The 56,819-nt window shown below is 69.7% G+C and carries 55 protein-coding genes (2 of these 55 only partly in view); 28 read left to right on the top strand and 27 right to left on the bottom strand.

Annotated elements, in window-relative coordinates:
• Window positions 1–350, bottom strand: partial view of a glycosyltransferase family 2 protein gene (locus AOP72_RS06245; protein ID WP_062133879.1) — the beginning only. Its footprint begins 625 nt before the window's first position; the window shows 350 of its 975 coding nt (coding positions 1–350); the start codon lies at window positions 348–350; its stop codon lies beyond the left edge, outside the window.
• Between the two features lie 132 nt (window positions 351–482).
• Here AOP72_RS06245 and AOP72_RS06240 point away from each other — a divergent pair, with 132 nt between their 5' ends.
• Window positions 483–1,694: an ABC transporter ATP-binding protein gene (locus tag AOP72_RS06240; RefSeq protein ID WP_062133876.1), complete on the top strand. Its 1,212-nt coding sequence runs from the start codon at window positions 483–485 to the stop codon at window positions 1,692–1,694.
• On the top strand, window positions 1,691–2,518 hold the full coding sequence (locus AOP72_RS06235; protein WP_062133873.1) for an ABC transporter permease: 828 nt from the start codon (window positions 1,691–1,693) through the stop codon (window positions 2,516–2,518). Before AOP72_RS06240 ends, AOP72_RS06235 begins: the two co-directional genes overlap by 4 nt.
• 41 nt (window positions 2,519–2,559) lie before the next feature.
• On the opposite strand, the gene AOP72_RS06230 is transcribed toward AOP72_RS06235, so the two are convergent.
• Window positions 2,560–3,420 carry a hypothetical protein gene (locus AOP72_RS06230; RefSeq protein WP_062133870.1) on the bottom strand — a complete coding sequence of 287 codons (861 nt, stop codon included), beginning with the start codon at window positions 3,418–3,420 and terminating at the stop codon, window positions 2,560–2,562.
• Between the two features lie 169 nt (window positions 3,421–3,589).
• Between AOP72_RS06230 and AOP72_RS06225 the strand changes: the two genes are divergently transcribed.
• A complete protein-coding gene (locus AOP72_RS06225) occupies window positions 3,590–4,825 on the top strand; it encodes a glycosyltransferase family 4 protein (RefSeq protein ID WP_062133860.1) in 1,236 nt (411 codons plus the stop codon).
• Here the strand turns inward: AOP72_RS06225 and AOP72_RS06220 are convergent.
• From AOP72_RS06220 to AOP72_RS06205, 4 genes are all read right to left on the bottom strand, one after another.
• The gene (locus AOP72_RS06220) at window positions 4,771–6,231 is read right to left on the bottom strand and encodes a glycosyltransferase family 87 protein (RefSeq protein WP_084631393.1); all 1,461 of its coding nucleotides are present in this window, start codon (window positions 6,229–6,231) and stop codon (window positions 4,771–4,773) included. The two genes, AOP72_RS06225 and AOP72_RS06220, sit on opposite strands and share 55 nt — an antisense overlap.
• Entirely contained in the window at window positions 6,228–7,769 is a 1,542-nt protein-coding gene (locus tag AOP72_RS06215; RefSeq protein WP_152650266.1) for a DUF2339 domain-containing protein, read from the bottom strand. The genes AOP72_RS06220 and AOP72_RS06215 overlap by 4 nt, the downstream gene beginning before the upstream one ends.
• A gap of 41 nt (window positions 7,770–7,810) precedes the next feature.
• Window positions 7,811–9,241: a UbiA family prenyltransferase gene (locus AOP72_RS06210; protein WP_062133851.1), complete on the bottom strand. Its 1,431-nt coding sequence runs from the start codon at window positions 9,239–9,241 to the stop codon at window positions 7,811–7,813.
• A gap of 303 nt (window positions 9,242–9,544) precedes the next feature.
• A complete protein-coding gene (locus AOP72_RS06205; RefSeq protein ID WP_062133847.1) occupies window positions 9,545–10,489 on the bottom strand; it encodes a glycosyltransferase family 2 protein in 945 nt (314 codons plus the stop codon).
• Between the two features lie 133 nt (window positions 10,490–10,622).
• Between AOP72_RS06205 and AOP72_RS06200 the strand changes: the two genes are divergently transcribed.
• The 4 genes from AOP72_RS06200 to AOP72_RS06185 all read left to right on the top strand — a co-directional run bounded on the left by AOP72_RS06200 (window position 10,623) and on the right by AOP72_RS06185 (window position 15,304).
• Window positions 10,623–11,696 (top strand): glycosyltransferase WbsX family protein, encoded by a 1,074-nt coding sequence (locus AOP72_RS06200; RefSeq protein WP_062133845.1) that lies wholly within the window; start codon window positions 10,623–10,625, stop codon window positions 11,694–11,696.
• Complete coding sequence (locus AOP72_RS06195) at window positions 11,693–12,754, top strand: glycosyltransferase family 4 protein (RefSeq protein WP_193746370.1); 1,062 nt, start codon at window positions 11,693–11,695, stop codon at window positions 12,752–12,754. The genes AOP72_RS06200 and AOP72_RS06195 overlap by 4 nt, the downstream gene beginning before the upstream one ends.
• 217 nt (window positions 12,755–12,971) lie before the next feature.
• A complete protein-coding gene (locus AOP72_RS06190; protein WP_193746369.1) occupies window positions 12,972–14,165 on the top strand; it encodes a GNAT family N-acetyltransferase in 1,194 nt (397 codons plus the stop codon).
• On the top strand, window positions 14,162–15,304 hold the full coding sequence (locus AOP72_RS06185; RefSeq protein WP_062133836.1) for a GNAT family N-acetyltransferase: 1,143 nt from the start codon (window positions 14,162–14,164) through the stop codon (window positions 15,302–15,304). Before AOP72_RS06190 ends, AOP72_RS06185 begins: the two co-directional genes overlap by 4 nt.
• Window positions 15,305–15,427: 123 nt before the next feature.
• On the opposite strand, the gene AOP72_RS06180 is transcribed toward AOP72_RS06185, so the two are convergent.
• The 4 genes from AOP72_RS06180 to AOP72_RS06165 form a co-directional block, all read right to left on the bottom strand.
• Entirely contained in the window at window positions 15,428–16,414 is a 987-nt protein-coding gene (locus tag AOP72_RS06180; RefSeq protein ID WP_062133833.1) for a glycosyltransferase family 2 protein, read from the bottom strand.
• Window positions 16,411–17,142: a polysaccharide deacetylase family protein gene (locus AOP72_RS06175; protein ID WP_193746368.1), complete on the bottom strand. Its 732-nt coding sequence runs from the start codon at window positions 17,140–17,142 to the stop codon at window positions 16,411–16,413. Before AOP72_RS06175 ends, AOP72_RS06180 begins: the two co-directional genes overlap by 4 nt.
• 221 nt (window positions 17,143–17,363) lie before the next feature.
• On the bottom strand, window positions 17,364–18,308 hold the full coding sequence (locus tag AOP72_RS06170; protein WP_152650265.1) for a glycosyltransferase family 2 protein: 945 nt from the start codon (window positions 18,306–18,308) through the stop codon (window positions 17,364–17,366).
• A gap of 64 nt (window positions 18,309–18,372) precedes the next feature.
• Complete coding sequence (locus AOP72_RS06165; protein ID WP_062133825.1) at window positions 18,373–19,263, bottom strand: glycosyltransferase family 2 protein; 891 nt, start codon at window positions 19,261–19,263, stop codon at window positions 18,373–18,375.
• 64 nt (window positions 19,264–19,327) lie between these two features.
• On the opposite strand from AOP72_RS06165, the gene AOP72_RS06160 reads away from it, so the two are divergent.
• Window positions 19,328–20,227 (top strand): glycosyltransferase family 2 protein, encoded by a 900-nt coding sequence (locus AOP72_RS06160; RefSeq protein ID WP_062133822.1) that lies wholly within the window; start codon window positions 19,328–19,330, stop codon window positions 20,225–20,227.
• Here AOP72_RS06160 and AOP72_RS06155 read toward each other — a convergent pair.
• The gene (locus AOP72_RS06155; RefSeq protein WP_062133819.1) at window positions 20,199–20,993 is read right to left on the bottom strand and encodes a hypothetical protein; all 795 of its coding nucleotides are present in this window, start codon (window positions 20,991–20,993) and stop codon (window positions 20,199–20,201) included. The two genes, AOP72_RS06160 and AOP72_RS06155, sit on opposite strands and share 29 nt — an antisense overlap.
• 58 nt (window positions 20,994–21,051) lie before the next feature.
• Entirely contained in the window at window positions 21,052–21,705 is a 654-nt protein-coding gene (locus AOP72_RS06150) for an alpha/beta hydrolase (RefSeq protein WP_062133815.1), read from the bottom strand.
• A gap of 106 nt (window positions 21,706–21,811) precedes the next feature.
• Here AOP72_RS06150 and AOP72_RS06145 point away from each other — a divergent pair, with 106 nt between their 5' ends.
• Window positions 21,812–23,083 (top strand): MFS transporter, encoded by a 1,272-nt coding sequence (locus tag AOP72_RS06145; protein WP_084631383.1) that lies wholly within the window; start codon window positions 21,812–21,814, stop codon window positions 23,081–23,083.
• 95 nt (window positions 23,084–23,178) lie between these two features.
• Entirely contained in the window at window positions 23,179–23,604 is a 426-nt protein-coding gene (locus AOP72_RS06140) for an OsmC family peroxiredoxin (RefSeq protein WP_062133811.1), read from the top strand.
• 10 nt (window positions 23,605–23,614) lie between these two features.
• Here AOP72_RS06140 and AOP72_RS06135 read toward each other — a convergent pair whose 3' ends face one another.
• Entirely contained in the window at window positions 23,615–25,075 is a 1,461-nt protein-coding gene (locus tag AOP72_RS06135) for an amidohydrolase (RefSeq protein WP_062133809.1), read from the bottom strand.
• Window positions 25,076–25,154: 79 nt separating this feature from the next.
• Between AOP72_RS06135 and AOP72_RS06130 the strand changes: the two genes are divergently transcribed.
• Window positions 25,155–25,994: an EI24 domain-containing protein gene (locus AOP72_RS06130; protein WP_084631380.1), complete on the top strand. Its 840-nt coding sequence runs from the start codon at window positions 25,155–25,157 to the stop codon at window positions 25,992–25,994.
• Here AOP72_RS06130 and AOP72_RS06125 read toward each other — a convergent pair.
• Window positions 25,951–26,838, bottom strand: a complete 888-nt coding sequence (locus AOP72_RS06125) for a LysR family transcriptional regulator (RefSeq protein WP_062133801.1) — start codon at window positions 26,836–26,838, stop codon at window positions 25,951–25,953. The two genes, AOP72_RS06130 and AOP72_RS06125, sit on opposite strands and share 44 nt — an antisense overlap.
• An 82-nt stretch (window positions 26,839–26,920) precedes the next feature.
• On the opposite strand from AOP72_RS06125, the gene AOP72_RS06120 reads away from it, so the two are divergent.
• From AOP72_RS06120 to AOP72_RS06070, 12 genes are all read left to right on the top strand, one after another.
• Window positions 26,921–30,352 (top strand): proline dehydrogenase family protein, encoded by a 3,432-nt coding sequence (locus AOP72_RS06120; RefSeq protein WP_062133798.1) that lies wholly within the window; start codon window positions 26,921–26,923, stop codon window positions 30,350–30,352.
• 23 nt (window positions 30,353–30,375) lie between these two features.
• The gene (locus AOP72_RS06115; RefSeq protein ID WP_062133791.1) at window positions 30,376–31,800 is read left to right on the top strand and encodes an RNB domain-containing ribonuclease; all 1,425 of its coding nucleotides are present in this window, start codon (window positions 30,376–30,378) and stop codon (window positions 31,798–31,800) included.
• Window positions 31,801–31,921: 121 nt separating this feature from the next.
• Window positions 31,922–32,248: a hypothetical protein gene (locus AOP72_RS06110; protein WP_062133790.1), complete on the top strand. Its 327-nt coding sequence runs from the start codon at window positions 31,922–31,924 to the stop codon at window positions 32,246–32,248.
• Between the two features lie 72 nt (window positions 32,249–32,320).
• Window positions 32,321–32,473 carry a hypothetical protein gene (locus AOP72_RS13540; protein ID WP_193746367.1) on the top strand — a complete coding sequence of 51 codons (153 nt, stop codon included), beginning with the start codon at window positions 32,321–32,323 and terminating at the stop codon, window positions 32,471–32,473.
• A gap of 10 nt (window positions 32,474–32,483) precedes the next feature.
• A complete protein-coding gene (locus tag AOP72_RS06105; RefSeq protein WP_193746366.1) occupies window positions 32,484–33,140 on the top strand; it encodes a CDP-alcohol phosphatidyltransferase family protein in 657 nt (218 codons plus the stop codon).
• 31 nt (window positions 33,141–33,171) lie between these two features.
• On the top strand, window positions 33,172–33,594 hold the full coding sequence (locus AOP72_RS06100; protein ID WP_062133788.1) for an FHA domain-containing protein: 423 nt from the start codon (window positions 33,172–33,174) through the stop codon (window positions 33,592–33,594).
• A 137-nt stretch (window positions 33,595–33,731) separates the two neighbouring features.
• The gene (ftsR, locus tag AOP72_RS06095) at window positions 33,732–34,361 is read left to right on the top strand and encodes a transcriptional regulator FtsR (protein WP_238581622.1); all 630 of its coding nucleotides are present in this window, start codon (window positions 33,732–33,734) and stop codon (window positions 34,359–34,361) included.
• A 103-nt stretch (window positions 34,362–34,464) separates the two neighbouring features.
• Window positions 34,465–35,040 (top strand): MerR family transcriptional regulator, encoded by a 576-nt coding sequence (locus tag AOP72_RS06090; RefSeq protein WP_062133785.1) that lies wholly within the window; start codon window positions 34,465–34,467, stop codon window positions 35,038–35,040.
• Window positions 35,041–35,126: 86 nt separating this feature from the next.
• The gene (locus AOP72_RS06085; protein ID WP_062133782.1) at window positions 35,127–38,534 is read left to right on the top strand and encodes a pyruvate carboxylase; all 3,408 of its coding nucleotides are present in this window, start codon (window positions 35,127–35,129) and stop codon (window positions 38,532–38,534) included.
• A 98-nt stretch (window positions 38,535–38,632) separates the two neighbouring features.
• Window positions 38,633–39,130 (top strand): flavodoxin domain-containing protein, encoded by a 498-nt coding sequence (locus AOP72_RS06080; RefSeq protein WP_062133779.1) that lies wholly within the window; start codon window positions 38,633–38,635, stop codon window positions 39,128–39,130.
• A gap of 170 nt (window positions 39,131–39,300) precedes the next feature.
• On the top strand, window positions 39,301–40,797 hold the full coding sequence (locus AOP72_RS06075) for an alpha/beta hydrolase-fold protein (RefSeq protein ID WP_152650263.1): 1,497 nt from the start codon (window positions 39,301–39,303) through the stop codon (window positions 40,795–40,797).
• A gap of 72 nt (window positions 40,798–40,869) precedes the next feature.
• Complete coding sequence (locus AOP72_RS06070; RefSeq protein ID WP_062133773.1) at window positions 40,870–41,394, top strand: hypothetical protein; 525 nt, start codon at window positions 40,870–40,872, stop codon at window positions 41,392–41,394.
• A gap of 43 nt (window positions 41,395–41,437) precedes the next feature.
• Here the strand turns inward: AOP72_RS06070 and AOP72_RS06065 are convergent, their stop codons facing one another.
• Entirely contained in the window at window positions 41,438–41,947 is a 510-nt protein-coding gene (locus AOP72_RS06065) for a MarR family winged helix-turn-helix transcriptional regulator (RefSeq protein ID WP_062133769.1), read from the bottom strand.
• A 70-nt stretch (window positions 41,948–42,017) separates the two neighbouring features.
• Here AOP72_RS06065 and AOP72_RS06060 point away from each other — a divergent pair, with 70 nt between their 5' ends.
• Window positions 42,018–43,061, top strand: a complete 1,044-nt coding sequence (locus AOP72_RS06060) for an EamA family transporter (RefSeq protein ID WP_084631371.1) — start codon at window positions 42,018–42,020, stop codon at window positions 43,059–43,061.
• Entirely contained in the window at window positions 42,994–43,740 is a 747-nt protein-coding gene (locus AOP72_RS06055; RefSeq protein WP_202965642.1) for an alpha/beta fold hydrolase, read from the top strand. Before AOP72_RS06060 ends, AOP72_RS06055 begins: the two co-directional genes overlap by 68 nt.
• Here the strand turns inward: AOP72_RS06055 and AOP72_RS06050 are convergent.
• On the bottom strand, window positions 43,737–44,084 hold the full coding sequence (locus AOP72_RS06050) for an ArsR/SmtB family transcription factor (protein WP_062133759.1): 348 nt from the start codon (window positions 44,082–44,084) through the stop codon (window positions 43,737–43,739). The genes AOP72_RS06055 and AOP72_RS06050 overlap by 4 nt on opposite strands.
• Before the next feature lie 74 nt (window positions 44,085–44,158).
• Between AOP72_RS06050 and AOP72_RS06045 the strand changes: the two genes are divergently transcribed.
• From AOP72_RS06045 to AOP72_RS06035, 3 genes are all read left to right on the top strand, one after another.
• Window positions 44,159–44,563: an arsenate reductase ArsC gene (locus AOP72_RS06045; protein WP_062133756.1), complete on the top strand. Its 405-nt coding sequence runs from the start codon at window positions 44,159–44,161 to the stop codon at window positions 44,561–44,563.
• Window positions 44,560–45,264, top strand: a complete 705-nt coding sequence (locus AOP72_RS06040) for an aquaporin (RefSeq protein ID WP_062133753.1) — start codon at window positions 44,560–44,562, stop codon at window positions 45,262–45,264. The genes AOP72_RS06045 and AOP72_RS06040 overlap by 4 nt, the downstream gene beginning before the upstream one ends.
• Before the next feature lie 64 nt (window positions 45,265–45,328).
• On the top strand, window positions 45,329–45,664 hold the full coding sequence (locus tag AOP72_RS06035) for an RNA polymerase-binding protein RbpA (protein WP_062133750.1): 336 nt from the start codon (window positions 45,329–45,331) through the stop codon (window positions 45,662–45,664).
• 69 nt (window positions 45,665–45,733) lie between these two features.
• On the opposite strand, the gene lnt is transcribed toward AOP72_RS06035, so the two are convergent.
• From lnt to AOP72_RS05980, 11 genes are all read right to left on the bottom strand, one after another.
• Window positions 45,734–47,266, bottom strand: a complete 1,533-nt coding sequence (gene lnt / locus AOP72_RS06030) for an apolipoprotein N-acyltransferase (protein WP_062133747.1) — start codon at window positions 47,264–47,266, stop codon at window positions 45,734–45,736.
• A 77-nt stretch (window positions 47,267–47,343) separates the two neighbouring features.
• Window positions 47,344–50,091, bottom strand: a complete 2,748-nt coding sequence (locus AOP72_RS06025) for a DEAD/DEAH box helicase (protein ID WP_062133745.1) — start codon at window positions 50,089–50,091, stop codon at window positions 47,344–47,346.
• Window positions 50,088–51,035 carry a diacylglycerol/lipid kinase family protein gene (locus AOP72_RS06020; protein WP_062133742.1) on the bottom strand — a complete coding sequence of 316 codons (948 nt, stop codon included), beginning with the start codon at window positions 51,033–51,035 and terminating at the stop codon, window positions 50,088–50,090. The genes AOP72_RS06025 and AOP72_RS06020 overlap by 4 nt, the downstream gene beginning before the upstream one ends.
• Window positions 51,032–51,817 (bottom strand): twin-arginine translocase subunit TatC, encoded by a 786-nt coding sequence (gene tatC / locus AOP72_RS06015; RefSeq protein ID WP_238581621.1) that lies wholly within the window; start codon window positions 51,815–51,817, stop codon window positions 51,032–51,034. The genes AOP72_RS06020 and tatC overlap by 4 nt, the downstream gene beginning before the upstream one ends.
• The gene (tatA, locus tag AOP72_RS06010; RefSeq protein ID WP_062133736.1) at window positions 51,804–52,085 is read right to left on the bottom strand and encodes a Sec-independent protein translocase subunit TatA; all 282 of its coding nucleotides are present in this window, start codon (window positions 52,083–52,085) and stop codon (window positions 51,804–51,806) included. Before tatA ends, tatC begins: the two co-directional genes overlap by 14 nt.
• Window positions 52,086–52,136: 51 nt before the next feature.
• The gene (locus AOP72_RS06005) at window positions 52,137–53,060 is read right to left on the bottom strand and encodes a helix-turn-helix transcriptional regulator (protein WP_062133733.1); all 924 of its coding nucleotides are present in this window, start codon (window positions 53,058–53,060) and stop codon (window positions 52,137–52,139) included.
• Window positions 53,053–54,060, bottom strand: a complete 1,008-nt coding sequence (locus tag AOP72_RS06000; protein ID WP_062133730.1) for a helix-turn-helix transcriptional regulator — start codon at window positions 54,058–54,060, stop codon at window positions 53,053–53,055. The genes AOP72_RS06005 and AOP72_RS06000 overlap by 8 nt, the downstream gene beginning before the upstream one ends.
• A complete protein-coding gene (hisG, locus tag AOP72_RS05995; protein WP_062133727.1) occupies window positions 54,061–54,903 on the bottom strand; it encodes an ATP phosphoribosyltransferase in 843 nt (280 codons plus the stop codon).
• A 25-nt stretch (window positions 54,904–54,928) separates the two neighbouring features.
• Window positions 54,929–55,192 carry a phosphoribosyl-ATP diphosphatase gene (locus tag AOP72_RS05990; protein WP_062133724.1) on the bottom strand — a complete coding sequence of 88 codons (264 nt, stop codon included), beginning with the start codon at window positions 55,190–55,192 and terminating at the stop codon, window positions 54,929–54,931.
• A gap of 74 nt (window positions 55,193–55,266) precedes the next feature.
• Window positions 55,267–55,734, bottom strand: a complete 468-nt coding sequence (gene ribH / locus AOP72_RS05985) for a 6,7-dimethyl-8-ribityllumazine synthase (RefSeq protein ID WP_062133722.1) — start codon at window positions 55,732–55,734, stop codon at window positions 55,267–55,269.
• Window positions 55,731–56,819, bottom strand: the 3' portion of a protein-coding gene (locus AOP72_RS05980) for a bifunctional 3,4-dihydroxy-2-butanone-4-phosphate synthase/GTP cyclohydrolase II (protein ID WP_062133718.1). 153 nt of this gene lie beyond the right edge of the window; the window shows 1,089 of its 1,242 coding nt (coding positions 154–1,242); its start codon lies off the right edge, out of view; its stop codon occupies window positions 55,731–55,733. Before AOP72_RS05980 ends, ribH begins: the two co-directional genes overlap by 4 nt.

The raw sequence follows: 56,819 nt of genomic DNA, 5'->3' as shown, positions 1-56,819 counted from the left end.
CGGGCGGCGGATCGCAGCACGCCCATCGTCCCCACGGGGACCACCGTGTCGTTGTTGAGCACCGTGATCACTGCGGCGCCCCGGGCACGCGCCCACGCGATTCCGCGGTTCATGCCCCCGGCGAAGCCCAAGTTCTCGCCAGTCTGCACCGTAGGCAGACCCGGCCATCGACGCGTGACCTCGTCCAGCGTCCCGTCCGTCGAACCGTTGTCGACTACCAGCACCTGGGGGGCATCGGGGTCGGCGAGGATCGACTCCACGCACACGAGGGTGTCGGCGCGGCCGTTCCAATTGAGCACGACCACGACGTGGCGCGAACGGTCGTCGAGCGGCTCTGCGGGGTCCGGCACAGGGCCTCCCTCCGGCCGATGCGACAACTGGAATCATCCTAGAGGAGCCGGAATCGAGCGTGGTAGCGTGTGCTCAGACCTCGGCCGAGGTCACTCTCCGCGGTGGTATTCCTTGAGGTAGATCGGGTTTATATGCGCGATACAGCCATCTCAGTCGAGCATCTGACGAAGGTCTATCGCATCAACCGGCGCACCGCCCACATCGATCGCATCACCGACGCCATCGTGGATGTGCTCCGCAATCCCACCCGCCGTCCCGAGTACGACGAGTTTCACGCGCTGAACGACATCTCGCTGGACATTCCATGGGGTGAGGCGCTGGGCATCGTCGGCCGCAACGGCGCAGGCAAGTCGACGCTGCTGAAGCTGCTCACTCGCATCACCGCGCCCACGACAGGCCTGATCGACTTGGGCGGCCGGGTGGGAAGCCTCCTCGAAGTCGGCACCGGTTTTCATCCCGAGCTCACCGGCCGCGAGAACATCTACCTCAACGGCGCACTCCTGGGAATGACGCGCAAAGAGATCAAGCGCCGCTTCGACGAGATCGTCGACTTCTCGGGTGTCGAGCGATTCCTGGACACCCCGGTCAAGCGGTACTCCTCCGGCATGTACGTCCGCCTCGCGTTCTCGGTCGCCGCCCACCTCGAGACCGAGATCCTGGCGATCGATGAGGTGCTCGCGGTCGGGGACGCCGAGTTCCAGCGCAAGTCATTGCAGAAGATGAAGGACGTCGCACGGGACGGGCGCACGGTCCTCTACGTCAGCCACCAGCCGCAGACCGTCGTGAACCTGTGCACCTCTGCCATCTACCTCGACAAGGGCAGGCTGCTGTATTCCGGCAGCGTCGACGGTGCGATGCACGAGTACCGCAGCAGCTTCTCGCGACTGCGGACCGAACAGGTGGAGGCGTATCGTCGTCCGGGAACGGGTCAGATCCGACTCGACGGCGTGCGGGTGGAGAACCAGCAGCAGAACCCGGACGACGACGTCGTGGTGGAGCTCAGCCTTCCCCCGGCGCCCGACATGGTGGGCGACTACTTCGTGTCGTGCCACGTCGACGACATCAACGGCACCTCGATCGTGCAGTGCGACTCGCGCGCAGTGGGGCAGTGGTTCACCCCCGCGCAGGCTCACCGCCCGGTGCTGCGGATCAAGAATCTCTGGCTCAAGCCCGGGCAGTACAGCATCAAGGTGTCGGTGTGCCAGGCTGGCATTCTCGACACCTGGGAGGGCGCCGACACGTTCGAAGTGCTCCCGCACTACCCGTATCCCGAGCTCACCTCGGAAGAGGCGCTCAAGGCCGGCATCGTGCTGGCGGATTTCACCTACGAGGCCTCCTCATGACCACCGCGAAGCGCACCATCATCACGCCGCCCGCCGGGATCGGCATGCCGCCGTTCCGCGAGTTGTGGGGCGCCCGTGAAGTGTTCTGGCGATTCGGCACCCGCGACATCGTGCTGAGGTACCGGCAGACGGTGGTGGGCATCGCCTGGGTCATCATCCAGCCGCTGGTGGCGGCGGGATTGTTCTCGATCGTCTTCGGACAGGTCGCCGATCTGCCGAGCCAGGGCGTGCCCTACCTGGTGTTCAGCTTCGCCGGCGTTCTGGCCTGGAACCTCTTCGAGGGCGTGATCTCGCGTTCGTCAGCGTCGCTGGTGGCGAATCAGTCCCTGGTGTCCAAGGTGTTCTTCCCGCGGATGCTGGTGCCGCTGTCGACGGTGCTGTCCGTGCTGCTCGACTTCGCCGTGGCATGCGGGCTCCTTGCAGTCCTGCTGATCGTGTTCGGCGTCGCGCCCGGATGGGGATTGCTGCTGCTGCCGGTGTGGCTTCTCGCCGCGGTGATGTTCGCGCTCGGCGTGGGGCTTGCCGCATCGGCGATGATGGTCAAGTATCGCGACGTCGGCTACGTGCTGCCGTGGTTCACCCAGGTGCTGTTCTTCGCCACGCCAGTGGCGTACTCGCTCGAGGCCGTGCCCGCAGATCTCGAGTGGCTCTTTCAGATCAACCCCTTGACGTGGCTCATGGAGTGCTTCCGGTGGTCGATCCTCGACCTGTACGCGCCGCCCGTGTGGCAGATGTTCGGCGTCGTGGGCGTCGGTCTGCTGGTGCTCGTCGCGGGCACGATGGTGTTCCAGAAGATGGAACGCGGCTTCGCGGACGTGATCTAGCTCGCGAGCGTGATCAGACGCCTCTCACTCGGCGCTGCCTCTCAATCCGCATAGACGCCGGCGTTCTCCCGCGGCGCGAGTGCGGGCCACAGTCCGCTCGAGAACGGGTGGACGTCCCGCTGCGCGCGCCACGTGAGCGGTGAGCTCAGCCACCGCGTCACGTAGTAGCGGGCCAGGCCGAAGTCGCGAGAATGACCCGATGACGTCACCTTGCGCCACACGTCGCGCGGATGGCGAGCCCACGAGTTGTGCAGGATCGCGTGCTCGGGCTGCAGGAGGGTGGCACGGAACTCCTGCGGCTCAGCCGGACGGGTGATCTGCAGCGACTGATCGTCGCCGTGGACCGCGACTCGCAGGAGCGGTCCTGCGGCGCGACGCGCCTCGGTCAACGTGGCTCCCGGACGTACAGCGATGGGGCCCGGATAGTCGTACACGGGTGCGCCGTTCGAGGCGACCACCTCGAGGACAGTGCGCCGGGTCCGTCGATACAGCACCCGCATGGGCCACTCCACCGCGATGGCGCCCACCCGGTCGGCCTCGTCGAGAACCGACCCCAGGACCTCGGGATGAGGCAGCAGCTCGTCGTTGTCGATCTGGAGCACCCAGTCCACGCCATCGCCCACGCGATTCAGCGCGGCTTGACGCTGGGCGGTACCCGCGTCTCGAGGGCGGTCCACGTTGGTCCACCGGCCCTCGAAGCGGTCGGCGAGGCCCCGGGTGTCGCACGCGTCGATGATCGCCAGGGTCTCGTCGACCGGAAGCGGTCGTCCGGTCCAGCTGAGGCCGTCCGCCGGCACCGGCACCGACAGCGCCGTGAGCATCGAGTAGTACTGGGGCAGCGTGCGTGCAAGCCACACAGGGTCCCCGGGGAGCACATATGCCCCCAGCGTGCGCTCAGCCACGGATGCACCGCCGCGGCTCGAGCACCGATGCCCGCATCGGCCCCGTTGGCGTGCGCCAGTCGTGGACATCTCTGCCAGGCGCGAAGGGGCACATGCCGCCATGCTAGTGCGCGCGAGGGGGGCCCGGAAGGGCCCCGACAGCGGAGCCGCGCCGCACTACACTCGGAGCGTGCCGGCCCTCAGAGTCGTCGTCGTGACGCATACCGCCGAGCTCGGCGGTGCCGAGCTCGCGCTGCTGCGGCTGCTGGAGGCTCTACCGCCGGGGGCTTTCGAGATGCACGCAGTGACGTGGGGTCGGGGAGCGCTCGTGGACAGGCTCGAGGCGCAAGGAGTGCCCGTCACCGTCATCGATGGCGGTGGCGTCGCGACGGTGGCGCGCGGCGACGCCGGACGGATGGCGGCCGTGCGCGCACTCCCCGCGACGGTGAGCGTCGCCACGAGGCTGCGCCGCGTGCTGCGGGAGCTCGATCCGGAACTCGTGGTCGCCAACTCGTTGAAGGCCGCGGTGCTCGTGGGGATGGTGTCGCGTCTCACGCGGCAACCCTGGGTGTGGCACTTGCACGATCGCCTCGCGCCTGACTACCTTCCGACACCCGTGGCGCGGGCGATGGGTGTGCTGGCGGCACACGGGCCCCGGCTGATCGTCGCCAACTCGCACGCAACGGTCGACACCCTGCCGGCTCGGGCACGAGACAGGTCTGTCGTGGCCTACCCGGGGGTGCACTCGTCGCTGCTCGACATGCCCCGTCGAGAGCCGCGGGGGAGCGTGGTCGGCATCGTGGGACGGCTCAGCGAGACGAAGGGTCAGCGCGAGTTCGTCGCCGCAGCCCGCATCGTGCGTCAGGTCCGTCCCGAGGCGACGTTCAGGATCGTCGGTGAAGCGAAGTTCGGTGATGCGGACTACGCGCGGCTCCTCGGCCAGGCTGTCAGTGCTGCTGGCCTCGACGACGCCCTGGTCATCAGCGGGTGGACCGACGATGTGCCTGCGCAGATGTCGACGTTCACCGTGGTGGTGCACGCCTCACCGGTGCCCGAGCCATTCGGCCAGGTGGTCGCCGAGGCGATGGCTCTCGGCGTCCCGGTGGTCGCGACGGATGCGGGCGGCGTTCCCGAGCTGCTGGATCCTCACGGCCAACGCACGCAGGTCGCCGACGGAGTGTGGACGACCCCGTGGGGGGTGCTTGTCCGGCCGGGCGACGCGGCGGCGCTGTCGGCAGGCATCGTCACGGTGGTGGCAGACGTGGACAGCGCACGCGAGCGCGCACGCGGTGCTCGTGCACGCGCGCGAGAGGAACTCTCGATAGGCCGCACTGCGGGGACTGTGGCGAAGGCGTGGAACGCGTGCGTGCGTCAGCCATCTCGCGAGGGGGCGGCGGGCGGCCCGGGCACCGCATCCGGGACCTGAGTCGTTCGGGACACGGCCTGCCGCTCGAGCTGCGACACCCGGTACAAGGTGATGAGGAGCACGAGTCCTCCCACGAGCATGAAGGACTGCAGCACGTTCGCAGGCGTGTCTGCAGCGCGGTTGACGAGCGGGAACAGCGAGACGCTCGTCAGTGAGTATGCGACCACCAGCCACGCGAGGGTCCCTCGACCCCACGGTCGCCACGCGATCGCGGCGGGAGTGGCGGCGGCGAAGACCGGCAGCAGCACTCCGTAGTGATGCTCCCACGCGACGGGGGCGGCCACGGTGATGCTCACCACCACGATGGAGAACTCGACCGCCGTGGGTGGCCTCTGCATGCGCCATGTCACCGCCGCGCCGATGATGGCGATGGCGGTCACGAGCGTGACGGTGCGCACGACCGCATGCTCGGGCGGGAACCCGGCGGGGTCGAAGGTGAGGTTGGGGCCGTTGCCGAGCAGACGGTTCGTGAGGCCGTTGAACGACTGGTTGGCAAAGTAGGACTCGCCGCTGGCACTCAACGCTCGCGCCACATCCACGTATCCGATGACGTTGTCGAATCCGTACAGAGCGATGCTGAGCACCGTCAAGGGGCCCGCCACCAGGGCCGCCCCGGCGGCGAACTGCCAGCGGCCACGGAACAGCGCCCACATCACCAGCAGCCCCCAGTGAGGCTTGACGACGCAGCAGAGGCCGATCAGCGCACCTGCGGCCCACGGGCGATGGTGCTGCCACGCGAGCAGCGCCAACGCCACGGCGAGCGTCATGGCGGTCTGGATCTGGCCGAGTTCGAGTCCCCGCGTGACGGGGTAGAACACGAAGGTCGCCCCCAGTCCACAGACGGCAGCGGAGACCCGCACGGGCCATGAGTAGGGTGATACCCGCGATGTCGCATGGGCCAGCGCGCGAAGGAAGACCGCGCCCACGGTCACACCCAGTGCGATGAAGCTCAACCAGCTCGCCGCGTTGGCGACGTCGTAGACCTGAGTGTCCGTCCATCCGAGCGCCGCGATGACGGGACCCACGATCACGACGGACATCACCGGATACTGGAACTTCATGCCGCCATCGAAGAAGATCACCTCATAGACCGGGGACTGCGGGTCGTGCTGAAGGTTCTGCGCCGCGGTGAGCATCGGGACCCACGAGTCTCCACCAGCGCCCCCCGGCAGCAGCGCGTCGACGGCGTAGGCGAACGTGCTGCTCTGAACTGCGCTGGTCGCCAGCACTGAGAGGGCGGCGAGAATGACCCCTGCACCGATCATCGTCGTCGCTGCCCGGACGGCGGGACCGACGTGAGCGTCGTTGCCGAACAAGGGAACGAGGACGCGCGGCGGTCGCCACTCGAGCACCATCACCGTGGCGGTGACGGTGACGATGGTGATCGCGACCACCAGACTCGTCATGGCTGCGGCGCCTCGGGCGCTGGTCCGGCCGCAGGTGAGGTCACGGAGGGCCGCTCCTCGAGCGGGATCTCGGGGGCATCGCTGGCGCAGAAGGGCTCGCCGTGGTGCGTCTCGTATCGCGCATCGAGTGATTCGAAGATCGTGGCCATGAGGTCTGGCGCGGTGCCGAAGTACGAGTCGCGCCCCACCCACTGGTGGAGCAGCTCACAACGCTCCGGCTCCGCAAGGGCTCCACGTGACAACTCGGTGGTGATCCTGTCGTTGGGCGTGACCAGCCCAGCGATCTCAGTCGCCACCGCCCAGTTGAGCGCGTGCTGCACATACGTGAAGGGGATCGCGATGACGACGAGGACGACGGCCGTGACGCGAGCGATCCTTCGAGGCAGGAACAGCAGCGCCCCGACGGCGAGCATGGCGGCCACGAGAACGCCGGTGGCGTAGCCGAGGTAGACGACGCCGAGGTGATAGATGGTGGTGATGTACTTCGGCGAGGCCGATTGCGCGCCATAGGTGCCAGCCACATGAATGGCGAGAACGGCAAGCACCAGCCACAGTCGTCGCGACGGGACGAGACGCGGGAGCGAGCGCCAGCGCCGCAGCAGCACCAGTGTGGCAATGAGCAGCGCCGCCGTCAGCGTCGCTGTGATCATCGCGGGAGCGACGAACATCGGTCCTCCGGTGACGGCAGCGGCGTGACGCCATGAGGCGCCTGGCACCGTGCCCGCTGTGTAGAGAGCGAACGTGCGCGCTGCGCCTGCCGAGAGCTGGAGCTCGGTGCCCGAGTACTGCGCGACGTCGGTCGCGTACGTATTGACCCACCAGCGCCCCGCGAGGAACACCGCGGCAGGCAGCAGCGCGCCGGCACCCAGCAACCAGCCGAGGAGCCGCCAACGCCGCTCGCGGCCGAGGACCACGACGAACACCAACGCCATCGCGGCGACCGCCGTCACGAAGGTCTCGTAGAACAGGGTGCCCGCCATGGACAGCACCGCGAATGGCCACACCGCGCGGCCGAGCGGCACGTTGGGCCGCAGCGCTCGGAAGCCGAGACCGATGAGCCAGAGCGACAGCACCACGACCCCGTAGCCGATCTCCGCGATCGTGAGCGTGGGATCGTGAGAGAGGAAGTGCAGGTGAAGTGTCACGGCCACTGCGGCGCAGATCGCGGCGTAGGTGGGAGCCAGAGCCAGAGCGTTGCGGGCACTCACGAACCGCGCCGCGTGCACGAGCGTGAAGGCCGCGGCGAGAGCAGACGCGCATCCAAGAGCCCACGTGCCGAGGCGGTAGAAGGTCTGGGGATCGGCACCGGTGATCGCTCCCGCCTCGCGGGCGAACACGTGGTAGCCCAGAGAGAACTCGCGCCCGACCGGGTTGAACCGGTTGGACTGGAGGTCGCCCCACCACCCCTGCGCCATCACGTTGAGCAGCGATCCGTGATACTCGAGGTCGTGAAGCGCCGCGATCTCGAAGTCATCACCGAACAGCGGCACGATCGCGATCGGCGCCATCGCCAACGCCATGAACGCGGTGCCGATCACGCCCCAAGCCCAGGCGTGAAGGCGAGACAGACGCGCCGCAGTCACAATGCCACCAGCCCCGCCACGCCGATCAGTGCGAACACGATCAGGCTCGTCCGATCGGTGAGCGCGAACACCAGTGGATCATCATCGACGCCTCCGCGCACCGCGACCATCCAGAACCGCACGATCCAATAGACGAGCAAGGGGATGACGGCCCAGAGCGCCTGAGGGAAGGCGTACAGCTCGTGCACCTGCGCAGAGTCGAGGTACAGCACCGATACCAAGACCGCGGCGACGCCAGAGGAGGTGCCGATGGCGAGGAGCAGCGGCGCATCGACGAGGTGGTAGTCGCGTCCCGACGCCGACTGCTCATGGTTCACGATCTCGGCGTATCTCTTCATGGTGGCGAGGCTGAAGAAGATGAAGATGCTGAAGGCAAGGATCCAGATCGAGGGCACGACCGCGATCGCTGCACACCCGGCGATGATGCGCCAGGTGTAGAGCATCGCGAGCCCCACGATGTCGGCGACGATCTTTCGCTTGATCCACAGCGAATAGAGCGTGGTGGCTACCGCGTAGACGAGGATCACGCCAGTGAAGAGCCAGCTGATGGCAACCGCCACGGCAAGCGACCCGACGGCGAGCAGCATCGACACGATCAATGCGGCCCGCACGCTGATCCAGCCCGCGGCCAGCGCACGATTGTGCTTGGTCGCGTGCGCCCTGTCGGACGGGAGGTCCACGAGGTCATTGAGGAGATAGATCGACGAGGCCATCATCGAGAACGCGATGGCGGCAGCCAGGGCGCGCACCACGGCATCCGGTTCGACGAGCAGATGGCCCGTCAGCAGCGGGACGAGCACGAGTGCGTTCTTCGCCCACTGGTGGACACGGAGACCCGAGCGCCACGCTCTGGCCGTCGACGGCGCTTCGCAGACGAGGGTCCGCACGGGGATGTCGAGGCCCGCGACCGCGCGCTGCACCCGCTTGCTGGGGTCGACGACGACGGCGCCACCGCTTCGCTTCCAGACCGGAACGTCGACCAACGAGTCCCCGTAGTAGGTCCACGGAGTGCCGTGAGCGTAGTCGTCGAGGGCATCCGCCTTCGCAGGGCCACGCAGGTTCACTCCGTCAGCGTCGGTGGCGAGCACGGCTTCGACGAAGCCGAGATGCGCGGCCACCGGTTCGGCGTGCGAGCGTGCGGCGGCTGTCGCAATGACGACCCGTCCGCCATCGGCGGCGACGGCGCGGAGCTCCTCGACGACCTCGGTGCGGTACGGGATTGCTGTGGCATCCACGGAGACGCGCGATGCCAGCTCAGACTTGAGACGCGCCCGGCCCCGGGCAGCCCACCGCATGACGTGGAACGGGGCGGACGGACGCGTCGTGGAGTAGCGGGCTGCCGCCTCCCAGAGCAGGTCGGACCTCAGCAGCGTGCCGTCGAGATCGACTGCGGTGATCCCGCCCGTGGGCGGCGAGTGCTCGCTCAACTCGTTCCCCTCGCTGGCACGGCCTGAGCCGGGTGCTGGCCCCTTGCTGAGGAGAGTAGCGGTGAGACCGCCGCGAGGGAACAGCCCTCACACCACCACGCGTCTGGCGGACGGGGCCCGGCGACCTATGTGAGGCGCTGAGCGCAGTCACGCAGCCGCGGTCCTGCGAAGTGCGCGTCAGAGGCCCTCTGCGCCGAGCCGTGGTCGCGGCAACCGAGGAGCTGCACGGGTGTGGAGCGCGAGGCTCGCGAGAGCTCCGCTCCGCGAGACGTGCTGATGCGCCACGACCGCGACCGTCTGGGCCTACGGTCTGGACCTCTCGGCCTCGAGTCCATGCCGCTGTCCGATGCGCCACACCAGATCGGCGAGCAGGCTCGCGCGGTCGGGTCTCCTCACCCGGCTGCCGAGCGCGCGCAGCCGCCGGCTGAGGTCCACGGAACTGTGGACGTGTGACTGCGGCATGGCGCGCGAGTCGACGTCAGCGGTGGTCCTGCTCGCTGCTCCATGGTCGACTGCGGTGGACACCATGCCTGGAGGCGTGGAGCCCAGGAGCTCACGGTGCTTGAGCTCGAGAGCATGAGTGCCCCTGGCATACGCCACGGACTGCCGGTATGTCGCCCGGAGCCCGCTTCGCTTGCGCTCGTGCACCACGGCGTCGTGCGCGAACGCGAGGCGGTAGCCCGCGAGCTGCGCGCGCCAACACAGGTCGATGTCCTCGCACGTGGCCAGGTCCTCGTCGAATCCCCCCAACGCGCGGAACGCCTCTGTCGTGATCGCGAGGTTCGAGCTCGCGCCCGCGGGCAAGTCTGGCCAGGACGCGAGGCGGATCGGGATGTCCGTGTTCCACGAGACTGCGATCGCCCGGGGAGGGTTGAGACGACGGTGCTCGAACGCTCCCGCGACCGCATCGGCCGTGTCGAGGGCCCGAACGAGCGATGCGAGCCACCCGGGTGACACCACGTCATCCGCATCGCAGAAGGCGAGCACGGCACCGCGCGCGTGCGCTGCGCCCGAGTTGCGCGCCGCCGACGGCCCACGCCGCGCGGTGCTGTCGATCACGGTGAGGTCAGGCAACCTCGCGCCGTGGTCGTGTGCCACGGCCGCGGTGAGGTCGTCCGAGCCGTTGTCGCTCACGATCACCTCGAACGACGGCGCGCTCTGCTGGGCGGCGAGGGCGGCGAGCTGGCCCGCAAGCGTCGCGGCGGCGTTGTAGGCGGGAATGATCACGCTCACCTGGGGGCCCGTCATGGTGTCTCCGCCGTCCTGGGGCGCACCGGAGGGCGCCCTCAGCACAGGACACTAGCGGTGCGCACGCGGCCGCACGGCAGATTGCGTCAGATGGGGCCTGTGCGGGCGGCGTCCGCGCCACTAGCCTGGGGCAATGACTGAGGTTCGGGCTCGTGCGATCGCGTTCTACCTGCCACAGTTCCACCCCATCCCTGAGAACGACGAGTGGTGGGGACCCGGCTTCACGGAGTGGACGAATGCCGCCCGCGCGCGTTCGCTGTTTCGCGGTCACGTGCAGCCCCATCTCCCGGCCGATCTCGGCTTCTACGACCTTCGCATGCCCGATGCGCGCCAGGCGCAGAGCGACCTGGCACTCGCGCACGGGGTCGAGGCGTTCTGCTACTGGCACTACTGGTTCGGTGCGGGGTCGAGAATTCTCGAGCGTCCCTTCGCGGAGGTCCTCGCTGCCGGCAGCCCGGCGGTGAAGTTCTGCCTCGGCTGGGCCAATCAGACGTGGACGGGCATCTGGCACGGTGCACCCAACCGAGTGCTGCGCGAGCAGACCTACCCTGGCCCGGAGGACGACCGCGCGCACTTTGAGAGCATTCTTCCTGCTCTCCGAGACGATCGCTATCTACGAGTCGATGGCCGGCCGGTGTTCTATGTGTTCCGCCCAGAGGAGTTGCCAGATGCGCGCGCCTTCGTGGATCGGTGGCAGCAGATGGCGCGCGACGCGGGACTGGGCGGGATGTACCTCGTCGCCGAGGTGAGCGACCTATTGGGTCAGGGCATGCGCTACACGCGAACGGCGGACGACGGCTTCGACGCGGGCGTGTACGTGCGCCTTCCCGCTGAGCGGGACACCGCCGCGATGCTGCGCATGAAGGTGCGTCGCAAGCTCGGCGGGCCAGAGGTGTACCCCTACTCGACGGACCGCGGTCTCTGGGACGCGGTGCGCGACGACGCGACGCTGCAGCCCAGCGTGTACCCGAACTGGGACAACACCCCGCGCTCCGGCAGCCGCGGCACCGTGCTCACGGGTTCGTCGCCGGAGCGCTTCGCCGAGAACGTGGATCACGCGGTGGAGAGCCTCGCGGATCGCCCGGCTGACGAGCGACTCCTGTGGATCAAGTCGTGGAACGAGTGGGCAGAGGGCAATTACCTCGAGCCGGATCTCGAGCACGGCCGCGCATGGTTGACGGCGCTGAGCACCAGGCTGCGGCGATGAGCGCCGACTCAGCTGCCGTGGCACCGCTGCGCATCGCGATGATCTCCTACTATCTTCCGAGCGGAAGCAAGATCGGCGTCGGCTATCAGGTGCACGAACTCGCCACCGCTCTCGTGGCGCGCGGACATCACGTCGACGTCATCAGCGACTGCCCACCCGTGGAGGGGGCCCGCTACGGGCACATCGATCTGTCGAGCCCCGGACGGTTGCGCACCTTCCGCTTCGCCCAGCGCATGCGCCGCCTCGACCTCACCTCTTACGACGTGCTGCACGCCCACGGAGACGACTACTGGCTGTGGCGCCGCCGGGTCCCGGTGCACGTGCGCACGGTGCACGGCTCGTGCTTCGAAGAGGCGCTGCGCATCGGCGGGGTGAAGGAGAGGCTGCGGATGGTGCTCCTCGGTTTCAGCGAGGTGCTCGCCAGCGTCGTGGCAGACCGGACCGTGGTGGTCTCGCCCCGCACCCGGCGATGGCTGCCGTGGGTGAAGACCGTGATCCCCAACGGAGTCGACGCAGGGCGCTTCGCCCCCGATGCGGGCGCGCGCGCCGCGGTTCCCACGGTGCTGTTCGTGGGGACGTGGGAGAATCGCAAGCGCGGCCGGCTCCTCGCCGAGTCCTTTCAGGAGCACGTACTGCCCGTGCTGCCAGAGGCGAGACTCGAGATGGTGTGCCGCGACGCACCAGCCGACCCTGGGCCGGGGGTCCATGTGCTCGGCACCCTGACCGATGCCGAGTTGGCAGACGCCTATCGACGGGCGTGGGTGTTCTGCCTGCCGTCCGCCTACGAGGGCTTCGGGATCCCGTACGCGGAAGCCATGGCGAGCGGCCTCCCGGTCGTCGCGACGCCCAACGTGGGCGCTCGCTACGTCACCGACGAGGGCGCAGCGGGGGCACTCGTCGAACTTGACGGGCTCGGGCAGGCGCTGCTCAGGCTGTTGACCGACGCCGACGAGCGCGAACGCCTCGCGACGGCGGGCCTCGCCAGGGCGCGGGAGTTCGACCTCACGAGCGTGGTCGCGCTCTACGAGCATCTGTACCGCACCGGGGCGCGGCGGTAGTGCGAGATGGTCCGATCGCATTCGACGCACCGGGCGCTGCGACGCGTGGTGCGAGGGCAACAGGTCGCCCGCGCATCCTTGTGCTCACGGAGTGGCGGTCACTACCCTGGACGCGAGCAGTGGCAACGGCGTTCTACGGGGATTGATGGGCCGTGCACATGAACGCGATGGGGCGCGTGGTCACGATGGGGGCAGTTCTGTGAGCCACGTTCAGGACGTGAGCATTCATGACATCGACGATCAGTTCGTCGCACGGTGGCACGAGCTTGCCGAGAACGCACTCGAGCCGACCCCGTTCGCTGAGCCCGACTTCCAGCGGCACGCGGCGAAGGCGTGGCCGGGTGGATCCGCGTTGCGACTGCTCGTTGCCAGTGACGACGATGGCCGCTTCGGCATGCTCCTTCCCTACATTCGGGCGCCCTACGAGCTGCGAGGGCTGCGCTTCATCACCGCGTCCTCGCACCCCGACTACCTCACGCGTTACGTGGGGCGCTGCTATCCGCTGGTGCGGAAGGATGACCCAGCACGACACATCGGCGCCGTGCTGCATGCGCTGGGCACAGGGCAGACCCCTGGGGCGCTCGCGCTCTCCGCCCTGCCCGAGTCGACCGTCGGGGCGGCAATCCTCGCTGTCGCACGCGACGCCGGCATCTCGACATCCGATCTCGAAGGGGAGTCACGCTGGAGGTACCCCGCTGACCCCGGCGAGCGCTCCCTGGACGTCTTTGATCCGCCGGCCGGCCTGTCATCGGGCCACCGCAGGGGCCACCGGAAGCGTGCGGCCGCACTGGCGGAGACGGCGGGAGGCGAGCTGCGCGTCGAAGACTGGTCAAGCCGACCTGACGTCGCCGATGTGTTCGCCGACTTCCAGGCGCAGGGCTGGAAGGCGGATGCCGCGCGCGGTGGAGACGGGTTGGTGCTCCACCCCGAACGGCTGGCCGCGTTCCGCAGTATTCTGGCCGACTTCGCGTCGCGTGGCCGTCTGCGGGTGATGGCGGTGTGCGGTGGCGACGAGGTGCTCTACATGAGCGTCAACCTCGGCGCGGCCGCGGGCGGGTGGTTCGGCTTCTACGACGCGTACAGCGAGAAGCACCGCAGGCTGTCACCCGGAACGATCGGCCGTCACGCAGTGCTCCGCACGCTGAGGCAGGGTGAGGCCGGGGAGAGCGTCGATCCGCTGCTGCCGATGAGCGCCGCGGCCGCGGCCTCGGCGGATGGAGAGATCCGTATCGAGCCGACACTCCAGATCCTGGTCGTCCGTTCGGGTGCGCGCGCACGCGCTCTTCTCACACTCATGGCCTGGCGACGCCGGCTGCGGCGCCACAGCGCCTCACCGCATCCAGAGTCGACCCGCGCAGAGACACCCGGGATGGTCCGCGACACGCCCGCCGACGACAGCGTCACCCCATGAGAGCCCGGATCATTGACCTCGCCGCCGTCACCAGCGAGGACGAGCAGCGGTGGCGTGACCTGAGCGAAGGCGCGGAGACCGTCAACGCCTGGCTCGACCCGCGTTTCGTGGTGCCTGCGGTGCGGTGGCGCGAGATGGTCGCCGGTCTGCGGATCGTCGTGGTGGAAGACGAGCGGGGTTGGCACGGCTTGCTCCCGATCGAGGTGACCCGACCCCTGAGGAGAATCCCCCTCACGACCGCGAGCTCCCATGGCCGTTTCATGACGTGGCACGCGGACCGTCGGCACCCACTGATTCGCGCCGGCATGGTGGGAGGCGTGCTGCCATTGCTCGTCGAGGCTGCGGCCGGCCTGGGCTCGGCTGGAACGGTGCGCATCGGCGAGGTGCCCCGGGAGTCCGCGTGGATGACCGCGGCAGGCGAGCCCGCGCGGGGCCGCCGACAGACGGTCAGGCATGCCCAGACCCGGGCGCTCGTCACGATGCGTGCTGCGGAGAACGCAGTCGACTTGCACGGACTCCCGCCGGCGGACATCGTCCATCGCGCCACGCACCTCTCCAAACGCACTCGACGCAGCTTGCTGATCAACATCAGCGAGCTCGAGAAGGACCTCCTCGGCGCACCGGTGAACGTCATCGACCGCAGCGCAGAGGCGGGGATCGCAGATGCGTTCATCGACTTCCAGTCGCTCGGCTGGAAGGGCAACGCTGAGCGAGGCGGGGCGGGCTTCGCCTTGGATGAACGCCATGCGACCTGGGCGCGAGAAGTGATCGGACGCTACGCCGACGACGGGGACCTGTCGGTGTGGGCGCTGGTCGCCGGCGATCGCACGCTCGCGATGAACATCTCTCTTCGGACATCGAACGTGTGGTGTGGATTCGTCGACGCCTATGACGACACCCTGCGCCAGCAGTCACCCGGGAAGGTGCTGCGACTCACGTCCGTCATGCTGCTCACGCGGGACGGCCGTCACATGTACGACACTGGTCTCGCTGTGGCGCCGAGTGACAAGGGCGGCATGTTCAACGGCCGGGCTCCGGTGTGGGATCTCGAGTACGCGCACGGGTGGCGGGCCGCCGCTGCGCAATCCCTCATCTCGGCGGCCGAACGCTGGCGCGATCGTCAGGCACCGGGGACCTGATTCGGACGCCTCGCCTCATGGTGGATCGTCGTCGAGAGCGCTGGTGCGCCGGGGCACGCTGTGCCTCGCGCGACGATCCGGCTGCGCGATGCCGGCTCACAGGGGTGGGCCGGGCACGAGGGCTCAGGGCACCCGGGGTCCGTCCTGAGGCACCGGGACCCGCTCGACCTGGATCTCGGTCCGCCCCCACCGACTCCCCACGGCGTAGCCCAGCCGACTCGAGAGGTGAGTGAGATCGCTGAGCCGGCGGGTGCGCCCGATCTTTCGCAGCGCACGAGACGCGAGTGACCGAACGGCGATGACCCGACCATGCCGGGCTGGAGTGGGGGCAGGAGGATCCTCGCAGCGAGCGACCTGGTCCGGTTCCCACGCAGGGAGATCTGCGTACGCGGCGATCACCTCGGCGAACTTGTCGATGAGCACCCGGTTCCCCTGGCCGTACGACCTGAACTGCCGATAGGTGGCGCGCAGCCCGTCCCGGTTGGTGACATCCACCCGGGCGTCAGCGGCGTGGCCCAGATGATGGCCGAGGAGCTGGGCTCGCCAGCACAGATCGAGGTCCTCACCGGTGCGCATCCGGGAATCGAAGCCGCCGAGCTGTGTGAAGAGTTCAGCCCTGAGCCCCAAGTTTCCCGCGCCTGCGACGGGGAGCTGAGGGAAGAAGGGCATGACGTAGCGCGACCACTCGTGGAACTGGTCCTCATCCGGACGGGCATTGAGCTGCCGCCGCCGCGACGTGCCCGTCACGATCGCGTGTGAGGAGAGCGCCTGGCCCATGGCGGCCACCCAGCCGGGTGACACGACGTCATCCGCGTCGCAGAACGCCAGCTGTTCTCCGGTCGCGGCGGCGGCGCCCCGGTTGCGGGCCGCACCGGGGCCCCGCTGCTGGGACGAGTCGACGATCACCAGCCGCGGCACTCGGCCCGCGAACGCATGCGCGACCTCGGTGGTGGCATCGGTCGACCCGTTGTCGCTGACGATGACCTCCCACGCGAAGGGTGCCTGCTGGAGGGCCAGCGCCTCGAGCTCTGCCCCGAGCGTCTCAGCTGCGTTGTAGGCGGCGATGACGACGCTCAACCGCACCTCCGGCCCGGGGTCGCGCACTGTCACGGACGCGCTCCGGTGCGAGTCTGCATCGCGCGGTCCTTCGCGAGGCTCCGCACCGGCACGCGGTTCGCGAGCAGTGCACTGACGGACGTCGCCGTGAGACCTCGCGCTGCGAGGCCGGTGAGGATCAGCTCCGTCACCCGCCCCCTGTCGAACGCCGGCGCGACCTCATCGGCAGCGATCGTCTCGGGATCCCCGCGGTCATCGTGCATCAGCAGGATGCCGCCGCGGAAGGTCGAGGTGAGGGCGCGTTCCGCGATCGCGTCCTCCTCGTCGTCAAGCCAGTCCAGTCCGTCGCCGGACCACAGCACGACCTCGAGCCCAAGCCGGCGGATCGCCAGCGCCTGGCGAGGCGTGTGAGCGCCATAGGGCGGACGGTAGAGAGTGACCGGCGCGCCTGAGAGGCCTTCGACCTCGCGCGCACACGCCCGGATCATGGCGACTGCGTCGTGGGTCGACATCGTCAGGATCGAGCGGTGATCATCGCCGTGAAGCGCGACCTCGTGACCCTCGCGGGCGATGCGCCGCATGAGGTCGGGGTGGGAGCGTGCCTGGCGGGCGAGCACAAAGAACGTCGCGCGTGCGTCGTGCGCTGCGAGCACGTCGAGGATTCGAGGAGTGTGGTCCGGGTGAGGACCGTCGTCGTAGGTGAGGCCCATCACCGGATCCGTGGTGTCCACGCAGAACACGCCCAGCGCGCCGCCGACCGCATCCGGCACGGTGAACGGCACCCATCGCACGCTGGAGAAGGAGCCTCCCTGGGGGCGCGGGTCGGACTCGATGTCCCGGCGCCTGACGATCAACGAGCGTGGTCGACCGACCATCATTCCCCCAGGTGCGAGCGGATCATGAGTCTCACGCGCAGGAGCGCGGCGCGGGCGCACGCGCGTGTGAGCCGACTGTAGCGCGCTCCTTCCAGTCGTGGAAGGGCGGTGAGCCGAGAGGCCCGGTCTCACGGGGGAGGCGCCACCTGCGGCAGCGTGCGGTCGATCCTGCCGATGCGCGTGCCGGCGCGCCTGCCCATGCGCCGGGCGAACGCGGTGGGGTCCACGCGGCGGGGCATGAGCACGCGCGTCCACCGATGACCCGCTGGTGTGCTGGCCTGAGAGGCGGGGTCGAAGTTCCCGTCTCCCGACGTCTCGCGGCTCCTGTCGACGGGGGCGGACGCGGGTGGACGCCACTCACCTGCGTCGATCGCCGACGCGATGGGCGCGTACCGGTGGCGGAGCTGCCTGTCTGCGGCACCGAAGGCGAAGGCGTGACGGTATGCGGACACCACGCCACCTCGCAGCCTCACGTGGACCACCGCGTCATCGCACGGGTGCAGCGCATACCCGGCGAGCTGGAGACGACAGCACAGGTCGATGTCCTCACCGACCCGCAGTTCCTCGTCGAATCCGCGCACCTCCTCGAACGCAGCCGCGGTGACGGCCAGGTTTCCTGATCCGGCTCCGCGCATGCCAGGAAGGTAGCTGAGAGGGAAGCCGGCGGCGGCCCCCATCCCACCGGACCGGTGATTGAGTGCGGCGAAGTCGAGCGCGCCCGCCACCACATCGTGGCTGTCGAGCGCGTCGGCCAGCGCCGACAACCACCCGGCGCCGACGACGTCGTCAGCGTCGCAGAACGCGAGCGAACGCCCCGTCGCGAGGGCGGCGCCGATGTTGCGTGCAGCCGCCGGACCCCGCCTCGCCGAGGCATCGATGACGCGCAGCCGGGGGAGTCGGGGCTCCCAGGAGCGTGCAAGCACCGCGGTCCCGTCGGTGGATCCGTTGTCGGCGATGAGCACCTCGGCGTCGACGTCGCGACACTGCGGTGCGAGAGCGGAGAGCTGGGCATCGAGCGTCGTCTCGGCATTGTAGGCAGGGATGATCACGCTGATGCGTGCGCCTGCGATCATCGCGGTCCCCTCGCTCGTGGCGTGCCACACCCCACTAGGCACGACAGTAGTGGTGCACCTCCCCTCACAGGTAGAGGGTGCGGAACCGGAGCGAACCCCGCATCCGTCCCCATCGGCGTGCGACAGTGCCCCACCACCCGTATCGCCATCGCGGCACCAGTGCCACGACCGGAACGACGGCGATCAGCACGCACCAGCGGACGAGCGCGCCGATGGTGCTGGAGCGTGGCGCGCCGTGCGCCCGGAAGCGCCGGTAGGCGTCGACGGCCCCGATGCCCCAGTTGACCTGCTGACGCCACACCTCGGAGGCGCTGTCCCGCGGGTGCACGGCGACCCGCGCGCTGGCGACGCGCACCAGTGGATATCCCGCGAGCTGCATCGACCAGCAGAACACGGTGTCCTCCGAGCCCCAGGTCATATCCTCGGGAAAGCCTCCCGCTGCCTCGAGAGCGCTGATGCTGACCCCGATCCCGTTGCACGCGCCCACGGCGTCCATGAAGCCGCGGTCGGCGACGACGGCGCGCCATCCCTTCTCTGAGGAGTCCGGCAGTGCCTCGAGCCGCGCGCCGTCGTGTGGGGCGTCCCAGGTGCCGCAACAGAAGTCGGCCTGCGCGAGCGCGCGGGCCATCGCCTCGAGGAACCCCGACTCCACCGCATCGTCCGCGTCGATCCACACCACATGAGAGAAGCTGGCGTGACGTGCGCCGATGTTGCGGGCGTGAGCCGCACCACGCCTCGCCGAGGCATCCACGACGGTGACCCGCGGCAGGCGATCGCTCCAGGAGGCCGCGACGGCAGCGGTGGCGTCGGTGGAGCCATTGTCCGCGACGACGACCTCCCACGCACCGTCCCACTCCTGTGCCGCGAGCGCGCCGAGCTGGCGAGGGAGCGTGTGCGCACTGTTGAAGCAGGGGATGACGATGGACAGCGGCACTGGGGATTCGCGTGGATCCATGCCCTCACCTCATCTTCCTGGCGTGATGCTACCGCTGGCCCCACCCCCGCACTACGGTGTGCCTATGGCTGATGCTGCGCCCTTGGTGTCGTGCATCGTCGCGACCAACCGCGCGAGCCCCTTCCTCGACGAGGCGCTGCGCTCCGTGGAGTCGCAGACTCACCCTCTCATCGAGATCCTGGTGGTCGACGACGGTTCCCCCGACCCGGCCGCTCTCGCGCGCGTCACCTCCGCGCATCCCGACGTGACGGTCGTGCGGGTGCCGTCCTCCGGGGCGGCGTCAGCGCGCAATGCTGGCGTCCGGCGTGCGCGCGGCGACATCCTGGCATTCCTCGATGACGACGATCGCTGGGATCCCCACCGGATCGCGCTCCAGGTCGACGCGTTGGCGCGTGACGAGCACGCACCCGCGAGTTACGGCGACCTGCGGACGATCGACGCCGCCGGCCGCGTGATGGGCGAGCCCGACCAGTACCGGGCCACGCCTGCGGACATCGTGGCGCGGCGCGTGACCGTGATGCTTCCCAACCTGGTGGTCCGACGCGAGGCGTTCGAGGCCGTGGGCGGGTTCGACGAGCAGCTGACGCTCGCCGAGGACCTCGACCTGGTGCTGAAGCTCACGCGCATCGGCCCCCTCGCGTATGCGCCAGGGGCCATCAGCGACTACCGCACGCACGACGCCAACGTGACGCGGCGTCACCGCGCGCTTGCGGTGGCGATCCGCCAGGTGGTCACGGCGCGTCGCGACGACGACCCGCACCGCGCGGATGACTACGCCGTGAGCCTGCGCGCCAACGACAGGTTCGCGTGGTGGAGCGCCGGGCGCGTCGCACGGGCGGCGCTGCGAGGAGGACACCCGTGGAGAGCCGCACGGGAGGTGGCGTGGGCCGCGTCATTCGCGCCCGCCGCACCGGCCGATGCGGTTGCGAGACGGTTCAGACCTGGCGCCTCAGCGCGAGACTGAGGGCGGTGACGCCCGCCGCGACGCACAGGCCGGTGCCGATGAGCCCCGGGGTCATGGCGCCTGGGTGGTATCCCGCGCCTGCCCAACCGATCATCAACACCACACCGACGGCACCCATGATGGCGGCGACGCTAGCTCCGATCGCGACCAGGGACCGTGACCGTGGCGCGCCGAAAGGAAGCCACCACGCCGCCAATATCCCGACCAGGGGAGCACAGGCGACCACATCGGCGAACCGTGACGAGAAGGCCGCGACCTCGAGGGCGCCCACCGCACCGGCAGCGACCGCCAGCACCGGCACCAGCACGGCGCGGGGCACGAGTCGAGGCGAGAGCCACACCAGCACGCAGCAGCAGGCGACCGCGACCGCAAGCCGTTCGCTGGGGAGGGTGTTGATGTCATAGCCGAAGTCCCCGAGGTACGGGCGCGGCAGCAGGGCGTCATGCAGCGCCGTCGCGATCACGTACGCGATCACGGGGAGCGCGCCTGCGATCATGGCCTGCTTCCAGCGTCCACGCAGGGCGTGCACCGCGAGCAGGAGACCCGTCGGCACCACGATGGCCCACGGGGCGAGGTCGGCGGCGCGGGCCAGGGTCGGCTCGCTCCACCGTTCGCGCAGCTCGGCGCCCAGCGCCAGGGTCGAGCCGTCGAACTCCTGACCGGCGGCCGTCGTCACTGCCCACGTGTAGACGGCGATGAACACGGCCGCGCTGACCGCGGAGACGGCGATCCGCTCCTGCACCGTCGTGCGCACCGTGCTGTCCATGACGCTCCCTGAGGTGGCCGTGACCGACGGCCTGTGGTCACTCTAGCCAGCGATGCCGCTATCCCGCCTGGCCAGCACCGCGCGATGCCGTCGAAGCATCGAGGAAGCTCCGCACGTCGTCGAGCACGCGATGGTCCACCGCGTGGCCGAGCCCGGAATAGACCCGCTCCGTCAACGTGCTGTGGCGGGGCAGGAACTCAGCGGTGTGCGTCACCGCGTCACTCGGGATCACCGGGTCGGCGCCGCCCCGACCCCAGAACACGCGTGGACGCTGCTCGCTGAGGAGCGCATCGGGCGGCTGCGGCGCGTCCGTGACGAATCCGGCCAGGACCACGGTCGCCGCGATGCGCTCGGGGCGCGTGCGCAGCAGCTGCAGCGCCATCAGCCCGCCTTGAGAGAAGCCCATCGGAATGAGCGCGGTCTCGGCGCCCAGGTGGGTGTCGATCCACTCCCAGAGCGCGGCGGTCGCCGCCGCGATCGGCGCCGGGGGAGGGGTGTCGGGGAGGGTGAGGGGAAACCACGCAAAGCCGGCACCCGGCATGGGAATCGGCGCACGAAGCGAGATCCACGGCATGCCGGCCGGGAGCCACGGTGCCAGACCAGCCAGGTCGCCCTCGTGCGAGCCATAGCCATGCAGCAGCACCACGACGGGGCCGGTGGGCGGGCGCGCATCGTCCCAGTCGGGGGAGCGGGTGAAGGCAGTGATGTCCATGCCCCCAGTATCCCGGCCGGGTTCTGCGCCGGGCGCCTGCGGACCTAGGCTGGGCATGCTCACAGGTGAGCGCGCCCCCTTGACCCGCCACCGATCGGCCACCGACATGACCTCCCTGACGCCTGCCCGCACGCGGCTCGCCCTCTTCGCGCTCGCCCTCGGCGGCTTCGGCATCGGCACGACGGAGTTCGTCGCCATGGGGCTGTTGCCGGACATGGCGCGCGACCTGGTGCCGGCGTTGTGGGAGGCGAGCCCGGAAGAGGCGATCGCGCGTGCCGGCTGGATCGTCACCGCCTACGCCGCCGGCGTGGTCGCTGGTGCACCCACGATCGCGGCAATCGCGGCCCGCTACCCGCGCAAGACCGTGCTGACAGTGCTTGCGGCGGCCTTCACCCTGGGCACGGTCGCGTCAGCCCTCGCCCCCACGTTCGAGACGGTCGTGGCCGCGCGGTTCCTGGCGGGCCTTCCCCACGGCGCGTACTTCGGCATCGCGGCGCTCGTCGCGGCACGCCTCATGGGGCCGGGCAGGCGAGGCCAGGCGGTCGCGTTCGTCCTGGCGGGGCTGACGATCGCCAATGTGGTCGGCGTGCCCGCGATCACCTTCCTGGGGCAGCAGGCGGGGTGGCGCATCGCATACATGACCGTCGCGGGCCTGTTCGCACTCAGCACCGCCGCCATCCTCGCATTCGTCCCACGCGCTCCCGGGGACCCTGGCGCCACGATGGGCCGCGAGCTCCGGGCTTTCGGGCGCCCCGCGGTGTGGTTCGCGCTGCTGACCGGGGCTCTCGGCTTCGGAGGCTTCTTCGCGGTCTACAGCTATGTGTCGCCGCTCGCGACCGAGGTCACGGGAGCCACCGAGTCTCTGGTGCCGGTCGCCCTGGTGGTGCTCGGACTGGGCATGACCGCAGGCAACTTCGTCGGCGGCCGACTGGCGGATCGGGGCGCCCTCCGCGCGGTCTTCCAGCTCTTCGGTGTGTTTGTCGTCGCGCTGGTGGTGCTCATCGCGGGGGCAGGCTCGGTCCCCGGCCTGCTGATCGGCCTGTTCCTCGTGGGCGGAGCGGCTGCGGCACTGTCGCCTGCCATTCAGACCCGGCTCATGGACGTGGCCGGGGACAGCCAGACCATGGCCGCGGCGCTCAACCACTCCGCGCTCAACATCGGCAATGCGCTCGGCGCATTCCTGGGCGGGATCGTCATCGCGGCCGGGTGGGGCTACCTCGCGCCCACCTGGCTGGGCCTCGTGCTGTGCGTCCCCGGCGTCGTGTGCGCTGCGCTGGGATGGGCCGCGACCCGCGGCGACGGTGGCGCCTCCTCGGCAGACGGGCGCGACGTGCCCGATGCGCAGGAGACGGCCTTCTCCTCGTCAGCGTCGCGGTAGACCCGCACGGCACCTGTCGGGCGTGTCGCGGTGGGCCGTGCTTGACTGACTGTGCGGGCGCGGACCGCGTCCGTCACCACACGAAGGGCAGCGACATGGCAGTGCACAGCAAGGCTTCGACGGTTTGGCATGGATCCCTCGCAGAGGGCGCAGGAACCACGACTCTCGCCACGGGGGTCGCGTCTCTCGCGGTCGACTGGAAGGCCCGCGCGGAAGGCTCTGAATCGACCACCACCCCCGAGGAGCTGATCGCCGCGGCCCACGCCTCGTGCTACTCGATGGCGCTGTCGCACGCGCTCAGTGAGGCAGGCACGCCGCCGGAGCAGATCGAGACCAGCGCCGAGGTGACGTTCGTCCCCGGTGAAGGCATCACGTCATCGGTCCTCACCGTGACCGCGACGGTGCCCGGCATCGACCAGATGCGGTTCAGCGAGTTCGCGGAGGACGCCAAGGAGAACTGCCCCGTGTCTCAGGCATTGGCCGGGACTCACGTCGCCCTGGAGAGCGCGACGCTGCTCTAGCGCCTGCGCGTCAGAGCGTGCGATGCGTGAATCGACCTGCCACGAGCGTCGCGGCGACGGGCATGCGCACCAGCGCGGAGTTGACGCAATGAAGCGGGTCCGCCTCGAGCACCACCATGTCGGCGGGGCCGCCCTCCTCGACGTGCAAGGTGCCCGCCGAAGCGATCAGCGCCTGCTCACGCGTGAGGGAGTGCTCGGGGTGCCACGGCGCACGCTCGTCAGCACTGCGGTGCACCGCAGCGGCGATCGCGCGCCACGGGTCGAGGGGCGAGACGGGAGCATCCGAACCGAGAAGAAGCCGAGCGCCTGCGTCTCGGAGCGCCCCGAGCGGGAACGCGCGGTCGGCGCGGTCGGGCCAGATGCGCTCCGTGGGGTCGCGATCGTCCCAAAGGTGTTCGGGCTGCACCGACGCGGCGATCCCCAGGGCGCCGAACCGGGAGAGATCCTCGGTGCGCACCAGCTGAGCGTGCTCGATGGTCCCCTGTGCGCCGGTGCGCTCGAAAGCGTCGAGCGCATGGGTCACGGCGGCATCCCCGATCGCGTGGACGGCCGCGGTGTACCCGTGTGCGACGGTCCGGGTCAGCAACGCCTCCGACTCCTCGGGAGAGACCGTGAGGACGCCGCGGGTGTCGCGCCCCGGGTAGGGCTCGTGGCAGTAGGCGGTGCGCGTGTTGAGGGATCCGTCGGTGATGATCTTGAGCGGCCCGATGGTCAGCAGGCCTGCGGTGCCGGGGACCTCATCTCCGGTGCGCCATCCGGCCTCGAGGCGCTCATCCAACTCGGCGGGGTAGAAGCCTGAGTGCACGCGCAACGCGTGCAGGCCACGGGTCATGCGCTCAGTCCATCCCGCAAGGTTGTGCGCCATCTCGAGGTCGACGATCCCGACGACGCCACGAGATGCGGCCGCGACGGCCGCCTCCGAGATCGCGAGGTCCTCGTCGCCAGGGGCCGCCTTCTCGAGTCGCATCTGCAAGGCGAACGCATCGTCCTCGCGCAGCACCCCGGCGTCGGGAAGTCCGTAGCGGTCCCGCGCCGCGGTGTTCACCCAACACGCGTGCATATCTCCCGACAGCACCACCACCGGCCGGTGTGGAGCGACCTCGTCGAGCACCTCGGCCGTCGCCTCGTCCTCCCACATCGCGTCGCGGTACCCGTAGCCGATGATCGGCTCGTGCATCTCGATCTCGGCGACCATGCGTGCGGCGATGATCTGCCCGGCGGCGGCCGCGCTGCGCGCGCCCGAGAGATCGAGCCTGCGCCGCACAATGGCCCACTGCGTGAAGTGCACATGGTGATCCCACAGACCGGGTGTGACCCACCGGCCCTCGAGGTCGAGGACCTCGGCAGCGGGACCAGCCGGTCCGGCGCCGGTCGCCGGAGCGATCCTGGCCACCCGGCCATCGTGAACGGCAATGTCGACGGGAGCATCGCCCCCGAGCAGGCGTGCATTGCGCAGGAGAAGGTCGGTCATGAGGGGGCACCGCCAAGAGGCGTCGGAGGGCTCGGGGACGGGGCCAGGATAGCCACGGCGAGACGACTACCATCGCCACATGGCCACGCGACCACCTTCCGGAGCCATCCGCTCCGCGCGTGAAGCCATGCTCGGCGCCACCACCGCCTGGCGAGGTCTCCGGACGTGGGGCACGTCCCCCGCTCTCATGGCATGGGGGCTGCTGCCTGGGGCGATCACGACGGTGATCTTCGGTGCATCAGTCTTCGTGGTCGCCACCCGCGTCGCGGACTGGTCACGGGCGATCGCCGGCCTCGTGGTCTCGGAGGACGGGTGGGCGCAGTCGGCCGTGCAGATCATCGCGGGCCTCGCCGTGGTGGCTGCGACAGTCCTGGTCGCGGTGTACGCGTTCACGGCCGTCACCCTGACCATCGGACAGCCGTTCTTCGAGAGGATCGGCCGCGCGGTCGATGCACAGCAGGGCTTCACCGGGGCCGAGCCGGACGAGCAGTGGGCGAGGGCTCTGCTGCGCAGCGTGAGCGAAGGCGTGAGGCTCGCTCTCCTCACCCTTCCCTTCGCCGTGGGGCTGTTCCTGATCGGGCTCGTGCCGGTGGTCGGTGGGCCGGTGGCGTTCATCGCCGGCGCGACGATCGGCGGCTGGTTCCTTGCGCTCGAGCTCACGGCGTATCCGCTTGCTCGGCGGGGCCATGTCTCGCTGGCCCAGCGACGGTCGGTGCTGAGGCGTCATCGTGCGCGCGTCGGCGGCTTCGGAGCCGCCGTCTTCGTGCTGTTCCTCGTTCCCCTGGGCGCGGCGCTCTTCATGCCTGCCGCAGTGGCCGGTGCGACTCTGCTCGTCAACGACGCCAGCGGTCCGTCCCGGCCAGCGACCGCCGGGGCTACACCCGACCCAACGGTGCGGCAGAGCGTCGAAGAGCCGTGAGCACGGCGGTGACTGCGGGGTCCACGGACGTGGTCGCGCGGAGCGCCGCAAAGACGGTCCGCAGCGGCTGACCCGGCAGCGGACTGCGGGGGAGATCCGTCGGGGCCGTCATCCACATCAGTCCGGGGAGCAACGAGACCGCCTCGCCCGCGGCGACCAACGCAATATGCGCCTGGAGGTCCGCAGTCTCGTAGCGCACGTCGGGCTCGAACCCGGCGCGACGGCACGTCTGCTCCGCGTAGTGTCGCGACGCGGTTCCGCGCGGCTCCATGACCCAGGCGCTGTGCTGGTGGTCGGTCAAGGTCACCGTGGGGGTCCGCGACGCCACCGAGATCTCGTCCTCGACCAGCGTCTCCCTTCGCAGGCCGGGGTAGTGGGGCGCGGAATGGTGCGGGTACTCCTCTGCGACGACCACGTCGTAGTCGCGTGCCCACGTGTCCTCGAGGGCCTGGGCAGGCTCGCTCTGCGTGACTTGGAGACGCACGCGCGGAGCTGAGCGGCGCAGGAGCGACAGGGCGCTCGGCAAGAGCGACAGCGCCGCCGACTGGAAGAGTGCCAGCCTCACCACGCCTGCCGGCTCATCATGGGTGGCGCGCAGGTCCGACTCTGCGGCCTCGACCGCGTCCAGCACCGTGTCGGCTGCCGCGACCAGCCGTTCGCCCGCGGTCGTGAGGACGAGCCGGCGTCCTGACTTGCGCAGCAGCCGCACCCCGGTCTCCGCCTCGAGCGCCGAGAGCTGCTGCGACACGGCCGATGCGGTGTAGCCGAGACTGTCAGCGGCACCCGCGACCGTCCCACGAATGGCGAACTCGCGAAGCGTGCGAAGCCGGTGGATGTTGAGCATGGCTATAGTTCAGCACACCTTCACAATGTTCTCCAGAGACATTGGATAGACCTCAAGTGTTGAGGGGCCGCACACTGAGGCCATGGCCGTCCCCGCCGCTACCTCCGTCCACCACGACGCCGATCGTGCCGTCCACCAGGTGCAGCAGTGGCTGGCCGCGTCCACGTCGACTCGGCCCACGCTCGGCGCACGCATCATGGGCCACGCCCTGAGATCGGACGGCGGGTTGCGGTACCTGACCGAGGTGGTCGACGGCCTCGTGCGGCCGGAGGACCCCCGCGTCGCCGCCGCAGCCCTGCGGCGCGCCTCTGCCGACGCGCCCGGGCACCTCCCGGCACCCTTGGTGTGGCTGTCGCGGGCCGGAGCGGCCGCGTCTCGGGTGGCACCGCGGACCACGGTGAGGGTCGCCCGGCGCTTCGTCCGGGCCCTCGTGGCGCACCTCGTGGTCGACTCGCGCCCCCGCCGACTCTCCACCGCGCTGCGTGCTCTGCGCGCCGGGGGAGCGGAGCTGAACGTCAACCTGTTGGGAGAGGCGGTGCTGGGGCGCGGCGAGGCCGAGCGTCGCATCGACCGCACACGCGCGCTCATCGAGCACCCCGATGTGGACTACGTCTCGATCAAGGTCTCGGCTGCGACCGCTCCGCACTCGCCGTGGGACGTGGACGGCGCCGTGGAGGAGATCACCGGGGCGCTGTTCCCGCTGTACGAGGCGGCTCGCGACGCAGGCGGCACCTTCGTGAACCTGGACATGGAGGAGTATCGCGACCTCGAGGTCACTCTCGCCGTGTTCGAGCGGCTCATGCGGGACGACCGCCTGCGTGATCTGTCCGCCGGCATCGTGCTGCAGGCATATCTGCCAGAGTCGACTGCCGCACTGGAGCGCGTCCAGCGACTGGCGCAAGAGCGGGTCACGGCTGGGGGAGCAGTGCTGCGAGTCCGCATCGTCAAGGGCGCGAACCTCTCGATGGAGCGGGTGGAGTCCGAGGTGCGCGGATGGCCGCTGGCGCCGTGGTCGAGCAAGGTCGAGAGCGACGCCCACTACAAGCGGATGATCGACGCCGCCCTCACCCCGGAGTCGACCAGCAGCCTGCTCGTGGGCGTCGCCGGTCACAACCTCTTCGATGTGGCCCACGCGTGGGACAAGGCCACCCAGCGCGGCGTCGCCGACGCCGTGCAGTTCGAGATGCTGCTCGGCATGGGCGAACCGGTCGCCACCGCCGTCGCTCGCGACGTGGGGCGCCTGCGGCTCTATACGCCCGTGGTCGATCCCGCAGACTTCGATGTGGCGCTGGCCTACCTGGTGCGGCGGCTCGAGGAGGTCGCCAACCCGCAGAACTTCCTGTCTCGGCTTCCCACGCTTGCATCGTCCCCGGCCGACTTCGACCGTGAGGAACGCGCCTTCCGCGCGGCCTGCGAGCTCGCGGCTCAGACCGCGCCGTCGCCATCGCATCGCGCGGGTGGGCCCGTTCCCGCACGCCAGGTCGGCTTCCACAACGCGCCCGACGCCGATCCCGCGGTCGAGGCAGTCCGTCGCCAGGGGACCACGACCCTGGAGCGGGCCGCCTCGAGCTCGGCGGGGGTCGAGGCGATCGCCGCCGCTCGCATCGATGACGGCGATGCGCTCGCCACCGTCATCGGCGAGGTCCACGCGGGCGGAGAGCGGTGGGGACGCACCTCCGGCGCCGACCGCGGGCGCCTTCTCGACCACATCGCCGACGCGCTCGAACGCGGACGCGATGAGCTCGTGGAGGTGATGGCTTCGGAGGCTGGCAAGACCCTCGACCAGGCCGACCCCGAGGTGTCGGAGGCCATCGACTTCGCCCGCTACTACGCGCAGAGTGCTCGCGGGCTCCACAATGTGGACGGCGCCGTCCCGATGCCCCGGGCGCTGACCGTCGTGACGCCGCCATGGAACTTCCCTGTCGCGATCCCTGCGGGCTCGACTCTGGCGGCCCTCGCGGCGGGTTCAGCGGTCATCCTGAAGCCCGCCGAGGAGGCGCGCCGATGCAGCGCCGTGCTCGTCGACGTGCTGCGCGGGGCGGGAGTCCCGTCAGACCTCGTCCGCCTCGTCGACATCGATCCTCGACGACTGGGACACGCCCTGATCGGCGACCCACGGGTGGATCAGGTCATCCTCACGGGCGCCTTCGACACGGCGCAAGGGTTCCTCGACGCGCGGCCCGATCTCCACCTCCATGCGGAGACGTCAGGGAAGAACGCGATGATCATCACCCCCAGCGCGGATATGGACCTCGCGGTCCGCGACCTCGTGGCATCGGCGTTCGGACACGCCGGCCAGAAGTGCTCCGCGGCCTCCATCGCGGTGCTCGTGGGATCGGTCGCCGAGTCCCCACGGTTCCACCGGCAGCTCCGCGACGCGGTCACGTCGCTGCGCGTCGGCGACGCCACGGACCCCGGAACCCAGATGGGGCCCGTGATCGCCGAGCCCACCGGCAAGCTCGAGAGGGGACTGACGCGCCTCGACGGCGACGAGACGTGGTGGGTCGAACCCCGCCGGCTGGCCGACGGGCTGTGGACGCCCGCGGTACGAGGCTGGGTGGAGCCGGGGGCCTTCCTCCACCGCATCGAGTGCTTCGGCCCGGTGCTGGGGATCATGCGCGCGCGCGACCTCGACCACGCGATCGCTCTGGTGAACGCGGTTGACTACGGGCTTACGTCGGGGATCCACACTCTCGACGAGGACGAGATTCGGCAGTGGGTCGACAGCGTCGAGGCGGGCAACCTCTACGTCAACAAGGGCACCACCGGCGCGATCGTTCAGCGTCAGCCCTTCGGCGGCTGGAAGCGCTCGGTGGTGGGCCCCACCGTGAAGGCGGGCGGTCCCCACTACGTGGGCACGCTCACCGGATGGGCCCGCGCCGACCTTCCGGCTGACGACGGAGCCCTTCACGACGGAGCTGGGGGAGACCTTGAGCCTCGCGTCGAGGCGGTCATCCGAGCCGCCGAGCACGCGTGGGTGCGGGCGGCCGCCCTCGCAGACGAGCGCGCATGGATGCTGGAGTACGGCGTTGGCCATGATCCGACGGGCCTCGCGTGCGAGGCGAACGTGCTCCGATACGTACCGACCTCCGCGGTGGTGCGGTGGGACGGCGAGTCTGTCGACGACCTCGTCCGGGTCTGCGCCGCGATGATCCGGGCTGGAGGGCACGGCGTCGTCAGCACGGCGGAACCGCTGCCCCGACAGCTGGCCGAGGCGCTCGACGCCGCGGCCGTGCCAGTGCGCCATGAGTCGAGCGCGACCGCCATCGCGGGCCTGCGGCACGGCGGTGCGGCGCGCGTGCGCATGGTGGGCGCGGTCGATGCGGCGTGGCACGGCCACGCGGACATCGCGGTGTTCGACGGCGCCGTGACCGGCGCGCCCGCGCTCGAGCTCGTGCCCTTCCTGCGTGAGCAGGCGGTGTCGCTCACCACCCACCGCTATGGCACGCCGTTCACGCCAGCGGAGCGGATCGCCCACGACCTTCGGCGGGGCGTTCGGACCAGGGACGCGTGACGATGCGTCCGTAGGGTGGTCCCATGCGGACCGTCACGAGGCTCGGCGTTGGCGCCGCGCGACTCATTCCCTTGTTCGATGCGATCCGCGCGGAGGCCGGGGTCGATGCCGCCACGCCGGAGGAGGCGCGGCGAGAGGCCCTCGACAGCGCGGCGGAGGCCGACCCACCCCACGTGGCGGACGGGCGGGCCGATGCCACGGAGGTGCCCTTCGTCACGGTCGATCCCTCCGGTGCGCGAGACCTCGATCAGGCGGTGCACCTCGAGAGGCTTCGCGCGGGGCATCGCGTGCGATACGCGATCGCGGATGTCGGTGCACATGTGATTCCAGGGGGAGCCCTCGATCGGTTGGCGCACGCGCGCGGCGTCACGGTCTACTGTCCCGACGCCCGCGTGGGCCTGCACCCCCGTGAGATGTCGGAGGCGCACGCCTCGCTGCTGCCCGGTCAACGCACCAAGGCCGTCGTCTGGACCTTCGACGTCCTGGCGGATGGCTCAATCGACCGCGTCTCGCTCGAGCGTGCCTGGGTGCGATCACAGCGGCAGTACGCATACCGCGACCTCGTGCGCCCCACGGACGACGAGTCACGCGCCCTGGTCGAGCACTTCGCTGAGGTGGGGCGGGCGCGCCGAGGCATGGTGCGCTCCCAAGGCGGCGTCACCCTCCCCAAGCCTTCTCAGGAAGTGGAGGCACTCGGCGACCGCTTCGTGCTGCGGCTCGAGGCCGGTCGTCCCCTCGAGGATGACAACGCGCAGATCTCCCTCGCGACTGGAATGGCGGGCGCGTCACTCATGATCGCGGGTGGGGCGGGAGTTCTTCGCACCATGCCGGTGGCCGATGACGGCGCGATCACCCGCCTCCGCGCTCAGGCTCGGGCCCTGGGCGTCGCGTGGACCGCCGATCAGACCTACGCCGACGTGCTGGAGTCGCTCGACTACGACGCGCCTGCGACTGCGGCCTTCCTCGACGCGGCCACGGCACTCTTCAGGGGAGCGAGCTGGATGCCGTTCGACCTTGCAGCGGACGGCGCCGCGCTGCCGGATCCGCTCCAGCATGGCGCGCTGGGAGCCCCGTATTCCCACGTGACCGCGCCCCTGCGCAGGCTCGTGGACCGGTACGCCGCCGAGGCCGCCCTCGCATCGGCACGCGGACGCGCGGTGCCGGCATGGGCGCGGGCAGGCCTGGCAGCTGCGGCGGACGACACGGCCGCCGGCAGCAGGCGCGCGGGCGACGTGGAACGGCGGTGCATCGACGCCGTCGAGTCGGCGGTGCTGCGCAACCGGGTGGGTGACGAGTTCGAGGGTGTGGGGCTCGACGACAGGACCGTCCAGCTCGTCGACCCGCCGGTGGTCGCCCGATGCGAGGGCGACGTCCGGCCTGGGGCGCTGCAGCCGGTGCGCCTGGTGAGGGCCGAGCCACCCCTGCCGCCGCAGTTCGCCACGATCTGACCTCGCGCGCCTGCTCTTGCGGGAGAACGTCGACGCATCCACGGAACATCGCCATCGGCATCTCGGTTGACGCACACGTCCGGACAACGACGGTCGGCACCGATCACGAGGAGGCAGCGCCATGACCCCCCGAGCGTGGAGCGACAAGCGCGAACGTCAGTACGTCAAGATCAAGGAGTCCCAGATCGACTCAGGCAAGTCCACGGATGAGGCCGAGGAAATCGCCGCGCGAACCGTGAACAAGGAGCGGGCACGTGCGGGGGAGTCTGAGCAGTCGTCGACCACTTCGACCGACGACATCTCGAGCGGGAGGCGGGGCGGCCTTCGTTCGCATTCCGGTGAGCGGGGCCGCACCCGCGATCAGTTGTACGCGGAGGCCAAGCGCAAGGGCGTGAAGGGCCGCTCGAGCATGACCAAGGCTGAACTCGAGCAAGCGCTCGAACGCTGACCTCGCAGAGGCGAGTCCCGCGTCCTAGGCTGGAGGTGCAGGCCCTACCTGCCGTCCTGAAAGGAGACGCACATGTCGGATCAGAAGTCCACGGAGACCCGTCACTACCGGTTCGAACAGATCCGTGCTCGCGAGCTCGCGCGAGGTGCCTCTGACGATGAGGCGACACGCATCGCGACCGAGACGGTCGACAAGGTCATCGCGGCGGAGGACGAGTCCAAGTAGACTCCCGGGCGTGGAGGAGCCGCGCGATCTCGAAAGCATGACGCCGACGGAGGCGACCGCGCGAGACCTCCCCGTCAGAGTGAGCAGCGCGGTGTGGACGGTGCCGAACGTCATCTCGATGGTGCGCATCGGACTCATCGGAGTTTTTGGATGGCTCCTGGTGGTGGGCTACGACCTGTGGGCTGTGGGTGCGCTCGTCGCCGCGGGCGTCAGTGACTTCCTCGACGGATTTCTCGCGCGCCGATGGCAGCAGGTCACAGTGCTGGGTCGACTTCTCGATCCCGCGGCCGACAGGCTGCTGACCATCGTCGTGGTCATCGCGCTCGCCCTGCGCGGTGCGGTGCCGTGGTGGCTCGTGGCGGTGCTGCTCGCCCGTGACGCGATGGTGGCGACGGTCATCCTGGTGGGGCGCACTCACCACGTGTCCACTCCTCAGGTGACGTTCACCGGCAAGGCGGCGACCGCAGCGCTCTACGTGTTCCTGCCGCTCGCGTTCCTTGCGCACGACCGGTGGGACGGCGTGCATGTCGCCGCGATCACCGGCGCGTGCGCCGCGGCAGGCCTCTACTGGATATCGGGGATCGCCTACGTCCGGGACGTGGCGCAACGATCACGCGCCGGTGAGATCGGCGCGTCCGCCCGCACCGGCCAAGAGCACCTAGGATGATGGGGACGGTCAACGTGAGAAAGGTGGCGTCATGACGTACGACGAAAGCCCCGTCGAGCGCACGATGTCGCTCGACGCTCAGATGCCGGTGGATGAGCACGCTCCTCACCGCCTCTCGCCGCAGGACCAGACCGCGGTGGATGCGCTTGATGAGGACTGCGCGCTCCTGATCGTGCACCACGGCCCCAACCAGGGAGCTCGCTTCCTCCTGGACGTGGACGTCACGACTGCAGGGCGCTCGGTCTCCGGGGACATCTTCCTCGACGACGTCACGGTGAGCCGTGAGCACGTGCAGTTCATCCGCGACGGCAAGAAGTTCTTCGTGAAGGATTCCGGCTCGCTCAACGGCACGTACGTGAACCGTGAGCCGGTGACCGAGGTCGAGCTGCACGACGGCGACGAGGTCCAGATCGGCAAGTACCGCATGAGCTTCTACCCCGGAACGGCCAGCTGACACCAATGACCGCGCTCAGGGCCGTGGACGCCGCGTCCAGCGGCTCAGCGCACCTTGCCGATCGCGCTCAGCAGACTGACGAGTCGGCACCCCGCCTCGTGGGCGGGCACTGGCCGCACGCTCTCTCCAGGGAGCCCATGCTCCGCGTGAGTGACGTGCTCCAGCAGCTCGGGAACGAATTCCCCGCCCTGACGCCGTCCAAGCTGCGCTTCCTCGACAGCAACGGTCTCGTGTCCCCGCACCGGACGGCCTCCGGGTACCGCCAGTACTCTCCGGCGGACATCGAACGCTTGAGGTTCGTCCTTCGCGAGCAGCGCGACCACTTCCGTCCGCTCAGCGTGATCGCGGACAGCCTCGCGGCGCTCGACTCCGGTCGCATGCATCTTGCTGTCATGCCGCACGCCGTCGAGGACACGGCCCATTACCTCACTCCGGGAGAACTGGCGCAGGCCGCCGGCGTCCCGGAGTCCGTCATCGCCGTGCTCGAGGCCGAGGATGTGGTGGAGCGGCGCGTTCCTGGCCGGTTCGAACGCGCGTGCGTGCCGCTGGTGGTCGCGGGCGGCGCATATCTCGCCGCCGGCGGGGATGCCCGATCGCTCAAGGCCCTCGTGCGTGCCGCCGGCCGGGAGGCGGAGCTCGTGGCGTCCGCGTCGGCGCCGGCGCGCGGCAGAGGAGACGATGCCACGGCCGATGCGCTCGTCAGCGCCCGTGCCGACGCCGCGGTCGCGGTGTTCAGCGCTTGTGTGCACGAGCAGATCGACCGATAGACCAGGACAGGGGCGACACGCCACCGGCGCGACGGCGATGTCGTTGACCGGCGAGGGCCGCCGCTCTACCGTGGTGGCGAGGGTTCACACACAAGGAGAAGCGATGTCAGAGCAGGATGGTCCAGGGCTGACCTCAGTGTCCGACCAGGGCATCCTGTTTGACGACGGCCTCGCGCACCTCGACGAGAACACCGGCTATCGCGGCCCCACGGCCTGCAAGGCCGCAGGCATCACCTACCGGCAGCTGGACTACTGGGCCCGCACGGGGCTCGTCGAGCCCAGCGTGAAGGCCGCCACGGGTTCCGGCACTCAACGCCTCTACGGATTCCGGGACATCCTGGTGCTCCGCGTGGTCAAGCGCCTGCTCGACTCGGGAGTCTCTCTCCAGCAGATCCGTTCTGCGGTGGGCACTCTCCGCGAGCGGGGCGTCGAGGATCTGTCCCGCATCACGTTGATGTCCGACGGCGCCTCAGTGTACGAATGCACGTCCGACGACGAGGTCATCGACCTCGTCCAGGGTGGCCAGGGAGTCTTCGGCATCGCCCTGGGCAAGGTCTGGCGCGAGCTCGAAGGATCACTCTCGTCTCTTCCCGCGGACCGGGGCGACGCTCCCGCATCGGCCACCACCCAGGTCGACGATCTCGCCGACCGCCGCGCGAAGCGCTCGACAGCGAGCTGACCAGCCGCGCCTCCTGCCGCTCCAGCGGCCTTGCTGACGCGCACCCGCAAACCTGGCAAGATAAAGCCACCGTCGAAGGGAAGTCAATGTTTTCCAAGGTCCTCGTCGCCAACCGGGCAGAGATCGCTGTCCGCGCCTTCCGCGCCGCCTATGAACTGGGCGCTAAGACCGTCGCGGTGTTCCCGCACGAAGACCGGATGTCCGAGCACCGCGTCAAAGCGGACGAATCGTACGAGATCGGTGACGAGGGACACCCGGTCAAGGCGTACCTGGACATCGACGAGATGATCAAGGTCGCGAAGCACTCGGGTGCTGACGCGATCTACCCGGGCTACGGCTTCCTGTCCGAGAACGTCGAGCTGGCACGCCGCTGCGAGCAGGAGGGCGTGACCTTCATCGGCCCGCCGCCAGAGGTGCTCGCGCAGGCGGGAGACAAGGTCGCGGCGCTCAAGGCCGCCAAGGCCGCTGGCGTTCCTGTGCTCAACTCCTCCGAGCCCTCGAAGGACAAGGACGAGCTGATCGCGGCCGCAGATGAGATCGGCTTCCCGATCTTCGTCAAGGCCGTCGCGGGCGGTGGAGGTCGCGGCATGCGTCGCGTCGACAAGCGCGAGGGGCTGCCCGACGCGCTGGCGGCCGCGATGCGCGAGGCCGACAACGCCTTCGGCGACCCCACGGTGTTCCTCGAGCAGGCGGTGCTGGGCCCCCGTCACATCGAGGTGCAGATCCTCGCAGACAACGAGGGCAACATCGTTCACCTGTACGAGCGTGACTGCTCCGTGCAGCGCCGGCACCAGAAGGTCGTGGAGATCGCCCCGGCCCCCAACCTCGATCCCCAGGTCCGTGAAGCGCTGTGCGCCGATGCGGTGAAGTTCGCGGAGTCGCTGGGCTACGTCAACGCCGGCACCGTCGAGTTCCTGCTCGAGACCGAGGGCGAGCGCGCCGGTCAGCACGTGTTCATCGAGATGAACCCGCGCATCCAGGTCGAGCACACGGTGACAGAAGAGGTCACCGACCTCGACATCGTGAGCGCACAGATGCGCATTGCGGCCGGGGAGTCCCTGGAGCAGATCGGGATCCGCCAGGAGAACGTGCGCACCAACGGCTTCGCCGTGCAGACGCGCATCACCACCGAGGACCCCACCAACGGCTTCCTGCCCGACACCGGCCGCATCGTGGCCTATCGCTCGCCGGGCGGCGCTGGCGTGCGTCTTGACGGTGCGACCGGCATGGCAGGCAACACCGTCACGGGTCACTTCGACTCGATGCTCGTGAAGCTCACGTGCCGCGGCCACGACTTCGAGACGGCCACGCGCCGAGCGTCTCGTGCACTCGCCGAGTTCCGCATTCGCGGTGTGACCTCGAACATCCGGTTCCTGCGCGCGGTCATCGACGACCCGGACTTCCGCGCCGGGGGAGTGACCACCTCATTCATCGACGAACGCCCTCAGCTGCTCGAGGTGCCCGAGAGCCAGGAGCGCTCGACCAAGCTGCTCAGCTTCCTGGGCTACCAGACCGTCAATCGTCCGAACGGCGAGCCCGCAGACACGGCGTTGCACCCGGCCGTGAAGCTGCCCACCATCGACCTGGACGCCGAGCCGCCTGCTGGCACGCGCCAGCAGCTGCTGGAGCTCGGGCCGGAGGACTTCGCCCGTGCGCTCCGCGACGCCAAGCAGCTCAAGCTGACCGACACCACCATGCGCGATGCCCATCAGTCGCTGCTGGCGACCCGCGTCCGCACGTACGACCTGCTGAAGTCGGCCGGCCACGTGTCGCGCATGACGCCCGAGCTGCTCTCGATCGAGTGCTGGGGTGGCGCCACGTACGACGTGGCGATGCGGTTCCTGTCGGAGGACCCGTGGCTGCGGCTGGCGAACCTCCGCGAAGAGGTGCCGAACGTCGCGCTGCAGATGCTGCTGCGCGGACGCAACACCGTCGGGTACACCCCGTATCCCGACGAGGTCGCTCAGGCCTTCGTCGAGGAGGCCACGGAGACCGGCATCGACATCTTCCGCATCTTCGACGCGCTCAACGACGTCGAGCAGATGCGGCCGGCGATCGAGGCGGTCCGCGCCACCGGTGCGTCTGTCGCCGAGGCCACGCTCTGCTACACGGGCAACATGATCTCTCCTGACGAGGATCTGTACACGCTCGACTACTACCTGAAGCTGGCCGACCAGCTCGTCGAGGCCGGCGCACACGTCCTCGCCCTGAAGGACATGGCTGGTCTGCTGCGTCCTGCCGCGGCCTACACGCTGGTGTCCGCCCTGCGCGAGCGGTTCGACCTGCCCGTGCACCTGCACACCCACGACACCGCGGGCGGACAGATCGGCACGCTGCTGGCAGCCGCCGAGGCAGGCGTGGACGCCGTCGACGTCGCCAGCGCCGCCATGGCAGGCACCACGTCTCAGCCACCCATGAGCGCCCTGGTCGCCGCTCTCGAGCACACCTCGCGGGACACGGGCATCTCGCTCGCCGCCGCGCAGGACCTCGAGCCGTACTGGGAGGCCGTGCGCAAGCTGTACGCGCCGTTCGAGTCCGGACTGCCGGGGCCGACGGGCCGCGTGTACCGTCACGAGATCCCCGGCGGTCAGCTGTCGAACCTGCGCCAGCAGGCGATCTCGCTGGGCCTCGCCGACCGCTTCGAGCAGATCGAGGACACCTACGCCGCGGCGGACCGCATTCTGGGCCGACTGGTGAAGGTGACGCCCACGTCGAAGGTCGTGGGCGACCTCGCCCTTCACCTGGTGGCCAAGGGCGCCGATCCTGCCGACTTCGAGCAGAACCCCGATAAGTACGACCTGCCGGACTCCGTCATCGGCTTCCTGCAGGGTGAGCTGGGCGACCCGCCGGGCGGGTGGCCGGAGCCGTTCCGCACCAAGGCGCTCGAAGGCCGCTCCAGCTCGCGCGAGCTGGCTCCGCTGTCCGACGAGGACCGCGAGGCGCTCGCACAGTCGGGTCAGGTGCGACGACGCAAGCTCAACCACCTGCTGTTCCCCGGGCCCGCCGACGACTTCGATGTCGCCGTCGACAAGTACGGCGACATCTCGGTGATCGACACCTTCCACTATCTGTACGGACTCACCGTCGGCAGTGGCGAGGAGGTCAATGTGGAGCTCGACAAGGGCGTCCGCATGATCGTCTCTCTCGAGGCCATCGGTGAGCCGGACGACCACGGCGAGCGCACCGCGATCTTCAACTACAACGGGTCGATCCGTCCCGTGCAGGTGCGTGACGAGGCCGCGTCCGTCGACGTGGTCCAGCGCGAGAAGGCAGACGTGTCGAAGCCCGGCGAGATCGGTTCGCCGTTCTCGGGCGCCGTCGCGGTCACGGTGGACGAGGGCGATCAGGTGTCGGCCGGTCAGACGGTCGCGCTGATCGAGGCGATGAAGATGGAGTCCGCGATCACCACGCCGGTGGCCGGCACCGTGAAGCGCATCGTGCTCGACGGCAACGAGACCCTCAGCGGCGGAGACCTCATCCTCGTCGTGGAGTAGCCTCGCGGGCCGCCCCGGCGGTGGTGCCTGGGGACATAGGTCCCTATCGAGGGCCGATGCGCGGGCTCAGACTGGTAGCACCCAGTCAGGAGGTCGTCATGAAGGTTCTCGTCACCACCGGTTCCAAGTACGGGTCCACCCGCGAGGTGGGCCGTGCCATCGCCGATGAACTCATCGCGCTCGGTTTCGAGGTGGACTTCCAGGACGCCTGCGACGTGCTGGGCGTGCACTTCTACGACGCGATCGTGGTCGGCAGCGCCGTGTACGGCGGTCTGTGGCGTCGTGACGCCGCAGAGCTGATCCGCGACCACGTGATCGACCTGCACGAGCGCGAGGTCTACATGTTCTCCGTGGGCATGGAGCCCATCGTGCGCCCGGGGCAGCCGCTCGACGAGGCGGAGGCGCTCGCGCGCGACGTCGCGGCGAGGCAGCACGTCAGGTTCCCCGGCTGCCTGCAGTGGGACCGCCTGAACGTGGGGGAGAAGGCCATCATCCGCGCCCTCAACCCGCCCAAGGGCGATTTCCGCGACTTCGAGGAGATCCGCGACTGGGCGCAGCGCGTCGGCGCCGAACTTCGGACAGTCGCCGCGGTCTGAGCCTTCTCGGCTCGCCGACACCGCGTCACGCGAGGCGACTCCACCCCGTGCGAAACGATTCGTGCACCACACGCGACAAGTCGTGCGATGCGTGTCCGACGCACCCCGTCGATTTGGTTGAATCGTCCTCCGACCGGCAGGCGGTCGGCTGAGGACGAGGGAGCCCGATCGTGTCACGACGCCCACCCCGCGACCGTGATGCGGTACGCGACCTGGCGCCCATGGTGCGTCTCCGTCGTGGGCGTACCCGGGTGGTGGCTGTCGCCGTGGCCGCGATCGCGGTGCTCGCCTGCGCATCGGCCGTCATCCCTACCTCCGTCAGCCCTGGTGCCGCCGGTGTCGAGCCGCCGCGCGCGACCGCTCTCGGTCCGACCCTCCGCGAGACGGGAGAGGGGCCGTCCGGATACGAGGTGACGTTCCGCTACGACGCGCCTGGTGCGACCGCGGTGGCGCTCGTGGGCGACCTGTACTTCACCGATCCGTCCCGCATCGGCCCTGACATGTCTCACGATGCCCGCACCGGGCACGAGTGGCGGGCGGGCGACGTCCCCCATGCGCTGGTGACGCAGCAGCCCGCGTCTCTCGAGCAAGGCGCGGATGGCGTGTGGGAGATCACCATGGCGCTGCCTGCGGGGGTTCACAGCTATGGATTCATCACGGGGGAGTGCGAGGCCGCACTGCTCTGCGGGGCCGCCTTCGACCCTGCCAATCCGCCCGTCTTCGCCGATGAGCCACAGGCGTCCGCCCAAACGCTCAGCCAGGTGTACGTGCCGGAGCATCCCGAATTCTCCACGTACGACCCCTCACACGTGGCCCCGCCCCGAGACGGGGAGCCGACGGGGGAGGTGCGTCACGTGACGTACCCCTCCGCTCAGTCCTCGTTGCCGGGCGGCGAGCACCCGCTCGGCGTGTACCTCCCGCCCGGGTGGGATCCTGAGCGGGGCGCGCCGTATCCGCTGTTGGTGCTGTCCCACGGCGCGTACGACAACGAGACGTCGTGGTTCTCTCAAGGTGCGGCGTCGGCGATCCTCGATCACGCGATCGCCGACGGAGCGATGCCGCCCGCCGTGGTCATCACCACCCTGTTCGAGGACCTCACGCCTGCGCAGATGGGCGAACCCGCGTTCTTCTCGGCCTACGCTGACGAGCTCCGGGACAGCGTGCTCCCGTTCGTCGAGCGAGAGTTCCACGCCGGCGCCCTTCGGGAGGAGCGGTCTTTCGGCGGGTTGTCGATGGGCGGCGCGCTCGGTCTGAATCTGCTCGCCGAACATCCCGACCTGTTCGCGAGCTACGGCCTGTGGTCGGCCGCCGCAGATATGGGTGCGGACTCCGTGGCCGCTCCGTCGGACGAGCAGCTCACACGCATGTCCAGGGCTCGCGCGATCCATCTGGGCACCGGCGTCCACGACGCGCTGCAGGGGATCGGGCAGCGGTCTCAGGAGCGCGCGGCGCTGTATGCGGACCTCGGTCTGCCAGTGACGACGCACGATGTGGACGGCGGTCACACGTGGGACGTGTGGCGTCAGCAGCTGGACGACTACGTCCGCGGCGCCGCCTTCGGCGATCCCGCACCGGTGCCCGAGAGACAGTGGGGATGGATCGCCGTACTGGTCTTGGGAGTGGCACTCGCGGGCGCGGCGATCGGAGCGGTCCGCAGGGGAGTGTAGGCCGACGGGGCGAGCCGAGGAGGTGCGCCGTGCCTCCCCGGGTCAATGACGTCCCAGCGTTAGGCTCACACCATGGAGCCAGAGCGTCGCGACTACCTGCGACGACGCTACTCGAGCCTCGGGTGGGGCGAATGGCTGGCCGCCTGCGTGTTCGCGTTCGTCGCGGCCTTCAGCCTTGACGGCGTCTGGGACGCACTGGGCGCGCGGGGAGCCGTCTGGTGGGCGCTCATGCCGTTGCTTGCGGTGCTGCTGCAGGCAGGGGCCTACTGGCTGATGGCACGGCGCTGGGTGGGCCGGGGCTCCATGCCAGGGGGCATTGCGTGGCTGTTCCTGGCGCTGCGTGCGCTGAACGTCGGCCTCCTGGTGGTCTCGCTGGCCGGGATCGTCGCGACGTGGCCCGGCACCGTCCTGGGCGGCATCGTGGCGATCGCCATCTGGCTCTTCGGCGTTGCTGAGTACGTGAATTACTTCGTGACACGCCTCGCGTACCGACCGGGACGGTGGTGGCGCGGTGTCGGCGATCGGCGTACTCCACAGCTGGTGCGGGACGTCAGGGAAGGGCTGTCAGCGTCTCGGGCACCGTCAGGACACGTTTAATTGACATAATGTGCATTATCGGCGCTACGGCTCTATCGCGACCTCAGCGCCGTGGAGCCGCTGGCGGGACGTCCCCAAGCGCCTGGGCCAGCGCGACCAGCCCGTCGGTGAGCTTCACGCGGTCCTCGTCGCCCATCAGCGCCAGGATCGCGCGCTCATTGTCCAGGTGAACGCCGTGGACTGCGTCGCATGCGCGGCGGCCATCGTCGGTGAGCCTCACGTGCACCACGCGCCGGTCGTCCTCGTCACGGACTCGCTCCACGAAGCCACGCGCCTCGAGTCGCGTGATGCGGTGCGTCGTCGTGCCCGACGTGATCATCATGGTGCGATCCAGTTCGCCGGCCGTCAGCGAGTACGGCTTGCCTGATCGACGCAGCGATGCGAGCACATCGAACTCCCACGACTGCAGGTCGTGCTGCGCGAAGACGCCGTCGATGCGCTGCTGGATCAGCGCGGCCATGCGTGACAGCCTGCCGATGGTCGCCATCGGCGTCACATCGAGATCCGGCCGCTCCTGCGACCACTGGTCCATGAAGGACGCGACGGCATCCATGGGCACCCCCGGAATAGTTTGACATCAAGATGTAGTTGTATATCTTGATATCAAGATACAGGAGTCCGCCATGAACCGCACCCGCATGATCGCCACCACCGCCCTCGCCCCCGTGCTCTGGGGCACCACCTACCTCACCACCACTGAACTGCTGCCTCCCGACCGCCCCCTGCTCGCCTCAGCAGTACGCGCCCTCCCGGCCGGGCTCGCGATGATCGCCCTCACGCGCACACTCCCCCGCGGCGCGTGGTGGTGGAAGTCGGCTGTGCTGGGGCTGCTCAATATCGGCGCCTTCTTCGCTCTGCTCTTCGTCTCCGCCTATCGCCTTCCCGGCGGTGTGTCCGCGACGCTCGGGGCCATTCACCCGCTCATCGTGGCGGTGCTGGCGGTCGCCGTGCTGCGCGAGCCGCATCGGCCCCGCACGTGGATCGCGGCCGCGCTCGGGCTCATGGGCGTCGGCATGCTCGTGCTCACCCCCGGAGCCGCTCTCGACGGCGTGGGCGTCGCTGCAGGCTTGCTGGGCGGCACCTCGTCGGCACTCGGCGTCATCCTCACCAAGCGATGGGGCCGGCCCGTCGGCCTCGTCAGCTTCACGGGGTGGCAGCTCGTCTGGGGCGGGCTCGCGCTCGTCCCGCCGATGCTGGTGCTGGAGGGCCTTCCCGACAGCGTGACCGGGTCGAACCTGCTGGGCTTCGCGTGGCTGGTCGGCCCGGGCGCGATCGTCGCCTACCTGCTGTGGTTCCGGGGCGTTCTCGCCCTTCCCGCCGCCCAGGTCAGCGTGCTCGCCTTCCTCGCGCCGCTCATGGCCACGGGACTGGGATGGGCCGTCCTGAGCCAGACATTGACGGGGCTCCAGGGTCTCGGTGCGGCAGTCATCCTCGGCTCGGTCGTGCTCGGCCAGTCGACGAGCAGGCCAGCGCGCACCGACGGCACGGCGTCGCTAGGCTCCGATCATGGGGGACGACACACGCATCATCACGGCCTCGGACGGCCGGCGCCTGGGGGTGCGCGACGCGGGCAGCCGCGGCTCGGACGCCCCGCTCGCGGTGTTCTGGCACCACGGCACACCGGGGCTCGGCCTGCCGCCGCGGCCCCTGCTCGCGCTCGCCGATGAGCTGGGACTGCGACTGATCGGCCATGACCGGCCCGGATACGGCCTTTCTGACCGTCACCGCGGCCGTCGCATCGGGCATGCCGCAACAGACGTCGCGGACATCGCGGATGCGCTCGGCATCACCCGCTACGCCGTACTCGGGTACTCGGGAGGCGGCCCCCACGCGCTCGCATGCGCCGCCGCGGACCCGCGCGTGGAGGCCGTGATCGTGGGCTCCGGGCTCGCGCCCCGCGATGCGGACGGCCTGGACTGGTACGACGGCATGATCGCGTCCGGACGTCACGTCCTCACCGCCGCCGAGCGCGGCGAACAGGAGCGGCGCGCAGCCGAACAGGACGACTACGACCCGGAGTTCAACGAGCGTGACCTCGACGCCTTGGATGGCGAGTGGAGCTGGCTCGGCGACATCGCCGGGGCCTTCACGCCGGACGACCTCGACGGCGCGATCGACGACGACCTCGCGTATGTGCGGGAGTGGAACGTGGACCTGGACGCCATCGCCGCACCCACCCTGCTGATCCATGGAACCGCCGACGGCATCGTCCCGGTCAGCCACGGGCGCTGGGTTGCCGATCGCATCGGCGCTGAGTGGTGGGAGCGTGAGGGCGACGGGCACGTCGCGCCCGTGCAAGCACTGCCCGACGCGCTGCGGTGGCTGCGGGACCAGGTCCCGGGCTAGGAACGCGCCGCGAGACCGCGGACAGCCGAGGCGAGGTCCGCGACCTCGGCGTCCGCCACCCGAAAGAACGCCCACGTGCCGCGCTTGTCGCGCACGACGAGCCCGGCCTCCGTGAGCTGCCGCAGGTGGTGCGACACGGTGGGCTGGCTGAGCCCCAACGGCTCCTCGAGGTCACACGCGCACACTGACCCGTTGGCGGCGAGAATCTGCACGATGCGCATGCGTGTGGGGTCGCCGAGGACTTTGACTCGCGCCGCGAGCGGCGCCAGGTCCTCGGCCGGCACCGTGAGCTCGGCACCGGGCATGCACACGCCGTCGGCGAGCAGGTTCTCCCCCACTGTCATGCCCCCGACGATAGTTCACCACATCGACATCTGTCGATATTGACTTCCATCGATGCGTACGACAACCTGATCCCATGAGTGACACCAAGCCTTCCGTGATCTTCGTATGCGTCCACAACGCTGGCCGGTCCCAGATGGCAGCCGGATACATGACGCACCTGAGCCAAGGCCGAGTGGAGGTGCGGTCCGCCGGGTCCATGCCCGCCGACCAGATCAACCCTGCGGCCGTCGAGGCGATGCTCGAAGAAGGCATCGACATCCGCAAGGAGCAGCCCAAGGTGCTGACGCCGGAGGCCGTGCAGGCGTCCGATGCGGTCATCACCATGGGATGCGGCGACGCCTGCCCGTACTACCCCGGCAAGCGCTACGAGGACTGGAAGCTCGAGGACCCCGCCGGCCAGGGCGTCGAGGCGGTGCGTCCCATCCGGGACGACATCCGCGGCCGCGTCGAGGCGCTGCTCGCGGACCTGCTCGCGTGAACGAACGCTCCCGGAAGCTGCTGGGAGAGTTCGTCGGCTCCGCGGGCCTCGCGGCCGCGGTGATCGGATCCGGCATCATGGCCGCCACCCTGAGCCCGAACGACGTCGGCCTTCAGCTGCTTCAGAACTCGTACGCCACAGCACTCGCGCTGGCGGTCCTGATCGCCGTCCTGGGGCCGGTCAGCGGCGCGCACTTCAACCCGGTGGTCTCCCTCGCTGAGCGAGTGCTCGACCCGGCCGCACGGCCGATGCGCGAGACGGGCCTCTACATCGCGGTCCAGATCGCGGGCTGCTCGGCAGGCGCCATCCTCGCCAACCTCATGTTCGACCTCTCCCCCGTGGCGCTGGCGACCACCGACCGCCTCGACGCGGCGCGACTGCTCGCCGAGGTGGTCGCGACGGCCGGCCTCGTGGGCGTGATCTTCATGCTCGTGCGAGCGGGACGCACCGCCCTCGTCGCTCCGGCGGTGGGCGCCTACATCGGTGCGGCGTACTACTTCACGAGCTCCACGAGCTTCGCCAACCCCGCCATCACCGTGGGCCGCATGCTGTCCGACACGTTCGCCGGGATCGCCCCCGCATCGGTGCTCCCGTTCGTCGCGGCGCAGCTCGTCGGGGCCGCCATCGGCGTCGTCTCCGTGCGTCTGCTGGCGCCGGCATCAGCCCTTCCCACAACCGGGAAAGTCACGCAGGGAACATAGCCGCTTGCAGGGACGTTCTTCCCACGCAGGCACCACCCCCCGCCTGCGAGGAGAGGGAGCTGACATGGCTGATCGAGCATTGCGTGGAATGCGTCTGGGAACCCAGAGCATGGAGACACCGGCGAACGCGGAACTCGCGGACCGGAAGGACGTCCACTACGACTGCCCCAACGGGCACGTCCTGACATTTCCCTTCTCCACCGAGGCTGACGTCCCGCTGTCGTGGGAGTGCAGCTGCGGTGCGCTCGCGCTGCTGCGCGACGGCGACCGCTCGGAGATCAAGGACCAGAAGGTCCAGCGCAGCCACTGGGACATGCTGCTCGAGCGCCGGTCGATTCCCGAGCTCGAGGAGCTCCTCGACGAACGACTCGAACTGCTGCGTGCGGGCCGGATCGGCTGACCGGCTTCGACGACCTGACAGGAACGCGCGGCGCATCGGCGCCGCGCGTTCCTGCGTCTCCAGCGGTGATCACCACTCGTAGCGCTGGCCCAGCCGGCGCGTGATGGCCGTGCCCACCAACGCGAGGGCTCCCAGCAGCGGGGCCCACTCCCACACCAAGCGGAACCGCACTGCGGGCGTGATGCCGTCACGCAGGGGCAGGGTCGCATGCATCTGTTCGGCCGTGAACAGGTCCGTCTCGCGGAGCACACGCCCCCTCGGGTCGATCATCGCGCTCACGCCGACGGTCGAGGCCTGCACAGTCGCACGACCAGTCTCGATCGCCCGCAGGCGCGACATCGCCAGCTGCTGAGTGGACTCGGCGGTCTCGCCGAAGGACGCATTGTTCGTGGGCACCAGCACGATCTCGGCCCCGGCGGCGACCGCGTCCGCGACGATGCGGTCGTACGCGACCTCGAAGCAGATCACCGTGCCGAGAGTGACCGTGCGGCCCAGATCGGTCACTGGCAGCGCGATGGTGGCCTGCCCCTCCCCCGCGAGCACATCGGTCTGGACGCGGTCGACCTCGGGCGAGAAGCGCCGGGCGATGTCACGGATGGGAATGTACTCCGCGAACGGCGCCGGGCGCTGCTTCGAGTAGGAGTCCATCACGGCGCCGTCGGGCGACCACAGCAGCATCGAGTTGTAGCGACCCTCCGGCGGGGAGTAGTCGTTGGTGCCCAGCAGCAGCGGTGCGCCAGCGGCCTGGGCCGCCTCGGTGACGAGAGCGCGCGACTCCTCGTCGGTGCGCGGGTCGTAATCGGACGAGTTCTCGGGCCAGAGCAGCAGGTCCAGCGTGCCGGGATCGTCCTTCATGAGCGCGAGCGTGCCGTCGCGGTGGTTGCGAGTCACCTCGCGCGCCTGAGCGAAGGCATCGAGCCCCTCGTTGGGAACGTTGCCCTGCACCACGCCCACGCGCAGCGTGCCGGTGGTCGCCTGACCGTCGAGCGGCACGAACAGCCCGCTCACCACCACGGCGATGCCGGCCAGCGGCGCGGCGATGGCGACGATCAGGCGGCGCTTCAGCAGCGACTCCACGGCGACGCCCAGCAGCGCGCCCACCAGGGCGGCGGCGAAGGTCGTCAGGGGCGCACCGCCGATCCACGCGAAGCTCGCCACCGTGGAATCCAGCTGAGAGAACGCGACGCGCCCCCACGGGAACCCCCCGAACGGCACCATGGACCGCAGCGCCTCCATGCCCGTCCACAGCAGGGCGAAGGCCAGCGCGCCCAGCCACGCATTGCCGCGCGTGACTCCCGACCGGTGCACGTGCACCCAACCGGCGCCGAACAGCCCATAGAACAGTCCCGAGGCGATCGACAGCGCCACCCACGGAATGGGCCCTACAGCCTCGTGCGCCCACCACACGTGCGGAAGCATGAATACGGTGCCGAAGATCCAGCCATAGAAGAAGCCACCCCACGCGTTCGCACGCGCGAGGCTCAGCCACAGACCGCCCAGAGCGACGTAGGCCAGCGGCCACCACCCCAGGTCGGGAAAGGAGGCGGCGAGAGCGAGAGCGCCCAGCGTCGCGAGACCAAGGCGGAGGACGATTCCATGCACGCACCCAGCCTAGGCTCGCGGGGAGCCCCGCCCGCGCATCGGCGCTCCGGGGGCCGAGCCATGGCGACGCGACGGCGTCAGTACGCGACGACTCCCCGACGCATGGCATCGATGGCCGTGCGGGCACGGCCACGGAGCACATCCGTGGGTGCCGACTGCGCCACCTGATCGAGCACGTCGATCACCTGCTTGCACCACCGCACCATGTCTCCCGGGGCGATGTCGGTGTCCTGGAGCACCTGATCCAGGCCCTTGCCCTGAGCCCAGCCGTGGATCGGTCCCGCGATTCCCCAGTGAGGCGGGGGCAGCTCGGGAAGCCCGCGGTCGGTCTGAAGCGAGTCGATCATCGTCCAGATGCGCTGGGTGTCGGCAAGCACGTGCCCCAGGACTCCGCGGGAGCCGCCGGGCACGCGGGGGGTGCGCGACTCGTCCTCCCGGCGTCCCCGGTACAGCAGCGAGGAGACGGTGGCGGCGAGAGCGGCAGGGTGCAGCTCGTTCCACGCGCCCGTCCGCAAGCACTCCGCCATGACCAGATCGTTCTCGGAGTACAGGGTGCGTAGGCTGGTGCCGGCGGGCGTCACCGTGGTCTCTTCGCCCTCTCCCGTGAGATAGCCGAGTTCTCGCAGCACGTCGCAGCGCTTGTCGAAGACGCGCGCGATCGACCCGGTGGCCCGAGAGATCTCGCCCACCACCCGGTCCCGGTCCCGCTTGGCGCGGAAGTGCCGCTCGGCCCACCGGGCGTGCTGCTCGCGGTCCGGGCACCCGTGGCACGGGTGCGACTGCAGCTCCTTGCGGAGCTGGACGATCTGGGCCTCCTCGCCTGACGGCGGGCGCAAGCGCCGCTTGGACGGCACCTCGAACGTGTGCTTGGCGGCCTCGATCACCTGGGCGAGCTCCTTGCGCTGACGGGGGTCGCGCTCATCGTGCTTGGCGGGCACGCGGATGCGTCCCACCGGCTCGATCCCGTGATGCAGGTCGGCGACCGCGAGGCGGAAGGACCGGCCCAGCGTGGAGACCACGGTGGGGCGTGGACCGGCAGGGTCGTCGTCGGGGCGGACCACGGCCACGAGTCCCACGCGCTTGCCGCCGCCGATGCGCACCACGTCGCCACGCTGCAGTCCGGCGAGCATCTCTGCGGTGGCCTCGCGGCGCTGCCGCCCCACGGCCTTCGAGGCGCCCTTCTGGAGGCGGTTGAGGCGTTCGCGCAGCGCTGCGTACTCCATGAAGTCGCCCTTGTCGCACTCGGTTGCCTCGCGAAGGCCCTCGATCGCCTGATCCAGCTCGCGCGCCTTGCGGGCCTTGCCCACCACGGACTGATCTGCCTGGTACTGGGCGAACGACAGCTCGAGAAGCTCGCGAGCCTGATGCACTCCCGACTGCCCGACGAGGTTGATCGTCATGTTGTAGCTCGGCTGGAACGAGCTGATCAGTGGGTACGTCCGCTTGGACGCGAGCCTCCCCAGCTGAGCGGCGTCGAAGCCCGGGTGCTCAACCACCACGGCGTGGCCCTCGATGTCGATGCCGCGCCTGCCGGCACGACCGGTGAGCTGCGTGTACTCCCCCGCCGTGAGGTCCTGATGACTCTCGCCGTTCCACTTGGTGAGCTTCTCCAGCACGACGGACCGTGCGGGCATGTTGACGCCGAGCGCAAGGGTCTCCGTGGCATAGACGACCTTGATGAGGCCCGCGGCGAACAGCTCCTCGACCACCTCCTTGAACAGCGGGATCATGCCGGCGTGGTGGGCCGCGACCCCCGCCTCGAGATGATCGCGCCAGTGCAGGTAGTTGAGGGCGCCCAGGTCCTCTGCGGGAAGGCCCTCGCAGCGCTCGTCGACGATGCGCGCGATCGTGGCGCGCTCCTCGTCCGTGGTGAGCGCGATGCCGGCAGACCTCACCTGGTCCACCGCGTCCTGGCAGCCGGCCCTCGAGAACACGAACACGATCGCGGGCAGCAGCCCGTTGCGGTCCATGACGTCCACCACCGCGAACCGCGGAGGGGCGCGACGTCCCTGAGGGCGCTTGCCGCCTCGCGTGGGTCGCCGCGGGCCGCGGCCGCTGCGGAAGCCCTGCTCCTCGTGGCGCATGCGTTTGGAGATCGCCTCGAGCTCGGGATTCAGGCGGGGGTTCGGCCCGGGGGCGAGCGGATCGACGCCGGGGGCATACAGATCGAAGATGCCTTCTCGCATCAGCACGTGCGGCCACAGCGGCACCGGCCGGCGCTCAGAGACGATCACGCGCGTGTCCCCTCGCACCTCCGTGAGCCACGCACCGAATTCCTCGGCGTTGGACACCGTGGCGGACAGCGACACGATGGCGGTGCGCGCAGCCAGGTGGACGATCACCTCTTCCCAGACGGAGCCGCGGTAGCGATCGGCCAGGTAGTGCACCTCGTCGAGCACGACGACGCCGAGCGTGTCCAGGGTGCGCGAGTCCGCGTAGATCATGTTCCGGAGCACCTCGGTCGTCATCACGACCACCTGCGCCTCGGAGTTGATCGAGGTGTCACCGGTGAGGAGGCCCACGTTCGCGTCGCCGTACACCTTCCGCAGCTCGAGGAACTTCTGGTTGCTCAGGGCTTTGATGGGGGTGGTGTAGAACGACTTCTCGCCGCGCTCGTAGGCGTGCCTCACCGCGAACTCGCCCACGATGGTCTTGCCCGCACCGGTAGGAGCCGCGACGAGTACCGAATGGCCCTCGGCCACCGCCTGGCAGGCGTCACGCTGGAAGTCGTCGAGGGGGAAGTCGAGGCTCGCCTCGAAGTCAGTCAGGTCGCGGTGGCGGGACCGAGCCTTCGCGGCAGCGAAGCGCTCCGCAGGAGAGCTCATGCCTTCAGGCTATCTGCCTTGCCGCCCAGCACTCGCAACGCCCCGGGCACCACGCGAACGTCGAGAGGCGCGGGCCCGATGAGCTCGCCGTCCGCGAAGGCCGGCGGCAGCGGCGCGCCCGTCCCGCTCGAGGCGGGGCCGATGCGCACGCGCTTCGCCTGCACGACGCGCACCCGAGGGTCGCCCAGGTGCGAGCCATCGTTCAACCGGGGGAACACGCGCGCGATCTCGAGTGGGCGCATCGGCTCGGCCAGCACCAACTCGAGCAGCCCATCCACGTGAGAGGACTCGGGCGAGATCATGAGTCCGCCGCCGAAGACCGGACCGTTCGCAACGGCGACGAGCGTGCAGCGCTGCTCCCAGCGCTCGCCGTCCACCTCGACGCTCACGCCATAGGGAGTGAAGCGTGGGAGCTCTCGCAGCGTCGCGATCTTGTACTTGAGAGGGCCGCGCGGGAACGCCAGGCGGTTGGCATAGGCGGCGATGGCCGCGTCGATGCCGGCGGACAGCACGGCGGCGAAGTAGCGCCTGCGCTTGCGGTCGGCGACGCCCTGGCCGTCGATGCGGCCCAGGTCCACGCGGATCACGTCGCCCTCGATCCCTCGCTCAATGGCCGTCACAGCCGCGGGGACGTCGTGCACCGGAAGCCCCAGAGACATCGCGGCATCGTTGCCCGAGCCGGCAGCGACGATCCCCAGCGGCAGGCGCGTCTCGGCGCATGCCTGGATGCCCAGATGCGCCATGCCGTCCCCGCCCACGACCACCAGCGCGTCCAGGTCACGATGGCGTTCACGCGCGTGGTCGAGCGACGCGGACCACGTGCCCCTCGACAGGTCCCTCACCCGGTGGCCACGTGCGGCGAGGAGCGCGAGCGTCTCGGCGGACGACGTGGCTCCCCTGCCCGACCCCGCCGCCGGATTGGTGATCACGCCGATGGTGCTCATGGTGCGAGAGCGCGCGCGTCCTTCTTGGCGCGCACTCGCTCGCGCCACATCCCGATGCCGACGGCGGCGAAATACAGCGCGCACATAGGCACCGCCATGAACAGCATCGTCACCACGTCGGGCGTGGGGGTCAGCACGGCGGCCGCGACGAAGATCAGCAGCACGGCCCACCGCCAGCCCTTCAGCCAGGTGCGGGCCCTCACCACGCGTGCCCACGTGAGGGCGACCATCACGACCGGGAAGACGAACGCAACTCCGAAGACGAGGATCAGCCGCGTCGCGAAGGAGACGAACATCTGGGCCTCGAGCCAGTTCGCGGCGCTGTCGGGAGTGAACCCGATCAGGATCTCCACCGCCCGCGGGTAGACCCACCACGCCAGCGCCACGCCGGCGAAGAACAACGGAATCGCAGCGCCGAGGAATCCGAAGGTGTACCGCTTCTCCCCTGCCTTGAGGCCGGGCGCCACAAACGCCCACAACTGGTACAGCCACCATGGCGCGGACACGATGACGCCCAGGAACAGCGACACCTTGATGCGAATGTCGAGGGCGGTCGCAATGCCGGAGAAGTTCACCGCCACCATTGCATCGTCACGCACCGCGACGGCGAGAACCGGCTCTTGCAGCGCCTCGAAGACGGGGGTGTAGAAGAACCAGCCCGCCACCGCGCCCACGGTGACGCCGATCACGGCGAGGATCAGGCGATTGCGGAATTCTCTCAGGTGCGCGCTCAGCGGCATGCGCGCACGGGCATCCCGCCTGCGCGCCCTAGCGCGTGCCACGCCCGTCGTTGTCGGGGAGTTCGACGGTGCTGTCGGGCACGGGAGCCTCGCCACGCTGCTGCGTCTGCTCCGCATCTGACTTGGGCGCGGCGTCTGTCGAGGGCGCGGTGCCCGAACTGTCAGGCTTGTCGTCGTCCGTGAGCGCCTTCGTCTCGTCCTTGAGGATCCTCATCGACTTGCCGATGCTGCGCGCCAGCTCGGGGAGCTTGGGGGCGCCGAACAGCAGCACGACGATCAGCGCAATGATGATGATCTCGCGGGGACCCATGAATGCCTCCTGTGTCGGGTGCGGACACCACGGTGGTTCAGATGGTTCAGTCTAGACGGAGTGCGCCGCCGCGACCGCATCGGCGTGCGAGCTCACGGCGTCGCGCAGCTGCTCCGGTGCGATGCTCACGATGTCCGGCGCCACCGCGAGCAGCCGCCCGGCGGCCCAGTCCACATCGGCCACGCCGAACCGCGCGGTCGCGGTCTCGCCATCGTCCTCGATCTCCACGCCGGCCAGGTCCTCGAAGGCCCAGCGGGCCCCGCGTCGGACCACCACAGTCGCCTCGAACTGCGGGGCCAGCGAGAATCCCCGTTCCTCGCTGGGGGGATGAGTGATCATCACGTCGCTGGCAGTGGCGGACGCGATGCGTCCCAGCCGCAGTGTGCGGTAGTCATCGGCCTTGAGGCAGAAGCACTCGACGTACCCCACGCCATCGATCGCGACCAGCCGGTGCGGCTCGATCACGCGGACAGAGCGCCGGTCCTGAGCGTCGATGTAGTCGAGACTGACTGCACGACCCTCGGCGATGCCGCGCTCGACCGTCGAGGTCACCGCTGCATCGGCCTCCGAGGCACTGTCGAGAACGCGTACTGGCTCCCCGCCGCCGTAGGCCTCCCGGAGGCGCGAAAGCACGTCCTGCGCTCCGGCCGGAGCAGTGCCTGCGGCGATCAGCGTCGCCAAGGCGCCGATGAGCGCCACCGCCTCGCGGCCCGACAGGCGCACCTGTGATGCTCCTTGCGACGCGACGAGCGTCGCGACTCCGGAGTCCAGGTGGTCGAAGTCGAACTCGATGCACTCGTCGGGGAGGTACGGCGGGATGCCGCTGGTGGTGAGCGCCCACAGGTCGCGCTCGACCCGCTGCTCGGTCACCCCGAAGTGCTCGGCGAGCACCGCGAAGGGCGTGGAGCCGTGCGCCTCGAGGTAGGCGATCATGCCGAGCAGTCGCACGAGCCGATCACGCGAGGTGTCAGCCATGGGCCACCTCCATCGCGGCGCGCGCGTACGCGCGGACGGATTGCTTGAGGGACTCGGGCGCGACCACGCGCGCGGCGCCTCGCAGCGCCAGGACCTCGGCGCGGAGCAGATCCTCGTGGCGGTAGGGCACCCGCACCAGCTCCCAGCCGGCCCCGGCTGTGGACGGCTCCACGTCCTCCGACTCCACGCCGACGGACTCGCCCCGCAGGCGCAGCGCATGACCGGCCTCCGGACGGAGGGCGATCACAGCGGTCATGGTGGCGGAGTGGTCGTCGAGGTCGCCCAGCGGCAACGTGTCGGGGCGCTCGAACGCCTCGATGTCACCCGTAGGCCTCACCCGGCCGGAGATGCGACCGAGCCGGTAGGTGCGCGGGGCGCGGCGGTCCACGTCCCATCCAATGAGGTACTCGACGCCGGAACGCATCACGATGCCCCACGGCTGCACAGTGCGCCGCGCCGTCTCCGAGCTGGCAGAGGCGTACTCGAACCGCACTGCCTGGCGGTCCACGATCGCCTCGGCGAGCGCCGCCGTCGCGTCGTGGCCGGCCGACGTCGCCATGCCTCCATACGGCAGCGAATCCGAGTCGCCATGCTCGATGGCGGACACCACCTTGGCGAAGCCCATGCGGGCATCCTCCGCCAGCGACGCCCCCTGCCAGTACTCGACGGCGAGAGCGAGGATCGCCGCGTCGTGCACCGTGAGGTCGAGATCCGGGAGCGCGGCGTCACCGTCGATGCGGTAGCCCAGATCGTCCTGGTGCAGCGGATCGGTGACGGTGCGCAGCGGCAGTCCCATGCGGCGCAGCTCGTCCTTGTCGCGTTCGAACATGCGCTGGAACGAGACGTCGGCGCGGTCGCGTTCCGCGGGGGTGGCCCCCGACGGGACGGCGTCGTAGCCGTCCACGCGGGCGCGAATCTCTTCACGCGTCAGCCGTCGGCGCGTCGCGCTCAGCGCGAGCATCAGATTGAGCCGGCGCTGCTCTGCGGAGATGCCTGACATCTACACCCGCACCGCCAGCAGTTCCGTGGTGAGGATCGCCCTGGCTCCCGCCGCATACAGCCGGTCCATGATCTGGTTCATCTCTGAGCGGGGCACCATCACGCGGACCGCGTGCCAGTTCTTGCCGTGCAGCGGCGTCACGGTGGGCGCTTCGAAGCCGGGGGTCACCGCGACTGCCTCGTCGAGCCGGTCGTCCGGCACGTCGTAGTCGACCAGCACGAACTGGCGCGCCATCAGCACGCCGCGCAGGCGCCCGGTGAGCACGGCGATCTCGGAGTCAGACACGTCAGGGCCCTTGATGAGGATCGCCTCGGACTTCAGGATCGGCTCGCCGAAGATCTCCAGGCCGGCCGCCTTGAGCGTGGTGCCCGTGGAGACCACGTCGGCCACGACATCGGCCACGCCCAGGCGCACCGACGACTCGACCGCGCCGTCGAGGCGCACCACGCTGGCCTCGACGCCGAACGACTTCAGGTGATGCTTGACCAGGCGGGGATAGCTCGTGGCCACGCGCTTGCCCGCGATGCCCTCGACGCTCGACACCGAGTCCGCCGGAGCCGCGTAGCGGAACGTCGAACCGCCGAAGCCCAGCTCGAGGTGCTCCGTGGCCGGGGTGCCCGAGTCGAGCAGCAGGTCACGGCCGGTGATGCCCGCATGCACGGTCCCGGAGCCCACATAGACGGCGACGTCACGAGGGCGCAGGAAGAAGAACTCGACCTCATTGCGGGCGTCGACGAGCACCAGCTCGCGGGGATCGCGGCGCTGCTTGTAGCCCGCCTCTCGCAGGAGCTGCGAGGCGGCCTCAGACAATGAGCCCTTGTTGGGGACGGCGATGCGGAGCACGACTCTCCTTGGGTGGTGGTGGTCGTTACAGGTAGCGGTAGACGTCGGCGGGCGTCAGGCCCTTCGCGATCATCATCACCTGCGCGTGGTACAGCAGCTGAGAGATCTCCTCGGCGGTCTCCTCGTCGGACTGGAACTCCGCGGCCATCCACGACTCGGCGGCCTCCTCGACGAGCTTCTTGCCGATGGCATGGACACCCTTGTCGAGCAGCGCCACCGTGCCGGAGCCCTCGGGACGCTCCTCGGCGCGCGCGGACAGTTCCTCATAGAGTTCGTCGAACGTCTTCACGTGACCAGCCTAGGGCAGACGGGCGCCGCCGCCGCCATCGGCCGATGCGGGCGCTGCCCTGTGGGCATGCGCGGTCAGGAGAGGTCGCGGAGGATCAGCGCCGTCGACAGCGCGGCCTCGACGGACTCGGCGCCCTTGTCCTCCTTGGAACCCTCGAGGCCCGCACGGTCCAGCGCCTGCTGCACGTCGTCGACGGTGAGGACCCCGAAGCCGACGGGCACAGGATGAGACTGAGAGACGCTGGTGAGCCCCATCGTCACGGACTCGCACACGTACTCGAAGTGCGGAGTCTCGCCCTTGACGACCACGCCAAGGGCCACGATCGCGTCAGCACCCTGGCGGGCGAGGTGCTCTGCCACGACGGTGAGCTCGAAGGCGCCGGCCACGCGAGTGACGCGATACGCGGCGCCGCTGCTCTCCGCCGCCCTGATGGCGCCGGCCACCAGTCCGTCCATGACGTCGGTGTGCCACTGGCTCGCGACGATCTCGACCGTGAGGCCGCTCGCGTCGATGTCGATCTTCGGTGCGCCGTCGCCGCTCATGCGTTGTCTCCCAACAGGTGTCCCATGCGATCGATCTTGGTGCGGAGGTACTCCGCGTTCTCCGGGTGCTCGCCGAAGTGGTGCGGGATCCGCTCCGCGACGTTGATGCCCGAGGCTCGCATGGCCTCGACCTTCGCGGGGTTGTTCGTCATCAGCCGCACCTCGTCGAGACCCAGGTCCTGGAGGATCGCTGCGGCGGCGCCGTACTCGCGCCGGTCCACCGGGAAGCCCAGGTCGGTGTTCGCGTCGACGGTGTCGCGGCCCTGGTCCTGCAGCGCGTACGCCTGGATCTTTCCCAGGATGCCGATGCCGCGGCCCTCGTGTCCACGCAGGTAGACGACGGCGCCGCCCTCGTTCGCCACGCGCTCGATCGCGGCGTCCAATTGGGGACCGCAGTCGCAGCGCTGGGAGCCGAACGCGTCACCCGTGAGGCACTCGGAGTGCACGCGCACGAACGGCAGCGATCCGGGAGGCACGGGAGCCGTCAGCGCGACGTGCTCGTCCCCGGTGCGCGCGTCGCGGTAGGCCTTGATAGTGACCTCGCCGTGCCTGGTGGGCAGGCGGGCCTCGCCCGATCCGGTGACGCGGTGGGGCGCGGGCTCGACGGGCGGCGGCTGGTCGTCCACCTGCCGGCGGTACTCGATGAGGTCCGCGATGGTCATGAACACGAGGTCCTCGCGCTCGGCCACGCCCATCGCGTCGCCCGTGCGCATCATGGTGCCGTCGTCGTTGACGAGCTCGGCGATGACCCCCACCGGCTCCAGACCGGCCAGGCGGCACAAGTCGACGGCGGCCTCGGTGTGGCCGGGGCGGTGCAGCACTCCCCCGGCGACCGCCCGCAGCGGGAGCACGTGGCCGGGACGGATGATGTCGTCGGTGCACGTCGCCGGCGCTGCCAGGACCTGCAGGGTGCGGTGGCGGTCTGCCGCCGAGATGCCCGTGGTCACGCCTTCGGCGGCGTCGACGGACACCGTGTACGCCGTGCGGCGCGGGTCCTGGCTGTTGGGCACCATGAGCGGCAGGTTCAGCGCATCGGCGCGTGGTCCAGGCATGGGCGCGCACAGGTAGCCGCTCGAGTGGCGGAT

Source organism: Demequina aestuarii (genome assembly GCF_000975095.1).
Taxonomy (GTDB): domain Bacteria; phylum Actinomycetota; class Actinomycetes; order Actinomycetales; family Demequinaceae; genus Demequina; species Demequina aestuarii.
The sequence above is the reverse complement of the archived record's forward strand: the minus strand, read 5'-3'. Positions and strand labels throughout refer to the sequence as shown.

Bases quoted from the DNA above. Each gene is read 5' to 3' on its own strand.
- AOP72_RS06240 (WP_062133876.1), top strand. From the start codon at position 483: ATGCGCGATACAGCCATCTCAGTCGAGCATCTGACGAAGGTCTATCGC.
- AOP72_RS06235 (WP_062133873.1), top strand. From the start codon at position 1,691: ATGACCACCGCGAAGCGCACCATCATCACGCCGCCCGCCGGGATCGGC.
- AOP72_RS06220 (WP_084631393.1), bottom strand. From the start codon at position 6,231: ATGACGAGTCTGGTGGTCGCGATCACCATCGTCACCGTCACCGCCACG.
- AOP72_RS06205 (WP_062133847.1), bottom strand. From the start codon at position 10,489: ATGACGGGCCCCCAGGTGAGCGTGATCATTCCCGCCTACAACGCCGCC.
- AOP72_RS06200 (WP_062133845.1), top strand. From the start codon at position 10,623: ATGACTGAGGTTCGGGCTCGTGCGATCGCGTTCTACCTGCCACAGTTC.
- AOP72_RS06195 (WP_193746370.1), top strand. From the start codon at position 11,693: ATGAGCGCCGACTCAGCTGCCGTGGCACCGCTGCGCATCGCGATGATC.
- AOP72_RS06185 (WP_062133836.1), top strand. From the start codon at position 14,162: ATGAGAGCCCGGATCATTGACCTCGCCGCCGTCACCAGCGAGGACGAG.
- AOP72_RS06170 (WP_152650265.1), bottom strand. From the start codon at position 18,308: ATGATCGCAGGCGCACGCATCAGCGTGATCATCCCTGCCTACAATGCC.
- AOP72_RS06165 (WP_062133825.1), bottom strand. From the start codon at position 19,263: ATGGATCCACGCGAATCCCCAGTGCCGCTGTCCATCGTCATCCCCTGC.
- AOP72_RS06160 (WP_062133822.1), top strand. From the start codon at position 19,328: ATGGCTGATGCTGCGCCCTTGGTGTCGTGCATCGTCGCGACCAACCGC.
- AOP72_RS06155 (WP_062133819.1), bottom strand. From the start codon at position 20,993: ATGGACAGCACGGTGCGCACGACGGTGCAGGAGCGGATCGCCGTCTCC.
- AOP72_RS06150 (WP_062133815.1), bottom strand. From the start codon at position 21,705: ATGGACATCACTGCCTTCACCCGCTCCCCCGACTGGGACGATGCGCGC.
- AOP72_RS06145 (WP_084631383.1), top strand. From the start codon at position 21,812: ATGACCTCCCTGACGCCTGCCCGCACGCGGCTCGCCCTCTTCGCGCTC.
- AOP72_RS06140 (WP_062133811.1), top strand. From the start codon at position 23,179: ATGGCAGTGCACAGCAAGGCTTCGACGGTTTGGCATGGATCCCTCGCA.
- AOP72_RS06135 (WP_062133809.1), bottom strand. From the start codon at position 25,075: ATGACCGACCTTCTCCTGCGCAATGCACGCCTGCTCGGGGGCGATGCT.
- AOP72_RS06130 (WP_084631380.1), top strand. From the start codon at position 25,155: ATGGCCACGCGACCACCTTCCGGAGCCATCCGCTCCGCGCGTGAAGCC.
- AOP72_RS06125 (WP_062133801.1), bottom strand. From the start codon at position 26,838: ATGCTCAACATCCACCGGCTTCGCACGCTTCGCGAGTTCGCCATTCGT.
- AOP72_RS06120 (WP_062133798.1), top strand. From the start codon at position 26,921: ATGGCCGTCCCCGCCGCTACCTCCGTCCACCACGACGCCGATCGTGCC.
- AOP72_RS06115 (WP_062133791.1), top strand. From the start codon at position 30,376: ATGCGGACCGTCACGAGGCTCGGCGTTGGCGCCGCGCGACTCATTCCC.
- AOP72_RS06110 (WP_062133790.1), top strand. From the start codon at position 31,922: ATGACCCCCCGAGCGTGGAGCGACAAGCGCGAACGTCAGTACGTCAAG.
- AOP72_RS13540 (WP_193746367.1), top strand. From the start codon at position 32,321: ATGTCGGATCAGAAGTCCACGGAGACCCGTCACTACCGGTTCGAACAG.
- AOP72_RS06100 (WP_062133788.1), top strand. From the start codon at position 33,172: ATGACGTACGACGAAAGCCCCGTCGAGCGCACGATGTCGCTCGACGCT.
- ftsR (WP_238581622.1), top strand. From the start codon at position 33,732: ATGCTCCGCGTGAGTGACGTGCTCCAGCAGCTCGGGAACGAATTCCCC.
- AOP72_RS06090 (WP_062133785.1), top strand. From the start codon at position 34,465: ATGTCAGAGCAGGATGGTCCAGGGCTGACCTCAGTGTCCGACCAGGGC.
- AOP72_RS06085 (WP_062133782.1), top strand. From the start codon at position 35,127: ATGTTTTCCAAGGTCCTCGTCGCCAACCGGGCAGAGATCGCTGTCCGC.
- AOP72_RS06080 (WP_062133779.1), top strand. From the start codon at position 38,633: ATGAAGGTTCTCGTCACCACCGGTTCCAAGTACGGGTCCACCCGCGAG.
- AOP72_RS06070 (WP_062133773.1), top strand. From the start codon at position 40,870: ATGGAGCCAGAGCGTCGCGACTACCTGCGACGACGCTACTCGAGCCTC.
- AOP72_RS06065 (WP_062133769.1), bottom strand. From the start codon at position 41,947: ATGGATGCCGTCGCGTCCTTCATGGACCAGTGGTCGCAGGAGCGGCCG.
- AOP72_RS06060 (WP_084631371.1), top strand. From the start codon at position 42,018: ATGAACCGCACCCGCATGATCGCCACCACCGCCCTCGCCCCCGTGCTC.
- AOP72_RS06050 (WP_062133759.1), bottom strand. From the start codon at position 44,084: ATGACAGTGGGGGAGAACCTGCTCGCCGACGGCGTGTGCATGCCCGGT.
- AOP72_RS06045 (WP_062133756.1), top strand. From the start codon at position 44,159: ATGAGTGACACCAAGCCTTCCGTGATCTTCGTATGCGTCCACAACGCT.
- AOP72_RS06035 (WP_062133750.1), top strand. From the start codon at position 45,329: ATGGCTGATCGAGCATTGCGTGGAATGCGTCTGGGAACCCAGAGCATG.
- AOP72_RS06025 (WP_062133745.1), bottom strand. From the start codon at position 50,091: ATGAGCTCTCCTGCGGAGCGCTTCGCTGCCGCGAAGGCTCGGTCCCGC.
- AOP72_RS06020 (WP_062133742.1), bottom strand. From the start codon at position 51,035: ATGAGCACCATCGGCGTGATCACCAATCCGGCGGCGGGGTCGGGCAGG.
- tatA (WP_062133736.1), bottom strand. From the start codon at position 52,085: ATGGGTCCCCGCGAGATCATCATCATTGCGCTGATCGTCGTGCTGCTG.
- AOP72_RS06005 (WP_062133733.1), bottom strand. From the start codon at position 53,060: ATGGCTGACACCTCGCGTGATCGGCTCGTGCGACTGCTCGGCATGATC.
- AOP72_RS06000 (WP_062133730.1), bottom strand. From the start codon at position 54,060: ATGTCAGGCATCTCCGCAGAGCAGCGCCGGCTCAATCTGATGCTCGCG.
- ribH (WP_062133722.1), bottom strand. From the start codon at position 55,734: ATGAGCGGCGACGGCGCACCGAAGATCGACATCGACGCGAGCGGCCTC.